Raw genomic sequence first — 55,592 nt, 5'->3', positions numbered from 1 at the left:
GATGATTATCGGCAGGCGGCGGCATTGAAACCCGATTGGGCGCAGCCGGCGCATGAACTGACCCGGTTCAAGGTGATCGAGCAATAACGCAAGCGGCCCGCCCGGCATGAATCCGGATGGGCCGCCCGCAGGGTCAAACCCGTTTAGAACGTGAACTTGATCGTGCCGCCCCAGGTTTTCGGGTCGCCGAGTTGCGCGGAGATCAGGCCCGTGTTGCCGGGCGTGACTGCCAGCGATTCAAAATAATTCTGATCGAAGGCGTTGCGCACCCAGCCGAAGATATCGAAGCGCTCGGTGCGGAAACCGGCACGGAAATTGTGGAGCGAGTAGCCGCTGATATCCGTGTAGATCGACCGCGAGGCGTTCGACGAAAACTTGGAGCGGTAGCTGGCATCGTATCCGAGGTAGGCTTCTCCCTCTCGCCCGAGGATGGTCGCCGGAACATTATATTCCGCCCCCCACGAGAACGCCCATTTCGATACCCCGGGCAGCCATTGGCCGGAGACGTCGCAATTCGCGGGGCTGATGCCGCCCGGTGTGCCGGACGCGCTCGGTGTCTGACCAGGCGCGGCGGTGGTGCCGCCGGCCAACTCGGGCGGGCAGGGTGCATCGACGAACTTCCTGAATTCGTGGTCGGTGAAGGCGCCGCTAATGTAAGCGTTGAGGCGTTCCGACGGCCGGACCGAGAAATCCGCCTCGATGCCGCGCACGCGCACCTGGTCTGCATTTGCAAGGTAGCCGCGCAGAACGTTGCTGCCGCTGACGTTGCTGATGACGCTGGCCTGGAAGTCCTTGATCTCTGTCCAGAAGCCGGTGACGTTCAGCGTCGCTGCGCGGTCCCAGAACTGCGTTTTCAGCCCGATTTCGAAATGATCGACCGTTTCAGGCTTGATCTGTGCGACCTCGAGAGCCGGTGTGCCGTCGGGCCGGTTGGGAACACCGTTCAGGTTGATGCCGCCGGTTTTGAACGAGCGCGCATAGGTGGCGTAAGCGAGGATGTCGTCCGTGACCTTGTAGGCGATGTTGAGATCGTAGGAGCGATTCCAGTCGCTGAAGTTCGGCTCGAAGAACTGTGATGCCTGCGTGCCGCGCTGCGCCGCCGTCCATGGATCGGTGTAGTAGGGATGTGCTGGATCGTTGGTGATGAGTTGTCGCGTGTCGTCTGACGCTGTGCCGATCACGACGGAATTATAAAGGCCTTCCTTCTTGTCGTAGTTGATGCGGATGCCCGGCGAGATCGTGAGCGCGTCTGTGACATGCCAATTCACCTTGCCGAACGCGGCGAGGCTGAGATTATCGAGGCGAATGTCGTTTTCCGCGACGATGCCATTCAGCACCGCCGGATTGCGCGACAATGCATTTGTGGGATTGAGCAGCCAGGCGCTCGCCGCTGGACCCGTCTCCTGAATTCCGCTGGTGCGGATCTCCTGATAGAAGGCGAAGGCGCCCAGGACGAAATCCAGTTTTTCCGCCTCATGGGCGTAGCGCAACTCCTGCGTATACTGGTTCTGCACCGTCGGGTTGTTCACCTTCGTGTAGACGGGCAGACCCGTAAAATCGCGATCGTTCTTCGGTCCCCAGTGCCAGTAGCGCCAGGCAGTGACCGAGGTGAGCGTCCCCGCCCCGAGATCCCACTCGGCACGCAGCGACAGTCCGCCCAGTTCGTTGCGGGCAGCGAGATCGGCATCGAGATCGGTCAGTCGGTCAAAGGGATTCGTGCTTGGCACCTGATAACCGGGGAACAGCGCGGTAAGCGCCGCATACTGGCGATTGAGCGCGCGCTGCGTGGTGCCGACACGTGCGTAGGGCTGGCCGCAGCAGATCGGATTCTGGAGATTGAAATCACCGGCGAAGGTGATGCTGAGATCGTCGCTCGGTTCCCAAAGCAGCGCGCCGCGGATGCCGATATTGTCCTGTGCGTTGATCCACGTGTCGGTGGCGACATTGTAGATTGTGCCGCGGCGATCCGTACTCGACAGGCTGAGACGCGCGGCGAGATTTTCGGTGAGCGGTCCGGAGATTGATGCCTTGGCCTGCTTGAAATTGTAATTGCCGAGCGAGACTTCCGCCTTGCCTTCGAATTCGAAGCTGGGCGCGCGCGTAGTGATGTTGATCGCACCGGCTGTGGTGTTCTTGCCGTAGAGCGTGCCCTGCGGTCCGCGCAGCACTTCGATCTGCTCCACGTCGACAAAGTCCAGCGTCGCCGAGGCGATACGGTTGTAATAGACCTGATCGATGTAGACGCCGACGCCCTGTTCGAAGCCGTCGTTGGTGAGGCCGAACGGCGCGCCGATGCCGCGGATGTTGATGAAGGTGTTGCGCGGATTGGTGGAGAAGAATTGCAGCGTCGGCTGAAGCTGTGTCAGCTTGCTGATGTTGTACGTACCCTGCGCATCGAGCGCTTCGCCGCCGACGACGGCGACCGCGACTGGAATGTCCTGCAGGTTTTCCGCGCGGCGGCGCGCCGTGACGACGATGGCGTCGCCGGGATCGGCTGCCTCGTAGGCATCGGCGGCCTCTTCGGCAAAGGCGGGTGCGGAATGGATGAGCCATGGCGTAACCGCCGCAGCAGTGAATAGAAGACGCGCGATCATTTAAACGAACTCCCTGTGTGATGGATCGCGGCGCCTCCGGTGGTCCGGTCGGGCCTATGGTTTTGAAAAAGATTCAGGCCGGGAAGCGGCGCTTCTCGGTGATATCGAGCTGGACGATCCGCGCATCGTGAACGGTAAGCGTGATCGTGCCGTAGCGAAGGCGTCCGAGCGCTTCGCGGATGGTTTGCAAGGCCTCCGTCGATGTGACAGGCGGCGGCGTGGCTTCAGTCATATGGTTCCCCCGGGATGATGGATCAGAGTGCGGCGTAGCGCCGATGCGGCTCGGCATGCGGGCGTTCGCGGCCCTTTGCTGCGAAGATGAGGCGATCGAACAGGCGCGCGCCGAACGGCCAGTCGCCGATGCCGGAATCGGCGTTGATGTGGCCGCAGTCACCCGCATCGACGAGAAAGCTTCCCCAACTGCGGGCGAGGAAACTTGCCCACGAGAATTCGGCATAGGGATCGTTGCGGCTGGCGACGACGATTGACGGGAAAGGCAGGAACACGTTCGGCAGGCCGCGGAAGGTATCGAAGCTGCCACCTTCCTCGCGCTCGCAATCGGGTGGCGCGACGAGGAGCGCGCCCGCGATGGGCCAGCCGTAATCCTGGCCATGTTCTGCAACCCACCATGCAGCCGCAATGCAGCCGAGGCTGTGGGCGACGAGGATGACGGGGACGGGAGATGCGCTGATGGCCGCGTCGAGGCGAACGACCCATCCGGCGCGTCTCGGCCGGTCCCAGTTACCGAGCTCGACACGGACGGCATCGGGGCGTGCCTGCTCCCAGAGCGTTTGCCAGTGCCGGGCGCCTGAATTGCCATAGCCCGGCACGATCAGCACGCGGGGCGTCGCAATGTGGCTCATCGTATATCTCCACTTAATAAGTAGAGAATATATACAATCTAATGAGTAGACAATTCAAAAAAGAAAACATTTCGGCACGCATAGAAAACGGCTCAGCGTCTGCCTCTCCGGTGCGTTCCTGAAAGCGGCGGGCTTGCGTTGAACGCTGCGCAGAGTAAGAGGTTTGGAATGAAAATCGTGGATAGCCTTAAAGCGTGAAACTCGATTCCAAAGACCGGACGATCCTTGAAATCCTGCAACGGGACGCTTCCCTCTCGATCCAGGAGATCGGAGACCGGGTCGCGCTGTCGGCGAACCCGTGCTGGCGCCGGATCCGGCAGATGGAAGAGGCCGGGATCATCGAGCGCCGCGTCGCCGTGGTGAACGCGCCCGCGCTCGGCCTTTCGATGACGGTGTTCGTGTCGATCCGTATCTCCGCACACGACAAGGCGTGGCTCGAACGGTTTGGCGCGGCGATCCGCGCGATTCCCGAGATCGTGGAATGCCACCGGATGAGCGGCGATGTCGATTATCTGCTCAAGATGCTGGTGCGCGACATCCAGCACTACGACGGCGTCTATCAGCGGCTGATCAGCGAGGTGCCGGGGCTGTCGGACGTCAGCTCCACCTTCTCGATGGAGCAGATGAAGTCGACGCCCGTTCCGGTGAGCGCAGTACCTGTTTAGGTCGCCGCGTCGGTTTCCCCGGCGCGTGCGAGCCGGGTCGGCAGGTAAGAGCGCAGGTACGAGGTCATCGCGAGCTTCGCCTCGGCAACCGCTTCGTCGGTGACGTAATCGCGATCGGCGACCGAGAGCGAGAAGAACACGTCGGAAATCAGCAGCGCCTTGAAGAACAGCTCGCGTGAATCGGCGAGGCCGGGGAGGACAAACTGCCGGCGCACCGCCGTCCAGAGCGCGGTGCCGAACCGAAAATCCTCCTTGCAGCCGGCATTCTTGATTTCCGGCGGGGTGTGAGGCCCGAGCATCAGCTGGCGCGCAGCGCGGTTACTGTTGAAGGCTTTCTGGTGATGCACGAGCGAAAGTTCGATGAGCGTTTCCCACTCATCGACCTCGGGAAGCATCAGGTCTTCCGCTGCCTGCACTATGGCAAGCGTGCGTACGAGTTCTTTCCAGAGATCGCCGATCTCGGGAAAGAAATGATAGGCCGATGAGGCGGGTATGCCCGCAACCTCGGCAACCGCGATCATGCCGATCTGATCAATGTTCTGCGTATCGAGCATGACGCGTGCGGCTTCGAGAAGCTCGGCGCGCCGGGCCCGGCCGCGCGCCTGTGTCGCCTTTCGCGCCGTCGGCCTGCTTTTCACATTGGTGATCATCTGCCCCGTTTCCATCGTTTTCGGGCTGTTGACAACCCCCCTGTTTTCATCAATAGTCGAAGAAATTCGATTTAAGTGCAAACGAGAGACGGGGATGGGTGCACAGCGGGCAGGGCGCGCGTAACATCGTATTTTTCCTGATTAATTGAGCAGCGCGCAAGCAGAGAGAAGCAGTTTCCGTCTGCGGCGTATGAGACAAATGAAAAATTAACTCGAAGATATACGGGTTAATGTTCGAGTTCGTGAACCGGCCCATTGCACGGCGCCGATCGTGGACGCGCGCATCCCGTATCCAAGTGTCCGGGAACATCTAAAATGCCTCAAAACTATAATTTCGTGATTGATGGTCGCTCGGTTGAGGCTGGTCGCCATTTTGATGTGATCAACCCGGCGGACGGGACGGCGTTTGCGCGGTGCCCCGCCGCGACCACAGGCGATCTGGATGCGGCCGTCGCCGCCGCGCGGCGCGCGTTTCCGGCATGGGCGGCGACACCGGACGCGGAGCGCAAGGCCGCGGTGAACGCGATGGCGGACATTATCGAAGCGAACGCGGCGGAGCTTGCCGAGCTTGTCACGCTGGAGCAGGGCAAGCCGCTCGGCGGCATGGGCTCGCAGTGGGAAGTTGGCGGCGCGGCGGCATGGACGCGCTACACCGCGAGCCTCGACCTTCCCGTGGAGACGATTCAGGACGACAGTGCCGGCAAGGTGACGCTGCACCGCAAGCCGATCGGCGTCGTCGGGTCGATCACGCCGTGGAACTTCCCGGTGATGATCGCGATCTGGCACATCATGCCGGCGATCCGCGCGGGCAATACCGTGGTGCTGAAGCCTTCACCCTATACGCCGATCGCAACGCTGCGGCTCGCCGAGCTATTGCAGGCGGCGCTGCCGCCCGGCGTGCTGAACGCGGTCGCGGGCGAAGATGAGATCGGGCAGGCGATGTCCGTGCACTCCGGGATCGACAAGATCGTGTTCACCGGATCGACGCGCACGGGCAAGCGCGTGATGGCGAGCGCGGCGGATACGCTGAAACGCCTGACACTGGAGCTTGGCGGTAACGACGCGGCCATCGTGCTGCCGGACACCGATCTTGATGCAGCGACCGAGAAACTGTTCTGGGGTGCGTTCATCAACAACGGCCAGACCTGCGCGGCGATCAAGCGGCTGTACGTGCACGATTCGATCTATGACGAGGTGTGCAAGCGGCTCGTCGCTTATGCGGCGAACGTGAAGGTCGGCGACGGGCGCAATGCGGACAGCGTGCTTGGCACGGTGCAGAACCGGATGCAGTTCGACCGTGTGCGGATGCTCGTCGATGCGGCGGTTGCGGACGGCGCGCAGGCGCTGTGCGGCGGCGCACCGATGGAAGGCGAGGGCCTGTTCTATCCCGTGACGATCCTGGCCGAGGCGAAGGACGGCATGGCCATCGTCGACGAGGAACAGTTCGGCCCGGCGCTACCGGTGATCCGCTACAGCGATGTCGAGGATGCATTGGTGCGTGCGAACGACAACCCGAGCGGTCTTGGCGGTTCGGTGTGGTCGGGCGACATGGAGACGGCAGCGGCGCTCGCGAGCCGGCTCGAATGCGGCAGCGCCTGGATCAACAGCCACAGCATGGTCCGTCCGGACGCGCCCTTCGGCGGGGTGAAGCAATCGGGCATCGGCGTCGAATTCGGTGCGCTCGGCCTTGCCGAGTTCACGACTGTGCAGGTTATCCATCAGTGAGTGGAATCGGCCTTAATCCGATTGAGACGGCGAGCCGTGACGAGATATCGGCGTTGCAGCTGGAGCGCCTGTGCGCGAGCCTTGCCCATGCGTATGCGGGGAACCCTGCGTACCGGGCGAAGTTCGATGCGGCGGGTGTGCACCCGGATGATCTGACGTCGCTCGGCGACCTTGCGAAGTTCCCGTTCACGACGAAGGCGGATTTGCGCGATGCGTACCCGTTCGGCTTCTTCGCGGTGCCGCAGGAGAAACTGGCGCGTATCCACGCCTCGTCGGGAACGACGGGGAAGGCGACGGTCGTGGGCTACACCAAGGCGGACATCGCGACATGGTCCGGCCTCGTCGCGCGCTCGATTTACGCTGCCGGTGGACGCCCGGGAATGAAGGTGCACGTTGCCTATGGCTACGGGCTCTTCACCGGCGGGCTTGGCGCGCACTACGGGGCGGAGGCGCTGGGCTGCACGGTGATCCCGATGTCGGGCGGGCAGACCGAGAAGCAGGTGCAGCTGATCACGGACTTTGCGCCTGAGATCATCATGGTGACGCCGAGCTACATGCTGGCGATCCTCGACGAGTTCCGGCGGCAGGGCCTCGACCCGGCGACGAGCTCGCTGAAGACGGGCATCTTCGGCGCCGAGCCGTGGACCGAAGCGATGCGCAGCGAGATCGAGAGCGCCTTCGCGATCGATGCGGTGGATATCTACGGCCTTTCCGAGGTGATGGGGCCGGGCGTGGCGCAGGAGTGCGTGGAGACCAAGGACGGCCTCACCATCTGGGAGGATCATTTCTACCCCGAGGTGATCGACCCGGAGACGGGCGACGTGCTTCCCGACGGCGAAGAGGGCGAGCTCGTGTTCACCTCGCTCACCAAGGAGGCGATGCCGATCGTGCGCTACCGCACGCGCGACCTGACGCGGCTGCTGCCGGGCACGGCGCGCGCCATGCGGCGCATGGCGAAGATCACGGGCCGGTCGGACGACATGATGATCATCCGGGGCGTGAACGTGTTCCCGAGCCAGATCGAGGAGCACATCCTGTCGGTCCCCGCGCTCGCGCCGCACTTCATGATCGAGCTGACCCGCCCGGACCGGATGGACATGGTGCGCCTCTCGGTCGAGGCCCGTGAGGACACCGACGCCTCCAGCCACACCGAGCACGCCTACACGCTCGCCCACCGCATCAAGACCATGGTCGGCATCAGCGTGAAGATCGACATCCAACCCGCAGGATCACTCCCAAGATCCCAGGGCAAGGCAAGCAGAGTCATCGACAAGAGAACATTAAGTTCCTGAGCAAGCGCAATTCGTCATCCAGCAAAACAGACAGAAGGGGGTAATGATGAAACGAGAAACGATCCGCACTCTGGCGAAATCATCTGTCGCAATCGCGGCATTGATTCTGCCCGCCGCTGCATTCGCGCAGACCGGTGAACAGGCCGCAACCGATAACACCGAAGTCGTCGGCGGTTTTGAAGACATCGTCGTCACCGCGACGCGCCAGTCGCAGGCGATCAGCAAGGTGCCGCTCAGCGTCAGCGCCTTTTCTCAGGAAACGCTCGATAGCCGCGGCGTGCGCGAATTCGCGGACGTGATCCGGCAGACGCCGGGTGTCGTTTTCGAAGCGACGAACACGACGACGAATATCTCGATCCGCGGCATCAATTCGACCGCAGGTGCAGCGACGACGGGCGTCTATATCGATGACACGCCCATCCAGATCCGCTCGCTCGGGTACAGCGGCGGCAACGCCTACCCAGTGATCTTCGATCTGGAACGTGTCGAGGTGCTGCGCGGTCCGCAGGGAACGCTGTTCGGCGCGGGTTCGCAAGGCGGCACGATCCGCTTCATCTCGCCGCAGCCGAGCCTGACGCGCGCATCCGGATATGTGCGCGCGGAAGCCGCGCTCACGGAAAACGGAGCGCCCAGCTATGAGGTCGGCGTCGCCTACGGCGTGCCGCTTGTGGAAGACAAGCTCGGGATGCGCGTGAGCGGCTATTACCGCCGCGACGGCGGCTTCATCGACCGTGTCCGCTTCGAAGATAAGGGCGTGGTCGACGACGACGCGAACTACCAGAATTCCTATGTCGGCCGCGTCGCCTTCACTTGGTCTCCGGTACCGGAACTCCGCATCACGCCGTCGATCACGTATCAGAAGATCTATACCAACGACAGCCCGGAGTCGTGGGACAATGTCCGCGCCGATTTCACCGTGCCGGACGCGCAGTTTTCCGACTATGACAACGGCGTGTTCCTGAACGGCAACCGCGTGCAGGAATCGGGCCGCGACCGCTTCTATCTGCCGACGCTGAACGTGCAGTACTCATTCGGCGCTGTCGATCTCACCGCGATCGGATCGTATTTCGATCGCAAGCAGACGTTCCGTTCGGATTACACGTTGTTCGACCAGAGCCTGTTCACGGGCATCACTCTGCCGATCTTCCCGGATCAGGAGGGCTTCAGCGATTTCGTGAACACGCAGAAGATCACCACGGGCGAAGTTCGCCTGCAGTCCGCGAACACGGATTCGGCGCTTACCTGGGTGATCGGCGGCTTCTACCAGAAAGCAAAGCAGCTATCGATCCAGCAGGTGGAAGATCGCTTCCTGTTCGAATACGCGCCGTTCCTGATTCCGTTCTTCCCGCCGCTCGTCGACGGTCGTCTCATCTACGATCAGTCTACGACTTCGAAGGACACGCAGATCGCGGCGTTCGGTCAGGTGAACTTCAAGCCGATGGATCAACTGACGCTGACTGTGGGCCTGCGCTACGGCCAGACCAAGTTCAACATCAATTCGTTCGCGCAGGGGCCTGTTGTGGGGCCGCCGGTGACCGACATCGGTACGCAGAAGGAGAAGCCGTTCACGCCGAAATTCGGTGTCGAATTCCAGATCGATCCCGCCAACATGATCTACGCCTCTGCATCAAAGGGTTTCCGCCCCGGCGGTTACAATCCGCAGGTCGGCGTGCCGTGCCAGGCGAGCGATCTCGATCCGCTCGGCTATCCGGACGGACGCCCCGAGACGTACAAGTCGGACTCCGTGTGGAGCTACGAGGCGGGCGTGAAGAGCCGCACGCTCGGCGGGCGTCTCAGCGTGCAGGGCAGCGTCTACCAGATCGACTGGAAGAACATCCAGCAGGTCGTCGGTCTCGGCGGTTGCGGCTTCCAGTTCACGGCGAACCTCGGTTCGGCGCGAAGCCGCGGTTTCGACATGCAGCTCGATTACCGTGTGACCGACGATTTCACGCTGCAGGCGGAAGTCGGCTACACAAACGCCAAGTTCCTGGACACGTTCTTCGGCGGTCCGCTCGCCACGGTGCCGCTGGTAACGGAAGGCAACCATGTCACCACGCCGCCATGGACGGTTTCGGTGCATGCGCAGCACGAGTTCTCGCTGCGTGAGGAAGACGATGCATATCTGCGCGCAGACTTCGACTATCGCGCGCACCAGTCGAGCCTGACCCCGGGCCTCGATCCGCGCAACGGCGGTGTCGATCCGACGCTCAGCAACGCTCCGGCGATCCGGGCGCTGTCGCTGCGCGCAGGCTACCGCCTGAACGGCATCGACCTTTCGATGTTCGCGAACAACGTGCTCGATCAGGCCGTGTGGTCCAGCCGCCGGGCGCGCGACAACAACAACGCGACGGTCTATCGTTCGAACATCGTGCGGCCGCGTACGTTCGGCGTGACCGCCGCGTATCGGTTCTAGGGAAGCGAAGGGCCGCAGTTGCAGGTGCAGCTGCGGCCTCCATCCTATTTGAAAATCGGAGGTGGGAGAGCGATGGTGTCGGTTCACAGGCGGAATGCGAGAATTCTGGTTGCAGCTTGCCTTGCCGGCTTTGCATCGACGGCATTCGCCGCATCGCCCGCAACGGTTTACTACAACGCGCAGGTCTATACTCCGAGCGGTTGGCAAACGGCCTTCGCGGTGCGTGACGGTCGTATTATCGCCGTGGGCAGCGATGCGGAGATCCGCAAGACGGGAGGCGCGGCGCGCTCGATCGATCTCGGTAACCGCACGGTTCTACCGGGCCTCTACGACATGCACGTGCATCCGGTGCTGCAGGCAAAGGGCGGCGAGGGCCGGTGCAGCATCTCACCGGATGTTCCCGCTGCTGAACTCCTCGCCGGGGTGGGCGCCTGCGTGAAGGCCGCCGCAGCGAACGAATGGGTTGCGGGCGGCCAGTGGCAGGCCTCCGTGCTTGCGGGCACGCCGATCACTGCGGCAACGCTCGATACGGTCTCGCCCGACAATCCCGTGATGCTGTTCGACGTGAGCGGCCACAGCCTGTGGGTGAATTCGAAGGCGCTGGCGATCGCCGGCATCACGAAGGACACGCCCAATCCCGAGGGCGGTATCATCGAGCGCGATGCAGCAGGTCTGCCGACAGGCGTGCTGCGTGAGACGGCGCGTGATCTCGTTCTGCGCCACCTGCCGCCACAGCCTGCCGAAATGACGCAGGCCGAGCTGAAGAAGAATCTCGATTACCTGCTTTCTTTCGGGATCACCGGATACGTCGAGGCGATGGCGTTCCGCGACGACCTTGAATCCTATGCGGCGCTTGCCGACAAGGGCGAGCTGAAACAGCATGTGCAGGCGTGCATCGCGTACAGCCACGCCGGTCATCCCAACCCCGATCTTGACGCGACGATTGCCGCGATCCCCACCTATACGCGCGAACGCTTCAAGCCGACGTGCATCAAGGTGTTCGCGGACGGTGTGCCGACCGAGAGCCATACCGGCGCGATGCTGGAGGATTATGAGGCGGGACAGCCCAATGCGCCCGCGCGCGGGCTGTTGCTCTTCGATCCCGCGAAGCTGCATCCGCTGATGGCGAAGTGGGACAAGCTCGGTCTCAACGTGCTGTTCCACGCGGCGGGTGATGCCGCCGTGCGTGCGTCGCTGGATGCCATTGCCTATGCGCGGCAGCAGAACGGCAACGGGGGACCGATCCACCAGGTCGGGCACTCGACCTTCGTCGATCCCGCCGATCTGCCGCGCCCGAAGGCGCTGAACAGCGCGATCGAATATTCGCCCTATCTGTGGGATCCGCAGCCGATCAACGACGACATCACCGCGGCGGTCGGCGCGCGGCGTATCGAACGCGTCTGGCCGATCAAGGATGGATTCGAAGCGGGCGCGCTGGTGATCGCGGGGTCGGACTGGGCCGTTGTACCCGCACCCGATCCCTGGCTCGGCATCGAGACGGCGATCACGCGGCAAAATCCCGGTGGTAGCGCGCGGACGTTCGGCGCCGGACAAGCGATCACGCTGGAACAGGCGATCCGCATGTTCACGATCAATGCGGCGACGCGCCTCGGCCTCGAAAAGGAGCTCGGCACGATCGAGGCGGGCAAGCGCGCCGATTTCATTGTGATCGACAAGAATCCGTTCCGGATTCCGGCAACCGAAATCCACACGATCAAGGTGCAGAAAACCTACATCGATGGAGAGGTCGTGTTCGATCGCGCAACGGCCGCCAGCCGATGAAGGCGACGTTCGCTTTCGCACTGCTCGTCGCTTTCGCGGTATCACCCGCCCATGCCGAGCGTGTGGAGGCGGTCTCAGTCTACAAGGGTGATTTCGCGACGGTGAATTCGTTCGTGTTCTCGAACGGAAGATCGCTTGTTGTGATGGACGTGCAGCGCAAGGCGAATGAGGCGCGCAAGCTCGCCGCCATGATCAAGGCGATGAAGCTGCCGCTGACGCATATCCTGATCAGTCACGGCCATACCGACCACTTCACCGGCATGGCGGTGTTCCGCGACGAATTCCCGGACGCGAAGATCGTCGTGGCGAACGAGGACATCAAGGCCGACATCAAGCGCTACGCGATTTACATGGATACGGGCGGCGAAACCGGTGCGGAGCCGCCGCTCGACCCGGCACTGAAGCCGAAAACGCCGGAGCATCCGGGCGGCTTCGATTATGAACGCAACATCGAGGTGCTGAATACGCCGACGCTGGAGATGGTCGGTGGCGGCACACTTGAACTCACCACCGATTATATGCGCGCGGAAACGCCGTATATCACCACTGTCTACAGCCCCGATCTCAATGCGCTGTTCCTTTCCGATTTCGGATACAACGGCGTCCATTTCTGGGTGGGCGACGATATCAGCCACGAAGATCTGAAGAACTGGCGGGCCGAACTCGTTGCACTGAAGGCGCGCTACGCGAAGCAGCAGCCAAAAATCTATCCCGGTCACGGCGATCCCACCGACATGCGCATCTTCGATCCGTCGGTGCGCTATATCGACGATTTCCTCGCCGTGACCGCAGACTCAAAATCGCCAGAAGAAGCGATGCGGAAGATGATCGCGCTTTACCCGGGTTACAAACAGGCCGACTTCTTCCTGAAATACAGCGCCATGGAGCATGTGCCCGGCCGCCCTTCGAGCGTGGGGCACCGGGCAGACGCGGCATGGCGGACGAAGGTACGTGAACTTTCCGCAAAGGAATTCCGCAATCCGGCGTGGGGCTATTCGCACAGCGTGCGCGATTACGTGTTGGCGCAGCAGCTTGCGCGTGCGGACGGCGTTCGGCTGGATGACGACGTAATGTTCGCAGCGGCGTATCTCCACGACATGGCGGCGTTTCCGAAATGGGAGGCGCAGGGCACGGACCATGCCGACCGCGCCGCCGCGATCGTCGATACGATCCTAAAGGACAGCGGCTTTCCGATGCGCAAGCTGGAGGCTGTGCGGGAGGCGATCCGCACACACATGTACGACCGCGAACCGAAAACGCCGGAGGCGCTCTATCTGCACGATGCGGATGCGCTCGACTGGCTCGGCGCCGTGGGCGTCGCGCGCGTCATGGCGCTCGTCGATGCGCAGGGCGGAAAGCCCGACGGACCTGATATGGCGAAGTTTCTGGAAGCCAATCTCGCGAACGTGCCAGCGCGCGTGCTTACACCGGCGGGCAAGGCGATGATGCCGGAACGCAAGGCGGAGCTTGAAGCTTTCCTTCGCGATCTGCGCACGCAGACGGAAGAGTTCTCAACACTTTGATGAGCAAGCAGGGGAGACAGGGAATGCTGAAAACAATTGCGGGGGGTGTACTGGCCCTATCGGTGATCGGCAGCGCGGCCGCAGCGGAAGCACCGGCGGATACAATCCTGCTGAACGGCGACGTGCGCACACCGGCGGGCTGGGCGCAGGCGCTCGCGATCCGGGACGGCGTAATCATCGCGGTGGGTGATGCGAAGGCCACGGACGCTTTTCGTGGGCCAAATTCGGTCGTCGTCGATCTGAAAGGCGCGGCGGTTCTCCCCGGCCTCCATGACATGCACGTGCATAGCCATTTCGCGGGGCTTGAGCAGTTTTCATGCAGCTTCGGTTATGGCGCGAAGCCTGCCGCCATCGCGGCGCGCGTGAAAGAATGCGCAAAAGCCGCGAAGCCCGGTGACTGGATCGTCGGCGGCAACTGGGTGGGTGCGGCGTTCAAGAAGGGCGAGCAGACGCGCGCCTTCCTCGACAAGGTCGCTCCCAACAATCCCGTGGTGCTTTCGGATGAATCGCATCACAGCATCTGGGCAAATTCGAAGGCGCTCGAACTCGCAGGCGTGACGCGCGACACGAAGGATCCGACGGGCGGCATCATTGATCGCGACGCGAAAGGCAATCCGACGGGCGTGTTCCGCGAATTGGCGACGGATCTCATCGAGAAGATCATGCCTCCGCCCACTGAGGAGATGAACCGCAAGGCGCTGATACTCTCGACGACGCAGATGCTCTCTTACGGTATCACATCCTACACCGAGGCGACGGTCCGCGACAGCAACATGAAGACTCTCTCCGATCTTTCGGGGGAGGGTCTTGTCAAACAGCGCATTCGCGGATGTATCGTGTGGGCGCCGGGCGACGCCATGGGCGAGCGCCTGATCGAAACGCGCGCGACCTATGCGAAGCCACGCTTCAAGACGGATTGCGTGAAGCTGTTCATGGACGGCGTGCCGCTGGAAAGCCACACCGCCGCAATGCTCGAACCCTATAAGGGCGTTTCGAACACCGACCCGACCAACAAGGGCATATTGCTGATCCCGCAACCGGCACTCAACGAGGCGGTGGCGAAGTTCGATCGCATGGGGCTGCACGTGAAGTTCCATGCCGTGGGCGACGGTGCGGTCCGCTCGGCGATCTCCGCCGCCGAATATGCGCGCAAGGTGAACGGCTGGGGCGGTTCCGCGCACGATGTCGGCCACACGACTTTTGCCGATCCGGCCGATATCCCGCGCGTACGCGACCTGCATCTGACGTGGGAATTCTCGCCCTACATCTGGTATCCGACACCTATCACCGACGTCGATATGCGCCGCGCCGTTGGCGATGAGATGATGAAGCGCGTGATCCCGATCAAGGAAGCTCTCGACACCGGCGCAAATGTCGTCGCGGGGTCCGACTGGTCGGTGGTGCCGTCGGTCAATCCGTGGCTCGCGATCGAGACGATGGTGACGCGGCAGGCGCCGGGCGGCGGCGGCACGATGGTCGCGCCGGACGAGCGCGTGTCGCTCGACGATGCAATCCGTATCTTCACGGAGAATGGGGCCGCGCTGATGGGCACGCGCGATATCGTCGGGTCGATCGAACCGGGGATGCGCGCCGACATCATCGTCACGGAAAAGAACCCGTGGAAGGTGCCGGTCACCGAAGTTCATGCGACCAAGGTGCGGATGACGTTCATCGACGGCGAGAAGGTGTATGATGCGGCGAATCCGCCCAAGCTGACCGCGAACTGAGAGGAAAAGCCATGCCGCGCACCGGGTTCTACACCGACGAACGCACCTTCTGGCACGCAACCGGAATGCAGGCGCTTTTCCTGCCGGTCGGCGACTGGGTGCAGCCGCCGGGCGGGACGGCGGGCGCGGACACGCCCGATTCCAAGCGGCGCCTGCTCAACCTCGCAAACGCTTCGGGGCTTACCCGGAAGCTGGTGATGGCGGAGTCGACGCCGGCCACGGTGGAGGATGCGTGCCGCGTGCATCCACGCGATTACATCGATCGTTTCAGGGCGACGAGTGACGCGGGCGGCGGCGATATCGGGCACCTTGCGCCGTTCAGCAAGGGCGGCTTCGAGATCGCGATGATCTCGTCCGGGCTTGCCATCTCGGCGGTCGACGACGTGCTCTCCGGCAAGGTCGATAACGCCTATGCGCTCTGCCGCCCGGCGGGTCACCACTGCCTCGCCGACATGTCCATGGGTTTCTGCCTGCTCGCCAATATCCCGATCGCCATCGAGGCGGCGAAGGCGCGCCACGGCATCTCGCGTGTCGCGGTGGTGGACTGGGACGTCCACCACGGAAATGGCACGCAGTCGATCTTTTACGACCGTGACGATGTGCTGACGATCTCGGTGCATCAGGACCGCTGCTTCCCGCCCGGATACAGTGGCGCGGAGGACCGCGGTGAGGGCAAGGGGCTCGGCTACAACCTCAACATTCCTCTGCCGGCGGGCGGCGGCCACGACATCTATGTGCACGCGTTCGAGGCGCTGGTGCTTCCGGCGCTCGAAAAATTCCAGCCAGAACTGATCATCGTTGCGTGCGGGCTCGATGCGAACAGCGTCGATCCGCTGGCGCGTATGCTGCTGCATAGCGAAAGTTACCGCACGCTCACGCAGATGATGGTGGATGCCGCGAGCCGCTTGTGCGGTGGTCGCCTCGTTGTCGTACATGAGGGCGGCTATGCCGAAGCCTACGTGCCGTTCTGCGGCCACGCGGTGCTGGAAACGCTGAGCGGCGAGCGGACGGAAGTGGTCGACCCGGTCCTCGAAATGGCGCTCGGCTGGCAGCCGGGCCCCGAGGCAACGGAATTCCACCGGCAATGGGTCGAACGGCTGGTCGCGGACCTCAAATGACCGTGCTGCGCGCAGCCGTTGCGGCGGCGCTGCTCTCGCTGCCGTCCGCAGCGATCGGCAGTGAGTGGCTGATGATGGTGAAGTCGCAGAATACCGACCCGGCGCGCGCGGCCGAGTTCGAGCACTGGTACAACGAGATCGATATTCCTGACGTGCTCGCCGTACCGGGATACGATCGCGCGCGGCGCGGGCACGCCGTGGGCGGCGAGCCGAGGCCGTATGTCGCGCTCTACACGATTGCATCGTCCGACATGGACAAGACGATCATCGCGATGCTGATGGCGAGCTGGCGCATGGATCAGCTTGGGCGCGGCACAGAGCTTATCAAGGTGACCGAACGTATCTACTACAAGCGTGAAGGCAATGCTGCGCGGAGTGAGCGCGCGGGAAAGCCGACGCACCTCTACCTGCACCGTTCGAAGGGCATGACCGAAAAGGCGTTGCGGGCGATCGTGAACGATGGGCTGGCGATGGGTGCGACGCCGTACCGGGTCTACAACGTGCTCATGCATGAGCCGGTCGCGGTGCCGGACGAACTCGTGGTGTTCGAGCTTTCAGCGGCGTCGGATGCAGAGGCGAAAGCGGCGGTGCAGCGGATCGAGGCGCGGACCGGCGCCAGCGGATGCGGCGCCGATTGTGCGGCGCTTTATCAGTTGACGCTCGACGTTTCCGGCTGATCGAACTTCGCGACGAGCGCCGCGCGCGTTCCCGTGACATCGACGAGGCGCTGCGACCGATACGTCGCGATCTCCTCAGGCGTGTACGGCTGGAAGCCGTCCGCCGCCGTACCGCCCATCTTCGGGATCAGCCAGTTGAGCAGGGCGGCGAGATCGGCGTCGCTGAGCTTTGAATTCGCCGAGCCCGGAACCTGCACGAGAAATTCGCGGCCGCCCTCCACCGTCAGAAACCGGTGAAGCTCGGCCTTCATCGAGGGCACGCTGCCCTTCTGGCCGCTGCCATCCGGCAAGTGGCACCCCTGGCACTCGGTCATGTAATTGACGTGCGCAGAGCGGCCGTTGCGGGAGAGATTGGGCGCAACGCCGCCGGCGTGCGCCGCCACGGCGGCGACGCACAGCAGCACGGGGAGGGCAACCAGACGCATCGCTAGTCGGCGGCGCCGAGTACGACGGCGGTCGAACAATTGTAGACGACGCCCACCTCGGTGCCGAGACACCAGTTGATGTCGTTCGAACCCGCAGGCTGGTGGACGGGCGTGTCGCCTTCGTTGCGGTTGCACATGCAGCGGCCGCACGCGGATTTGCCGCAGCAGTCGTTGTAGGAGATCACATAATCCTTGCCGTCCACGGGATTGCGGCAGGTGCCGACCCAGGTGATCGGCGAGGGTTCGGTGCCCGGCGGACACGATGAGGTGCTGCCGCCGCAGCAGGAGCAAAGGAAGCCATCGATCGCGCAGTAGCGCCAGTAATCGCATGACTGTGGATCGCCGCTCTCACCCGGCTGCTGCGCGGCGTTCGCGCGCGAGACGGGGAGGAGGGGCATCGCCGCGGCGGTGATGCCGAAGGCGCTGGCGCGGCCAAAGAAGCTGCGCCGCGACATGCCGCGCGCGGCCGTGCGGCTCAGCCGCTCCATGATCCTGTCGAGCCTGTTGGTCATTGGGCAGCTCCTGTGGTTGCAGCGCTCGCCTCGCGGCGCGCCATATAGTCTTGAATCGAGGCGATGCCCGTCCGCTCGGCCTCGAACAGACTTTCGACATGCTCGCGGTTGTTGACGAGCCCCTTCGAGGCAACGCGCCCGTCTGGGCCGAGCAGCACCGCATAGGGCAGCTTGCCGACGCCGTGCGCGCGCCCGAGATCGGTGGAAAGGACGAACGGATAATCACCCAGCTTCTGCTGGAGGATCATCTTCATTTGCGCGGCTTCGTCGCCGTCGCTGGCGAAGACGAGACGCGTGGTGTCGGCGTTCTCGCGCGAGACCGACAGCAGCACCGGCAGCATCGATTTGCACACGGGGCACGTGGGCGAGAGGAAGAAGACGAGCGTCGAACGCCCGTCAGCAGCAATGCCGCCAACGCGCACATCGCCGCCGGTGATGCTTGGTAGCTCGAACGCAGGCGCTATCTCACCGACCTTGGCGCCGCCCGAAAGCGTCAGCGCACCGACCGGTCCCAGCCGTTCGTGGAGCATGCCGACCTGGCGCAAAAGGCCAACCATCATTAACGCGAGGGCCGCGACGGCCACCCATTGCAGCGCGAACGCCGCCAGAAAAACCTCGTTCATCTCACCACCGCCTTTCCGCGCAGCCGCACCGCGCTGAACTGTCCGAACCCGATATAGAGCAGCGCGAACGCCGCGATTGCGCCGATGCCCGAAATCCAGTCGATCGCGCCGAGCGGGCGGATGCTGACGGGAAGCGCGAACACTGCGAAGGCGATCGTGCCAAGCGCGATATTGCGGGAAACGAGTTCCCAGCCGAGCGTTGCCTGCGCCGCGCCGAAGCCAAGGCAGCCGCAATCGATATGATCACGCCCGCGCGCGATGTTGATGCCCATTGCGGCGGCATAGGCGAAGAGCAGCGCGGCGATGCCGAGCATCGCAATCTGGCTGCCGAGAGGAATGGCGATGATCGCCGCTGCACCAAGGGCGAGTTCGGCGAGGGCGATCATCGCACCTGCCGGGCGGACAAGTGCCGCCGGCAGAAGCTGATAGTTGCCGAGCGTTCCGATAAAGTTCGGCAAATCCCGGAGCTTGGCGCCTCCCGAAAGCAGGAACATGCCGCCCAGAAGCACGTCCGCCACCAGAACAGGGAGGATATCTATTCCTGTCACTGGCCGCTCACCGGCGAGGGCTGGATGATCGTCATGAAATCGCCGAGCCCTTCGATCTTGCGGATGAATTCGCCGGTCATGGCGTCGCGCACCTTGAAATCGGTTTCGCCGGGCATGGTGGTGTAAAGCAGCGGCTTTGCATCCTGGCTGACGGCGACGGAGAGCGCCATGCCATCCAGCGGAATGCGCTGAACGCGCTTTTGCTTCGCGGCGTCATACACCCAGATCTCGGTGCCGGGGTCCTTATGCGTGTTGGCTCCGCCCTCGTGCATCAGCACGTAAAGGCGCCCCGTGGCGCTGTGGTACGCCGCCGTCTGCAGCGCGCCCGGACGCCAGCCCGCTTCGGCGGGGGTCGTCAGCGACCAGGTCTTCGCGAGCGTGGGCACATCCTTCGTGTGGTCGATGACATGCACCTTGCCGGTGGGCGTGAAGAACAGCCACTGCTTGCCAGTCCATACGCCCTTCTCGGTGACGGGATCGTCATCCGCGAAGAGCTTCTTCGAGGTCTTGCCGAGCGTAACCTTGCCTTCGGCATCAAGCGTTGCGGCCTGCAGCGCGCCGTCGCCGCAGATCAGGAAGAACTTCGACGGCCCCGTCGGGAAGATAAGGCCGCACCCAGACGTCATGAATTCGCCGACGGTCTTCTGCGCCTGCATATCGACGACCGTGACGGACTGTTCGGGCGTGAAATTGTAAAGCACCGCGAACCGACCGCCCGGCATCACCGGCGCTGACGATATGAAGGGAATGCCGCTGAAACGCTTCGGCGGAATGATGGCTTCGGGTCCAGCCTTGAGGTCCGAGGTTTTGTAGAACGTCACGACATCGGTGCGCTCGCCGCGCACACCGCGCGACAGATGGATCGAAGGCACGCCGAACGTCTTGCCGTCCTCGGCGAGGAGAAGCGAGCCGTGACCGTAGCCGCCGCTGATCATGCCGAGCATCTGGCCGCTGTCTGCATCCAGCAGATAGGCGCGGCCGTCGAGCATACGGTCGAACGAGACGTCGTTCACCCACACCCAGTGCGGCTGCATCACCTCGGCAAGTGTTTCCTGCGTCAACTCTTCGGGCTGGAGCTGCGCGGCTGCGGGCGCAGTAACGGTGGCGAGGCAGAGCGCGGTGAAGGCGGTGAGTGTTTTCATGTCGGTCCTCCGGCGGGGCAGGCTATTTCCGCGTGGCGAGATAGGCGATGACGTTGGCGCGATCATTCGGCTGCGGCAGGCCCGCGAAGGCCATGCGCGTGCCCTTGACGGTCGCGGCGGGTTTCAGAAGGAAGGCATCGAGTTTTTCGGACGTCCAGACGATGCCGGAGTCTTTCATGGCGGGCGAATAATTGAATTCGCCCGTACCGGCTTTGCGACCGACGACACCTGACAGGTTCGGGCCCATGGCCGTCTTCTTGCCGGGGTCTACCGAATGGCAGATCGCACAACGCTTGAACACGGCGGCACCGGCGGCGGCATCGCCTCCGGCATATGCCGGAAGCGATACGAACACGGAAAGCGCGACCAGTGCTGTCCCGGCCGACCTCATACTTGAACGCATCAATGTCGTGTCCCTCCCACGGGATATCAGAAGTTGTAAGTGACGCTGCCGCCGATCCAGCGCGGACGCGCATAGGTCTGGTTCGAAAGGCCGAGCACTGCGCCGAGATCCAGATTGTAGATGCGGTACTCCTTGTCCGTCACGTTGTTGGCGAACGCTGCGATAACCCAGCGATCATCCTCCGTCGTGAAGGACACGCGGACGTTTCCGACAAGGTGCGAATCTTCAAGATCGATGGGCGCGTTGAACGTCGAGAAATACTGTTTGCTATCGTATTTCCAGTCCGTCTGGAATGCCAGCGAACCCGGGCCGACGGGGACGGCGTAGCGCAGCATGCCGCCGACGCTCCATTCCGGGGCCTGCGGCATCTCTCGGTCTGTGACGCGGCCGGCGGGGAGCCTGATGTTCTTCACCTTGGTATCGAGGTGCGCAAAGAACGCCGACAGCATCAGGCCGGTTGCGGGCCGCAAGATCAGCTCGCCTTCGAAGCCTGTGACCTTCGCCGGGCGATTGGTGACGAACTGCGAGAGCCCATCAAGCGAGAAGGCCTGATAGTCCTTGTAATCGTAATGGAAGACGGAGCCGTTCAGCGTGACCATGCGGTCTGCGAACTCCGCCTTGAAGCCGCCCTCGTAATTGGTGAGCACTTCCTGGTCGTAGGGCAGCGTCGTGGGGTCGATCGGCGCGAACGCCTGGATGCCGAAGCCGCCGCTCTTGGTGCCGCGATTGGCGCTCACATAGAGCAGGACATCGTCGACCGGGTGATAGTCGAGCTCGATCTTGCCTGACCAGTTCTTGAACGTCTGTTTCGCAAGATCGGGGTTCGTGGACGAATTGAACACAAAATCGGTGACGCCGCTTTCAGCGTGCGCATAATCGTATTTCTTCCAATCCCAGCTGTAGCGGCCGCCGATGATGAGGCTGATCTGATCGCTCGCTTTGTATTCGGCCTGACCGAACACCGCCACGGAGTCGGTTTTCTGCGTACCGCCGTAATTCTCGATAAAGCCGAGGATTGCGCTGCCATCGATCTGATAGGCATTTTCAGTCTTGATCTTCAGGCCGTAGATACCGGCGAGCCAGGTCAGGCGGTCACTGTCACCCGCAAGCCGCAATTCCTGCGACAACTGATAGAGATCCTGAGCGGTATCATAATGGAAGATTGGCAGCGGAGACATGTCGCTGTCTTCCGCATACCGCTTTTTCAGATCCTGATAATCCGTGATTGAGGTGAGTTGCATGCCGCCGAAATCATGCTCGTAGCGGGCAGTCACGCTCCAGAACTTGCGGTCGAAATAGCCGGTGCGATCGAAATCGGCGGTAAAGGGGTCATCGTCGGAATCGCGATAACCGAAGGCATCACACCCGCCGCAGGTTCCCCAGAAATCCTCGTTCGGGCCGAGCGCATAGCCGAGTCTATCTTCATTGAAGCCCGCACCGACATGTGTGTAGGGACCGCCGCTCGTCTCATCTTTGTTGCGCAGGCCCTGCAGCTTCACGAGCAGCGTCCCGTTGGTGCCGACATCGGCCTCCACCTGCAAGCGTCCGCCGAAGAAGCGGGAGTTGCCGATATCCCTGCCGATGCGGTTCTCGATATAGCCGCCGTGATGGTTCGTGGTGAGCGCGAGGCGCGCGCGGACGGTGTCGGAGAGCGGGCCGCTCACCGCGCCTTCGGTTGCGATCTGTCCATAGCTGCCGACGGTGAGCGTGCCGAAACCTTCGAATGTGCTCGTCGGTTTCTTGGTGATTGCCTGCACAAGGCCGCCGGTGGCGTTGCGGCCGAAGAGCGTCCCCTGCGGACCGCGCAGAATCTCGACGCGCTCCAGATCGAACATCTGTCCGCTGATCGCGCCGAGCGCGCTCACATACACCTCGTCGTTGTAGAAGGCGATCGGCGCTTCCTGCGAATCGGCGAAGTCGTTCTGCGAAACGCCGCGGATGTTGAACACCGTGATCGTCGGGCTGTACTGCGAGACCTGAAGGCTCGGCACCTGTCCGGCGAGCGCGGTCACGTCCTGTCGGCCCATCGCATCAAGCGCCGCGCCGCCGACGGCGGAAACCGAGAGGCCAATGTCCTGCAGCTTCTGCTCGCGCTTCTGCGCGGTGACGACGATCGCATCGTCAACGACGGTGGCTTCCTGCGCCGCGGCCAGGGCAGGCGCAAATGCGGCACCTGCAAGCAAAACGAGCCTCACCGATGGCCGAATAAACGGTTTCCTGCGCATGTGGTTTCCCCTCCCTGAAACGCAATTCACGTCGTTTCGGGCACTATATTTCGAATCAATTCGATTTGTAAAGTTGCGAAACGTGCATGTTGGTGGGCAAAAAGGGGGCAATGTTGGAATGTTAACCGGATTAAATTCGAATTGACTTGACGCTGTGGATCAATGAGTGAACGCAGGCTCAGGGCAATGGGCCGAGGTGGCAATACAGACAGGCAGCGCGTGAACGGATCGGCGAGACGGACACAGGAGCGGGGACGCGCACGCCGGGCGATTCTGGTCGAGGCGAGCCGGAAGCTGCTGCGCGAACGTGAGATCGACGAGATCTCGCTGACAGACGTGGCAGACGCGGCCGGAATCCCCAAAAGCTCCGCCTACCATTTCTTCTCCCACGTGCTCGACGTTTTCGAGGCGGCGGCGAGCGAGATGGAAACCGAAATCCTGAAGGATCTCGATAGCGTTTCGGCAGCGGACTGCGCGGACTGGCGACAGGCGGTCAACCGCTTCGTGGGCCGTGGCGCGGCATTCTTCAACGCGAACCGGGATGCCATGCAACTGCTGATCGGCCCCAAGACCCCCTCCGCGATCAAGCTTAAGGACCGGCAGAACGACTTCGCCATCGCCGGGCTGCTGAAAGACCAGATCTCCCGGAGTTTCGAGCTTCCCGAGCTTGCAGACACGCCGGAAATATTCTTTCGCGCCATCGAGATCGCCGATCTGTTCTTCGGGCTTTCGGTGATCCGGCACGGCTTCATCACCGAGGCGTTCACCGACGAGGCCGGGCGCGCCACCTGCGCCTATTTGTCGCTCTACCTTCCCGTCGTGCTGCCGCGCGCACAGCCTGCCTGAGCGAACGCATTAAGCGGATCGCAACGTGTCTCACGGATGCTGCGCCGCGAAAAAGGCAGGCGCATGGATACACGGACGCTTCGAAAGCAGCACGATGAGATCGGGGAAACCTCCGAGACGTTGATCAACGCCGTGATCGCGCGTGATCGCCTTGAGGTCGCGCGCTGTCGCTGGCGGCTCGCGCGCGTGCTGATCGCGCACCTCGCGATCGAGGATAAATGGCTTTACCCGGCCCTGATTCGGGATGGCGCGGCGCAGGTCTCCGCGCTTGCGCAAACCTTCCAGCGCGACATGGGCGGGCTCGCCGCTGCCTTCAACGCCTACATGCTCGAATGGACAGAAGACCGCATAACGAACGAATGGGAAGCCTTCCAGACCGCCACGTGGGCGCTCATAGAAGCCCTCGATCTACGTATCCGCCGCGAGAACGAGGAACTCTATCCGCTGGCGGAAGGGGAGATGGCGCTGTCGTGAGGCTGGAGCGGGTGAAGGGAATCGAACCCTCGTCGTAAGCTTGGAAGGCTTCTGCTCTACCATTGAGCTACACCCGCGCCCCGAGGCTGCGCTCGCTTGCCACAAGGCAGCGGTGGAGGTCAACGCCGCGCGATAGCCGGAAACGCGAAAGGGCCCTGCCGGGGTGCCGGCAAGACCCTTTCATCGAAACACGGCTCGTTAATCGAAATCGCGCTGGGCGAGCAGCTGCGGTGCGTCCTTGCCGCCGACCCAGCGGTCGATCGCGGCGCCTTCCCACATGCCGGTGATGTGACCCTTGCGCGAAACGCGGAGGTCGAACGTCTTGCCCGTGTCGGGGTTTTCGCCCTTCAGCAAAAGCACGCCGCCGGCGGTGCTGCGACCGGTCACCTCGTAGCCCGTCGGGGCATGGGTGAAATCGATGCGCGACTTATAAAAGCCATACGGTGCGGCGGCGGCCGGCGCGGACACGCCGGCAATCATGCTCGCGGCGGCCAGACCGAGAATGATCTTCATGATGGGTCTCCCTGCTCTGCAAACGATCAAAACCGTTCGTTTGTGCGGCGCAGCATATGAAACAGGCCCCCTTCGACCATCGCGACCTTGGCAACGTGGGTTTCCGTTTTTGCAACGATACGCCTAAGCCTATGGAATGTCTCAGGCGCGGCAGCGGAAAAATACTGAACGCAGTTTCAACTCTTGCCAAATTTATGCTGCGTTGCAACAATGCAACCACGATCACCGCTCGCAAAGGTGTGGAGCGGGTGGAAGCCAGAGAGGCCATGATGCGTATCCGGTGCCTCGCCGGACCGGTCGCGGCGGTGTAACATGCGCCGCCTGCCGCCGATGGGTTCACTTGAAGCGTTCGTCGCGGCCTACCGCGGCGGAACCCTGCGCGCGGCTTCAAACGAGCTCAACCTTTCGGTTTCGGCGCTCAGCCGGCGGCTCCAGTCGCTGGAGGCGCACGTCGGGCGGCCGCTGTTCGAGCGGCGGCATCACGAATTGAAGCCGACACCGGAGGGCGCCCGCCTGTTCACGCAGATCGCACCGCATTTCGACGCCATCGGCCGCATCCTGGGCGAGGTGCGCTCGGGCGGCGAACGCAGCCTGGCGATCGGTGTGCCGCCCTCTTACGCGAGTGCGTGGCTGCTGCCGCGCCTCGCGCGTTTCCGTGCGCGCTATCCCGATATCACGCTGCGTTTCGATTCGTCGGGAGCGCCGTTCGAGAAGCTTGGCGCCAGCCTTGATGCCATCATCGTGTTTGCGGAAACCGTGCCCGAGGGCGCCGATTCCTGTGAACTGAAGCCGCAGGCGGGCTTCGCGGTCTGCGCGCCGGGTCTCGTGGCGCGGGGAACGCCGGTCCGCGAGGCGCTGCGCGATCATGCGCTGCTGCTGCACGGCGGGCTTTCGAAGGTGCTGCCGCTCTGGCTGCAGGCGATGGGCCTCGACGAGCGCGCAATCACGCGCACCGAACAGTATGACAGCGGCCCGATGCTGATCGCGGCGGCGGAGGCGGGGCTCGGTATCGCGCTGACGCTTGAGGATTCGGTGCGCTTCTACGAAGGCGACGCCCGGCTCGAGCGGCCGTTCGGCGAAAGCGTCGCGACGCCGTACAGCTATTGGTGGGTATCACGGAAGCCGGGTGCTTCCGACATTGCCTTGCGGCGCTTCCGAGACTGGCTTCAGGCCGAATCCGCTGCACGGCCCGACGTCGGCGCGCTTTCCGCAACAGCCTGAAATTTCTGTAACGCCTTGGCAAAGAAAAGGGCCGACCCGAAGGTCGGCCCTAATAGTAAATCCTTGGGGAGGATCGCCATTTCTGGCAGGCCCTTTGTTGCACCTGCGAAGGGAGCTGACCACCGCAAAGTCTGCATCGCTCGTTGCAGGAATTGCAACATTGGCCTGGAATCAACTTCTGCGGGCATCCGTTAAGATTTTCTTTACACTTTGAGCGCACACCAGCGCTGCGGGGGATCACGGGCTTCGACAAGGGGCGGCTCAGATGATCCAGTTTTTTGCAAGGTTGCAGGGCGTACTTCCCACATGGCGCGGCGACGGCGGCAAGGCGCTCGCGGGCGGACCGGAGCGGCGCGGTGCCACGCGGTCTCTGTCACTGTTCTGGTCGGCCCGGATGCGGACACGGGGATGGGCAGGTCCGGCGACCGTTGTGGAGATTTCCGCGCGCGGGATGCGGCTGCGCAGCCCTTACTACCCCGAAGTCGGCGCGCGCGTGGTGGTGGACCTGCCGGGCAATGCCCCGCTTGCCGGTGTCGTGCGCTGGGCTGAGCACGGCCGGTTCGGGATGCAGTTCGACCGCGAGGCGGATGTCGTGACGATCCTGCGGGCACACAAGCGGGCGACCGGCCGCCATTTGGGCGTTGACGATCCCGCCTGAAGGTTCAGCGCAGCCAGGCTTTCAGCAGCATCGCGACGACGCCGAGCACCGCGACGCTCGCCGCCCAGATCGCCGCCATCCAGAGGAAGCGCTTCCAGAGCGGCGCGCCCGTCTCAGTGGTAGCCATGGCTGCCGACCTTCCCGCGGAACACCCAGTAAGCCCACGCGGTGTAGGCGAGGATGAGCGGCATGACGAGGACCACGCCGACGAGCATGAACACCTGGCTGCTTTCCGGCGCAGCGGCGTCCCAGATCGTGACGCTGTCCGGCACGACGTAGGGAAACATGCTGATGCCGAGACCGATGGTGCCGAGCAGGAACAGGCCCAGCGACAGCAGAAACGGTGACCATGTCGCGCGCTTTTTCAGCGTGCGGAACAGGAAATAGGTGGCGATGACGACGAGCAGCGGCACCTGGCTGGTGAAGAGCATGTTCGGCATTTCGAACCAGCGCTCCCAATAGTGGTGCTCGAGGAAGGGTGTCGCGAGGCTGACGGCGACCATCAGCGCCAGGGTTGCGAGCGCTGCGCGGCCCGCGAGGCGGTAGGCGTGGTCGAGTGCACCGCCTTCCACCTTCACGATCAGCCACGTCGCGCCGAGCAGCGCATAGCCAGCGACGACGCCCGCGCCGGTGAGCAGGCTGTATGGGCTGAGCCAGTCGAGCCAGCCGCCTGCGTAGGCGCGGCCGTCGACCGCGATTCCCTGCAGGATCGCGCCGAGGATCATGCCCTGCGAAAAGGCCGCGATAATCGAGCCGCCGGTGAACGCCATGTCCCAGAAGGCACGGTGAGCGGGATCGCGCCACCGGAACTCGAAGGCGACGCCGCGGAACACGAGCCCGAGCAGCATCGCGATAATGAGCGGATAGGTCGCGGGCAGGATGATCGCGTAAGCGAGCGGAAAGGCAGCGAACAGCCCGCCGCCGCCAAGCACGAGCCACGTCTCGTTGCCGTCCCACACCGGCGCGATCGCGTTCATCGCCTGATCGCGCTCTTCGCCCTTGAAGACCGGGAACAGGATGCCGATCCCGAGATCGAACCCATCCATCACCACATAGGCGAAGATGCCGAAGGCGATGATGAACGCCCAGACGGTGGTGAGATCGATGTTGACGCTCATTGTTCGGCCTCCATGGCGGGGGCGGGGGTGATGCCGGCTGTTCGGGTCGGGCCGGGTTCGGCCTCGACGCCTTTTTCACCGGCTTTCGGCCGGTGCGACATCAGCTTCAGAATGTACCAGGTGCCCGCGCCGAACACCGCGAAGTAGATGACGACGAAGGCCAGCAGTGAGGCGCCGACGGCGGGGGCAGCAAGCGGGGAGGCGCTGTCTGCGGTCCGCAGCAGGCCGTAGACTGTATAGGGCTGACGCCCGACCTCCGTCGTCACCCAGCCCGCGATGACGGCGACGAAGCCCGACGGCCCCATCACCATCGCCGCGCGGTGCAGCAGCGGCCAATCGTAGAGGCGGCCTTTGACGCGGGCGACGAGGCTCCACATGCCGATTCCCAGCATCAGCATTCCGATGCCGACCATGATGCGGAACGCCCAGAACACGATGCCCACAGGCGGCTGCTCATCGCGCGGCACGGTATCGAGTCCCGCGAGCGGTGCGTTCGGATCGTGTTTGAGGATCAGCGACGACGCCTTGGGGATCGCAATGGCGTAGTCGATGCGCTGCTCTTTGCTGTTCGGGATACCGAAGAGGTAGAAGGGCGCGCCGTCCGGGTGGCTCTGATAGTGCCCCTCCATCGCCATCACCTTCACCGGCTGGTGCTCGAGCGTGTTCAGCCCATGCATGTCGCCCGCGAAGATCTGCACGGGCGCGACGAGCGCGGCCATCCACATCGCCATCGAGAACATGATGCGTGCGTGCGGGTTTGCGCGATCTTTCAGCAGGTGCCACGCGCCGACCGCGCCCACCACGAACGCCGTGGTGAGATAGGCGGCGATCACGGTGTGGACGAGGCGGTAGGGGAAGCTGGGGTTGAAGATGATCGCCCACCAGCTTTCGCCGGGGAGAAACTGGCCGTTCTCGCCCATGATGTGACCGACCGGGGTCTGCATCCAGGAATTGACGCTGAGAATCCAGAAGGCCGAGATGAACGTGCCGATCGCGACCATCAGCGTGGCGGTGAAGTGAAGTTTCTTCCCAACCTTGTTCATGCCGAACAGCATCACGCCGAGGAAACCCGCTTCAAGGAAGAAGGCGGTGAGCACTTCATAGGCCATGAGCGGGCCGATCACCGGACCGGCCTTGTCCGAAAACACCGACCAGTTGGTGCCGAACTGATACGACATGACGATGCCCGAGACGACGCCCATCGCGAAGGCGACCGCAAAGATCTTCAGCCAGTAGCGGAAGAGATCGAGATAGTGATCCCGCCCGGTCTTCAGCCAAAGGCCTTCCAGCACGGCGAGGTAGCTCGCCAGCCCGATCGAGAAGGCGGGAAAGATGAAGTGGAAGCTGACCGTGAACGCGAACTGGATACGCGCCAGCAGCACGGCATCCACGGAACCGAACATTGATTCGAACACAGCGGCGACTCCTTGTCGTCAGCCTATCTGTTTGACCTGGCTAGCACATTTCGGCCGGCGGTACGACCGGTGCAATGCGACGCAATGTTCCGCGACGTTCTGTCTCGCTGGCATGGGCAAGGGATGAAGATTTGCAAATCATTCTCAATAGCGTAAAAGAACTCGCGATTCGCCAGCTTGAGATGAAAGACGATCCATGAGCGACCGCGCAGCGGCAGCCCGCATCCTCGCGCCGTCCGATGCGCTGACCGTGGAAACCGTGCGTGCCGTGCGGCACTGGAACGACCACCTGTTCAGCTTCACCATCACGCGCCCTTCCAGCTTCCGCTTCCGTTCGGGCGAATTCGTGATGATCGGCCTGCCCGGTGAGCGGCGGCCACTGCTGCGCGCATACTCGATCGCAAGTCCCGCATGGGCCGAGGAACTGGAATTGCTGTCGATCAAGGTGCCGGACGGGCCGCTCACCGCGCAGCTTCAGCGGATCGAGCCCGGCGATCAGCTTTTCCTGGGCCGCAAGCCTACAGGAACGCTGGTTGCCGATGCGCTGCTACCCGGGCGGCGGCTGTTCCTGCTCTCGACCGGCACGGGCCTCGCGCCGTTCATGAGCCTCGTGCGGGATCCCGACATTTACGAGCGGTTCAACCAGATCGTGCTCGTCCATTCGGTGCGGCAGGTCAGCGACCTTGCCTATCGTACCGAGCTTGAAAGCCATCTTGCCGGCGATCCCTTGGTACAGGATCAGGCGTTACTGCAGCTTTCCTATCTGCCGACGGTAACGCGCGAACGATTCCGCACGACCGGACGCATCGACGCGCTGATCGAGGACGGAACGCTTTTCGGCCCGCCGCTGCGAGGACCGAAGGCATTCGATCCCGAAATCGACCGTGTGATGATGTGCGGGAGCATGACGATGATCCGGTCGCTCGCCGCGCGGTTCGAATCCAGCGGTTTTGCCGAAGGATCGAACGCGGCGCCGGGCCAGTATGTGATCGAACGCGCGTTCGTTGGTTGAAGGGAAGCGGTTTTGCGATTCCGCCGGACGGCAAGCCGCACTAACCTTAGCGCCATGATTCGACTCACAGCCCTTTGCACCGCGCTGCTTGCCGTTGCCGTCGCCATGCCTTCGCTCGCGCAGACCGAGCAGCAGATCCCCGCAACGCCTGCCGAAGCGCCGCCCGCGCCGCCGCCTGTGCCGGAGAAGGTTTACGAGACCGTGCGTGTCGCGATCACAACCAGCGAGGGGCCGATCGTGCTGGCGCTGGAAAAGGAACGCGCGCCGATCACGACGGCGAATTTCCTGCGCTACGTCGATCAGAAGCGGCTGGACGGCACGGCCTTCTATCGTGCGATGAAACTTTCGGACGACGGCAGCTACGGGCTCATCCAGGGCGGCACGCAGGGCAACCCGAAGAAGGTGCTGCCCAAGATAGCGCACGAACCGACGACGAAGACCGGCCTTTCGCACACCGACGGCGCGATCTCTATGGCGCGCGGTGCGCCGGGCAGCGCGGACGGCGATTTCTTCATCACCATCGGCGCGCTCGATTCGCTGAACGCGGACCCTTCGAAGCCCGGCGACAATCTCGGCTTCGCTGTGTTCGGCCGGGTCGTGGAGGGCATGGACACGGTGCGCAAGATCATGAACGCGCCGACCTCGCCGACGCTGGGCGTAGGCGTGATGAAGGGGCAGATGATTGCCGCCCCCGTGCGCATCCTCACCGCGCGCCGGGCGCAGTAAACTCAGCGCGCCAGCAGCAGCGTCGGGGACTCGAGAAGTGCCTTCACCTCGCCGATGAAGCGCGCTGCGTCGTATCCGTCCACCACGCGGTGGTCGAACGATGAGGACACATTCATCATCTTGCGGATTTCGATGCTGCCGTTCCGTACGACCGGGCGTTCGACGAGGCGGTTGGGGCCGATGATCGCGACCTCCGGATGATTGATGACCGGCGTTGTCGCGATGCCGCCGAGCGTACCAAGGCTGGTGATCGTGATCGTGGAGCCTGAGAGTTCGTCGCGCTTCGCTGTGCCATCGCGCGCGGCGGCGGCGAGGCGGGCAATCTCTGCGGCGAGATCCCAGAGGCCAAGGCTTTGTGCGTTCCGAACCACCGGCACGATCAGACCGTTGTCGGTCTGCGTCGCGATCCCGGCATGGACAGGCGTGTAGCGGCGGACGACGCCGGCATCGTCGTCGTAGGTCGCGTTGATCTGCGGGTACTGCGGCAGCACGCGGACGAGCGCCTGGATGAAGAACGGCAATAACGTGAGCTTCGGCCGTTCGTTTCCATAGCGCGCATTGAGCTGCGCGCGCGCGGCTTCGAGCGCGGTGAGATCGACCTCCTCAACGTAAGCGAAATGCGGGATGCGCCGCGCGGAGATTTCCATCTTCTCGGCGATCTTGCGGCGCAGGCCGACGAGTTTCGTCTCGGTGAATTCCCCAGCGGCGGGCGCAGCCGGTTTCTGCGCCGCTGCGAGGTGGGCTTCGAAATCGGGGCGGCGAATGCGGCCATAAGGACCGGAGCCTTTTACGTCCTCCAGCTGCACACCAGCCTGCTTCGCAAGGCGGCGCACCAGCGGCGAGGCCTTGGGGCGCTGCGCGGCCGGTGCCTGTGTGGGGGGCGGCGTTTCGACCGGGGCTGGAGCGGGCGCGGCTTCTTCCGCGGGTTCGGCGGGCGCTTCGCCTTCGAGTGCGAATTCAACAAGCGCCGAGCCGATCTGCCGAAGCTGCCCCTCTTCACCGTGGATCGCGACGACGGTGCCGGAGACCGGCGACGTGAGTTCCACGGTCGCCTTGTCGGTCATCACGTCGGCGAGCGGTTGATCCTCGGCGACCGCATCGCCGGGTTTCACGTACCACTGGACGAGTTCGGCCTCGGCGATACCTTCGCCGATGTCGGGCAGTTTGAAGACGTAGTTCGCCATCGCGCCTCAGGCCTCCATCGTGCGCCGGAGCGCATCGCCGACGCGCTTCGGACCGGGGAAATATTCCCATTCGAAAGCGTGGGGGTAGGGCGTGTCCCAGCCGGTCACGCGTTCGATCGGGGCTTCAAGATCGAAGAAGCAATGCTCCTGCACCAGCGCGGCGAGTTCGGCGCCGAAGCCGCACGTGCGCGTCGCCTCGTGGACGACGACGCAGCGGCCGGTCTTGTTCACTGACTGCGTGATGGTTTCGAGATCGAGCGGGACGAGCGTGCGCAGGTCGATGACCTCTGCATCAATGCCGGTTTCATTCGCTGCCGCGAGCGCGACATGTACCATCGTCCCGTAGGCGAGCACGGTGACGGCACTTCCGGCGCGCACGATGTTCGCCTTGCCGAGCGGCACGACATAATGGCCGTCCGGCACCTCGCTTGCGGGGTGCTTCGACCAAGGCTCGACGGGCTTGTCGTGATGCCCGTCGAAGGGGCCGTTGTAGAGGCGCTTGGGCTCGAAGAAGAGCACGGGGTCGTCGTCCTCGATCGCGGCGATCAGCAGGCCCTTGGCGTCGTAAGGGTTGGATGGGATCACCGTCTTCAGGCCTGCGACGTGCGTGAAGATACCTTCCGGGCTCTGGCTGTGCGTCTGGCCGCCGTAGATGCCGCCGCCGTAGGGGCTGCGCACGGTGATCGGCGACCACCATTCGCCGCCTGTGCGATACCGCATCCGCGCGGCTTCGGAGATGAGCTGGTCGGTGGCGGGGTAGATGTAGTCCGCGAACTGGATTTCGACGACTGGTCGCTTGCCATAGGCACCCATGCCGACCGCGACGGCGACGATGCCGCCTTCGGAAATCGGCGCATCGAAAACGCGGGTTAAACCGTGCTTGCGTTGCAGGCCATCTGTCGCGCGGAATACGCCGCCGAAATAGCCCACGTCCTGTCCGAAGATCGTGACCGCGGGATCGCGCGTCAGTGCCACGTCCATCGCGCTGTTGAGCGCCTCGATCATGTTCATCGTCGCCACGGCGTTATACCCCCGCCTGCTTGCGCTGTTCGACAAGATGCGGCGGCATCTCCTTGTAGACGTCGTCGAACATCGAAGAGGCCGGAATGCGCGCGCCTTCCTTCAGCGTGCCGTAGCTCTCGGATTCCTTGCCCGCCGCGCGAACCACGTCCTCAAGTTCCTTTTCAAGTGCCGCGTGCTGATCTTCGCTCCAAAGGCCCGCGCCGTTCATGTGCGTCTTCAGCCTTTCGATGGGATCGCCGAGCGGCCAGACGGCGGCTTCCGCTCCAGGGCGATACTTGCTCGGATCGTCGGAGGTGGAGTGGCCTTCGGCGCGGTACGTGAACAGCTCGATCACCGTGGGGCCGAGACCGCCGCGTGCGCGGTTCGCCGCCCAGCGCGTGACGGCGTAGACGGCGAGGAAATCGTTGCCGTCGACGCGCAGCGAGGGAATGCCGTAGCCGAGTCCGCGCGACGCAAACGTTGTGCGCTCGCCGCCGGCGATGCCCGAGAAGGACGAGATCGCCCACTGGTTGTTGACGATGTTGAGGACGACCGGCGCCTGATAGACGCTGGCGAAGGTCAGCGCGTGGTGGAAGTCGCCTTCCGCCGTTGCGCCTTCGCCAATCCACGCGGCGGCGATGCGGCTGTCGTTGTCGGCGGCGGATGCCATCGCCCAGCCGACCGCCTGGCTGTATTGCGTTCCGAGATTTCCCGAAATCGAGAAGAACCCCGCTTCGCGGCTTGAATAGAACACCGGCATCTGCCGCCCTTTCAGGCGGTCGCGGCTGTTCGAATAGACCTGGTTCATCATGTCGACGAGCGGCCAGTCGCGCGCCACGAGCAGGCCCTGCTGGCGGTAGGTGGGGAAGCACATGTCGCCGTATTCGAGCGCGAGCGCCGCCGCGACGGCGACAGCCTCCTCGCCCGTCGATTTCATGTAGAAACTCGTCTTGCCCTGCCGCTGCACGCGGACCATGCGCGCGTCGTAGGCGCGCGTCAGCATCATTGCGCGCAGGCCCTTTTCCAGCACGTCGGCGGAGAGTTCCGGGTTCCAGTCGCCGACCGGATTGCCGTCGTCATCCAGCACGCGGATCAGCGCCCAGGCGAGATCGCGGATCTCGGCGGGATCGACATCTTCGGCCGGCCGGCGAACCTCGCCCGCTGGCGGCACCTTGATGTGCGACATGTCCGGCGTTTCGCCGGGGCGGCAGCCGGGCTCTGGAATGTGCAGGCGCGAACTGTTCTTCAGCATGGCGGTTCTCTTGTGCTTCAGGCGGCCGCACGGCGCCCGCGCGCGATGATGCGGCGGGCAAGCGTGTCGGCGACGATGTGCGGCGGCGTGTTGTCGCTTGTGGCAGCTTCGAGGATGCGGGTGAGCCGCGGCGCGATCTCGCCGACGCGCTGCTCAACCTCTTCGGGCGCCTCGCCGAGATATTCGGCGGAGACGTTGATGATGCCGCCCGCGTTCACGACGTAATCGGGCGCATAGACGATGCCTCGTGCGGCCAGCGCTTCGCCGTCCGCTTCGGTTGCAAGCTGGTTGTTCGCCGCGCCGCAGATGAGGCGCGCTTTCAGTGCGGGAATCGTCCGGGCGTTCAGCACGCCGCCGAGCGCGCAGGGAGCGAAGATGTCCGCTTCGGCGGCAACGATTTCATCAATGCCCACAGCCCGCGCGCCGAGTTCCGCGACGAGCGCATCGACGCGGCGCCGATCGATATCCGCGATCACGAGCCGTGCGCCCGCACCGCGCAGCATCCGGCACAGCGCTGCGCCGACGTTGCCCGTGCCCTGCACCGCGACGGTCAGGCCTTCAAGGTCGCTGCCCAGTGCAAAGCGCGCCGCCGCGCGCATCGATTCAAACACGCCGCGCGCGGTCCAGGGCGAAGGGTCGCCGCCGCTCTTGCCCGGCTCTGCATGGAGGCCCGCGACATAGCGTGTGCGCTCGCGAACCCGCTCCATGTCGGCAACGCCGGTGCCGACGTCTTCGGCTGTGACATAGGCACCGCCCAGGCTTTCCACGGCATCGCCGAAGGCGCGGAACAGCGCGGCACGGTCGAAGCTGCCGGCCGGGCGCTGCAGCACCGCCTTGCCGCCGCCGAGCGGCAGTCCTGCGACTGCATTCTTGTAGCTCATGCCGCGCGCGAGCCGGATCGCGTCGGCTGTGAGGTGGGCGTGGCTGTCGTAGTGCCAGAAACGGCACCCGCCCGCCGCCGGTCCGAGCGCGGTCGAATGAATGGCGATCACGCCGATGGCCTCGCCGTCCGCATCGCTGACGACGTGAATATCTTCCTGGAAATCGCTTACTTCGTGCGGCCGGTGGACCATCGAAACTCCCTTTCGCGCAAAGCCTACCACGCATCCGACTGATAAAAATTGCTCGTATGTTTGTATGCGGCGATCTATGGAATGAGTTATTCGCGGAAGATATAATTGCGGAATAAATCATGCTGGAAGAGTTGGACGCGTTCGAGCGCAAGATTCTCGCGATCCTTCAGAGGGATTCGTCGCGCCCCACCACGGAGATCGCGGAAGAGGTCGGGCTGTCGCAGGCGCCGTGCTGGCGGCGCATCCAGCGGCTGAAGGAGGCGGGCTATATCAAGGGGCAGGTGAGCCTGCTCGATCGGCGCAAAATGGGCCTCAACACGCAGGTCTTCGCACAGGTGAAACTCACCCGCCACGGCCGCTCCAACCTCCACGAGTTCTCGGATGCGATCCGCGAGTTTCCCGAGGTGCTCGATTGCTTCGTGCTGCTTGGGCCTGTTGATTTCATGCTGCGCATCGTGACGCGCGACATCGAGACCTACGAACGCTTCTTCTTCGAAAAGCTGTCGCAACTTCCCGGCGTGCAGGAGGTGCATTCGATGGTGGCACTCTCAGAGATCAAATCGACGACGGAGTTGCCGATTCTGGAGAGCGAGGCGGCGGCGTGATCGCGGGTCGGGCCGGGATCGTCGGTACGGGCCGGGTCGCCCGCGCGCTGGCGCTGGGGCTCGGCGACCGGTCTTCGTCGGTACCCATGATGTGGGGACGGACGCCGGGGCATGTCCCTGAAGGGGGCGGCGTTCTCGCCGCGCGCTCTCTGGAGGAGCTTGCGGAGCAATGCGACCTGATCGCCATCGCGGTATCGGACGATGCGCTGCCGCAGGTGGTGGATGCGCTCGCACAAGCCGAGCATCTACGGCCGGATACGCTGGTTTTTCATGTTAGCGGCGGCTGCGGCGCAGCCATTCTCGAACCGCTCCGCAACCGGGGTACGCGGACGTCGGCGATTCATCCGGTGATGACCTTCACGGGCAATCCCGAACTTGAAGTCGAGCGCATGGCGGGCGCGCGTTTCGCTGTCACAGGGTCTGACGGCGAAGCGGCGCGGCAATCGCGAGCGATCGTGGAAGCGCTGGGCGGTGTCGCAGTGCAGATCGCCGAGGAGCGGCGCACGCTTTATCATGCCGCGCTCTCTCATGCCGCCAACCACCTCGTGACGCTCTTTGCGGGGGCGACGCGCGCGCTCCATGCGGCGGGTGTTGAACACCCCGAAGCCCTGGTCGCGCCGCTTGTGCGGGCTTCGCTCGAAAACAGCATCGCGAAGGGGTTCGATGCGCTTTCCGGGCCGTTGATGCGCGGGGACCTGAACATGGTCCGCGGGCACCTATTGACACTGGAAAGCGATTGCCCCGAGGTGCTTCCCGCCTATCGCGCCATGGCGCTCGCCACGGTCGATGAACTGGAGCGCCGCGGCAAAGCCCCGGCGCCGTCGCCGCTGCGCGTGGCTCTTAGCGCGTCCTAGGCACGAACTGTCCTGCTGTAACACCCGTCGGTTTGCCGTTTTCGAAGGCAACCTTGCCGTTCACGATCACGGTGACGATGCCGGTGGAAAAGGCGCCCGGGTCCGCATAAGTGGCGCGCGCGGCCACGGTGGCGGGATCGAACATCACGACGTCCGCCGCGAGTCCCGGCATCAGACGGCCACGATCGGCCAGGCCGAGATGCGCGGCGGGAAAGCCGGTCATCTTGCGGATCGCCTCTTCGAGCGGGAAGAGCTTGAGGTCGCGGCTGTAGTGGCCGAGCACGCGCGTGAAGCTGCCGCTGGCGCGCGGGTGGGCATAGCCGCGCGCCAAGGATTGCGCGTCGATGTAGGCGCCGTCGCTCGCAACCATCACCCACGGCTTCACGATGAGTTCGCGGATGTCCGCCTCGTCGATCGTGCCGAGCGTGACGCGGACGGATTTGAGGGCGGCGAGATCGGCGAGAAGATCGAACGGCGCGATGCCGCGTTTCTTCGCGAGCAGTTCGATATTCTCGTCCACAAGATCGGGATTTTCCGGCGCGTCGACGATCCGGACGTTGCCGTAGCCGACCGCCTTGATCCAGGAGAAGCCCTTGTCGACACCGTTCTCGGTCGCCTCGCGCACGGCGCCGCGGCGGGCGGGGTCGACGAGCGCCGCGCGCACTTCTGCCTCCGTCACCTGCCGGTCGCCGCGCCCGTCGGGCAGGACGAAAAGATCGTAGACCGCGCGCACCGTGGCGCCGTCGAACGGGTATTGGTCGGCAACGATGTCAAAGCCCTGCGCGCGCGCCGCCTCGACCATCGCGATGACCTTGCCGATATGGCCCTTGTTGATCAGGCCCGTCGCCTTCAGGTGTGCGAGCTTCGCGGGGATGCCCACGGCCTTGCCGAGTTCGATCGCTTCGCGCTCTGATTCCACCATGTGAAAGCCGGGGTCGCGCGTATGGGAATCGTAGGTGCCGCCGTAGGGCTTCACGGCGGCGGCGAGCGCCTGTACCTCGGCCTCGGTCGCGAACATGCCGGGATCGTACATCAGCCCTGTGGAAAGGCCGACGCAGCCCATCTCCATGCCCTCGCGCACCATCGCCGCCATGCGTTCGATCTCCTCGGGCGTGGCAGCGCGGCGCTGGCCGGGCATCGCCTCTTCGCGGATGCCGTTATGGCCGACGTAGCAGCTGTAATTGACCCCCATGCCCTTAGCGGCGAGCGCTGCCTTCAGCTGCTGCATTATGCGCGGTGAAAGCCCGCCGTCCGGGCTCGCCAGGATCGTGGTGACGCCCTGCGACAGGTCCTGGGCGTCGATGAATGGACCCTCAATGCGCTCGACGGCTTCGGGGACGTGGCTGTGCGCGTCGATGAAGCCCGGCGCGACGGCGAGGCCGCTCGCGTCGATCGTGCGCGCGGCGATGACGCGCGGTGCCTTCTTCACGAACTGGATCTGGCCATTTGTGATCCCGACATCGGCCGGGCGCGGCGGTGATCCCGTACCGTCGTAAACGAGCCCGCCGCGAAGGAGCAGGTCAACGCGCTCGGGCTGGCCGGCACAGGCGGCGAGGGTGATTGCGGCGAGCGACACGGTGAACCCACGGGCGGACACGCGACAGGCCTTGAGGATGGTGAAGTCGGCGATCTTCAAGCGAGCAACCTCTTGTAGAAGTTAAATTCAAATTTAGCGTAAAGGAAACGCTTTCCGCGAGCAAGGTCGGGCATATGCCCGCAGTCCTAGTGCTTTATTCCGGCCTTTGCGGTGGTTGCTGATCAACCGCGTTCACGGCGTCGATCAGTTCGCTTTGATTACCCGAACACACCGCGATCACGCGGCACGGCGCGTCGCCGTGCGCGACATAGGCGTGGCCCATCTGGCTATCCATCCACATCGATTCGCCGGCCTGCAGGATCACCGGCGTGTAGTACTCGGAATGCACCTCGATCGCGCCTTCGAGGACGTAGACAAACTCCTCGCCGCCGTGGCGCACGTAGTCGGGAAAGTCCGAAAAGGAACGCGACTGCGGCGAGACAACGAGTGGCACGAATGCTTTGCCCGACACATCGGTGCTGAGATAGCAGTGATCATAATGTTCGGTGCGCACGAAGACGCCTTCGCCGATGCGGTTGATGCTGCGTCGCCCCTTTGCCGAGGAGTCGCCCTGCGCCGGAGATGAACCGCCGAGCAGATCGGCGAAATCCACGCCGAGACCTTGGCAGAGCTGGGTGAGCTTGTCGTATGTGAGTGACATCTTGCCGGATTCGACCTTCGACAGCGTCGAAATGGCGATGCCCGTGCGGCGGCTGACTTCCGACATGGTGAGCCCCATGCGGCGGCGCAGTGCGCGCAGCGCTTCAGCGAGTTTTGTGGGCGGCCGGCCCATCCATGCGCTCCCGGCAAGTTTCAACGAACAGGCACCCGCAATAGGTCAAAAGGATAGAAAGCGGAACACTCGCCAATCATCGCGGGGTGAGTGTCAGCGTACCCACGGATACCTTGCGGAGTTCCGCCGTGCTGCCCGTGAGCGGGAAGTAGCGGCCTGTCGCCCAGTCTTCTGCCAGATGCCCGAACCAGGGCGACAGCACGTTGCCCGACATGCCCGGCGCGATCATGTAGAGGCTCTGCGCGGGATCGGCGAGATCGACGATCTGGCGATAGCGGGCGCCATAGACATCCGCGTAGGGATCGTCGCCCCAGAGATTGCTGAGCCCGGCGTTCACCGTCGTCGCATCCCCCGACGCGGCGGGGGAGGCGACAAGGTGCGTCCCGATGAGCGGCAGGTGCGAGAAGATGTCGTGCTTGAAGCGCACGCGGTGCACGTCGCCCCAGCGCCATCCTGCCATGTCGCCATATTGCCCGCGCAGGTCCTTCACCGCCGTGTCGAGTGCGCGGGCGGCGAGCGCCGGGCAGACCTCGCGTGCGCACCAGCCGCCTTCCCCGGAAAGGAGGCGTTCAAGGCGCGGCCGTGTTGAGCCGAGATAATCCTTGGCGAGCGCGCCGAGCTTTGGTTCCAGAAGCGCCGAGACAGCTGCCCTGTACCACGCCGACCAGATTAGCGGCTCTGCCCTGCCAGTCGCCATGTCGCCGTTCCATCGCAGCAGCTTGTCGCGCGCGGCGCGGCCGTCCGTTGTGGCGGGCGCCATCGCCGCGAGAATGGGTTTCATCGCAGCGACCTGTGCGGAGACGGTATCGAGCTGCAGCCGTCGCATCGCTTCCCGATCGGCGCGCTTCGCCGTGCCGAGCTGCTGAACGATGCGCGCGGCGCGCCAGCCCGGCTCGAACGCGGTGCTGTCGTACAGGCGGTTTCCGATCAAGGTGCGGTTGTTGGCGTTGGCGACGAAGCCCGACGCAGGGTTCACTGTTCGCGGCGTCTCTTGCGGGTAGGCGTAGCCCGTCCAGGCGAAGCGCGCGTCCCAGCCGGGCGCTGGCAGGAAGCCGTCGCCGCCGCGGCGCGGGATGCGCGCGGCGGTCGCCATCGCGATTGTGCCCGAACGATCGGCGAACGCGAAATTGTGCTGGAAGTGGAAGCTCGCGATTCCGCGTTCGAATTCCGGCCAATCGCGTGCCGTCGCGATGCTCGCGAAGGCTTCCATGATCGGTTGGCCTCTCGGGAAATCCACACCGGCGAGCGCGACCACATGGCCCGGCGGCAATTGCTCGCGCATCAACCGGGCGGCTTCGTCGTCGATGTCCGAAAGCACCGGGCCATGCGCGGTGTAGCGTAGCACGATACGCTCCGCAGCTTTGTCCTTAACTGGGATCGTCACCGTGCGCGTCACGAACTTTTGCGGGCCGGTAGGCGTCATGTATTGCGTCGGATCGGCTGGATCGACGCGCTCGATGAAGAGGTCGGTCTGGTCCGCCATCACGTCGGTGATGCCCCACGCGATGTCGCGGTTACGCCCTGTGGCGAAACCCGGCACGCCGGGGCGGGAGGCACCGACCAGCTCGAAATCCGTGCCGACGATGCGGACGGGATAATAGTCGGCGGGCGCGGTGAGCGGCCCGTGCGGATCGTTGGCGAGCAGGGGCTTTCCGCTCGCTGTGCGAGTGCCCGCGACTGCCCAGCTGTTCGACGCGGGGAGCGCGCGGCCGAAGGGAAGCAGTTCGGTCGACGCCGTCTTCACGGGCTTCAGCGCCACCGCGCCGCACGTATCCGCCGCAGACGCACCGGGCGCTTGCGACGCCTCCGGATGCGTCACCGGGCTGCTGTCCGCCGGGGATGCGAACAGCGAGCGCAGTGCGTCGCAATTGATTGCGGGAAGCAGGCGCGCGCGCAGCAATTCGTCGCGCCAGTCTCCGAAGCCGAGTGTCAGCAGTCCCGCAACGCGGCTGACGTCGCGATCCTCCCAGCGTTCGGGCGTGACGCCGGTGAGCAGGAATTCAGGCGGCAGCGCCCCGCTCCGTGCATCGAGCGCCGCGTTGATGCCCGCGACATAGGCGTGGATGGCGCTGCGCGTTGCGGGCGAATAGGCGCGCTCGGTGCGATCGGCTATGGCCTCGATATCGAGCGCGGCAACGAGCTTGTCCGTGCCGAGCCCGTCGCTGCCGATCGCTTCCGCAAGGCGGCCGTGTGCGGCGCGGCGTGTCATTTCGAGATTCCACAGCCGGTCCTGGCCGTGCACGAATCCAAGACCGAAATAGCCGTCGTCACGTGTCGCGGCAAAGATATGCGGCACGGCCCGCGCATCACGCACGATCTCCAGCGTGTCGCTGATCCCGGCGACCTGCCGCGTGCCGGAATAATCCGGCAACGATGTACGCAGCCAGCCGTATGTGCCCGCCGCGAGCGCCAGCACCACGAACGCGGTGCCTGCAAGCGGCCACTTTACCTTACCGAATCTCTTCATTCTCTCGGTCGCCCTGTCGGAAATGTCGATGCGTCGGAGCGTTGTTCGGGATCTGACCAAGTTTTCATATACACTAAAATGTTAGGCGTTCCAGGCATCGTTTGGGCGACGTGCTGTGTGACCCGAATTCAAATTTTCTAAAAAATATAGATATATAATAATGTATTACGAAGAATTCTGACTGCCTGCATGTTGTATCGGCCACCGTCGCGGAAGTGTTACTATAGGAAAATTCGTTCGCGCCTCGGGCACGGCGCGGACGATGTTTCCATTCCGTCGGCGGGCTCCCCCTGTCTATAGACGTCCCTCGGGAGTGCGGGGAGGACTGGGTTTGATCAGACGATTTCGGGTATTCGCGGCGCTTGCCGTATCGCTGTCGGCGACCATCGCATATGCCGAACCTGCCACTGAGACCGCGACGGTGCGCGGGCTCAAGGCGCCGGCGGAAATCATCGTCGATCGCTGGGGATTGGCGCATATCTACGCAGCGAACACGCACGACGCCTATTTCCTGCAAGGCTACAACGTCGCGCGCGACCGGCTTTGGCAGATCGATCTGTGGCGCAAACGGGGCCTTGGTCTTCTGTCCGAAAGCTTCGGTGACGCCTATGTGAAGCAGGATCGCGCCGCGCGCCTGTTTCTGTATCGCGGGGACATGGCGAGCGAATGGCGCCGCTACGGCCCCGGCGCCGAGGGCAATTACGAAGCATTCGTTGCGGGCATCAACGCCTATGTCGACGAAGTACGCGCAGGCTCGAAGCCGCTGCCACGCGAATTCGCGATGACCGACAGCAGCCCTGCGCACTGGCGCGCCGAGGATGTCGTACGTATCCGCACCCACGCGCTGGTGATGAACGCGGCCTCCGAGGTTCAGCGCGCGCGGCTCGTGTGCAAGGGCGGGCTTGATGCGGCGCGTGCGACGCGGCGCCTCTATCCCGATCACACGCCGCAGGTGCCGGAAGGACTTGATCCCTGCACGATCGATGCAGACGTCATGGACGATTACGCACTCGCCACCGGCCCCGTGAATTTCGACGCGCTGACGAAAACGGCGGATGCGCTTCCCGACGATGTGAAGGACGGCTCCAACAACTGGGTCATCGCAGGATCGCGCACCACGACCGGTCGTCCCATTCTGGCGAACGATCCGCACCGCGCGCTCACGGTGCCGAGCCTGCGTTACGTCGTGCATATCGAAGCGCCGGGATTGTCGCTGATCGGTGCGGGCGAGCCTGGCGTGCCCGGCATTTCCTTCGGCCACAACGGCAAGGGCGCGTTCGGGCTCACCATTTTCAGCACGGACCAGGAAGACGTTTACGTTTACGAGACGCAGCCGGGCCGGGCGGACAAATATCGCTATCGCGGGCGCTGGGAGAATATGCGCGTCGTTCGGGAGATGATCCCCGTGAAAGGCGGGAAACCGGTCGCGGTGGAGCTGGCGTTCACGCGGCACGGCCCCGTCATCCATCGGAGCGCGGAGCGCAATCAGGCCTATGCGGTTCGCTCGGTCTGGTCCGAGCCCGGCACGTCGGCCTATGCGGCGGCATCGTGGCTTGCGAACGCGGCGAGCTGGGAGGATTTCAGAAAGGCTGCGGATCACTGGGGCACGCCGCCGCTCAACCTCATCTGGGCTGGCCCGGACGGCACCATCGGCTGGACCGCGGCAGGCCTCGCGCCCGTGCGCCCGAACTGGGACGGGTTGATGCCGGTTCCGGGCGATGGGCGCTACGAATGGAAGGGGTTCCACGCGCCGCGCAGCCTTCCCAGCGTGAAGGATCCCGCCGAAGGCTGGATCGCCACCGCGAACGAGCGGAACGTGCCGAAAGACTATCCGGCCGACGTTCCCCTCGGGTACGAATTCACCGATCGCAGCCGCTACGATCGGCTCGCGCAGTTGCTTTCCGGCAAGGAACGCTTTTCCGTCGCTGATGCGGCGGCGATGCAGATGGACATAAGAGACATCTCGGCGCTGCGCCTTCTGGCGCTGCTGAAAGAGATGAAGGGCGTGGATGCGGAGAGCAAGGCGCTTGCCCTGTTGCAAGACTGGAACGGCGACATGCGGGCCGACAGCGCAGCGGCGGCGATCGCTGGCACGTGGCTCGCGTCGCACCTCGGCGCCGCGCTTGTCGCCCATGTCGTCGCACCCGATGCGCAGCCGCTCGCACCGCGCGTGTCGGCGGATGCCGCACTCCACATCCTCGAAACGCGCGATGCCGTATTGGGGCCGGATGCTGCGGCCACGACGCAAACCGTGCTGCGGGAAAGCCTGTCCGCCGCGCTTGGCGAACTGCGTCGGCGGCTTGGGCCGGAGATGGAAAGCTGGACGTGGGGCGCCGTGCACAAACTCAAACTGAAGCCCTCGTTCGGCACGCGCCTCAGTGCCGATGCGCTCGAGGCAATGACGATCGGGCCGCGCCCCGTGGGCGGCTCTGCAGCGACGGTCGCGCTGGCAGCGCCGAACGCCGATCTTGCAGCCGTGCACGGGCCGTCCGTTCGCATCGTCATGGATGTCGGCGATTGGGACAAATCGGTCTTCATGAACATGCCCGGCCAGTCGGCGGATGCATCAAGCCCGCACTATGGAGACTTCCTGCCCGGATGGCTCGCGGGTGAATTCGCGCCGATGACGTACACGCGCCCGGCGGTCGAAAACGTTGCCGAGCGCGTGATCAGCCTCACCCCCGGTCGCTGACCGGGGGCGCTTCCTCATCCGCTATTTTTTGGACCGCGCCGATCCGCGCGCAACGAAACGGCCGGGCGTTGCGCCTGTTGCCTTGCCCCCTTCCAGCGCGGTTTCGCCGTTGACGATAACGGTGACCATACCTTCGGCCCGGAGCGCCGGCCGCGCGTAGGTCGAACGATCGGTGATCTTCGCCGGATCGAAGATGGCAATGTCCGCGACGAGGCCGGGCTTCAGCAAACCGCGATCCGTCAGGTTCAAATGCTTGGCGGGCAGGCCCGACATCTTGCGCACGGCCTCGGCCAGGGGGAGCAGTTTCAGATCCCGGCTGTAGTGGCCGAGCACCCGGGCGAAGCTGCCCGTCGAACGCGGGTGATAGCCCATGGGGTCGATTTCAGCGCCCTCGGGCGCACTGTAGCCGCCGTCGCTCGCGATCATCACCCATGGCTGGACCATGAGCTTCCGCACGTCGCCTTCGTCGATCGTGCCGAGCGTGATGAGCAGCGAGTCGGGGTGGTCCTGAACGAGCCGGGCGACAAGATCGAACGGCTCCATTCCCCACGCCTTTGCCAGCAGTTCGATGTTCTGATCGACAAGTTCGGGCGCACCCGGCGCATCGACGATGCGCATGTTCCCATAGCCGACGGCCTTTACCCACGAGAAACCACCTGCCTCGCCGTGCTCGGTCAGTTCGCGGACGACAGCGCGCGATTTCGGATCCTTGAGCGCCGCGCGCACATCGGCGGCAGCCGGCATGTCCTTGAGGCCCGGCAGCACGAAGATGCCGCTTAGCGGTCCGGTCGCGGCCCCGTCGTAGGGATACTGGTCGGCGACCACTTGCTGCCCCGCGGCGCGCGCCTCCTCGACCGCGGCGATCACGTCGCCGATGCGGCCCCTGTTGATCAGACCCGTCGCCTTGAGATGCCCGAGCTTCGCGGGGATTCCGGCGCGCTTTCCGATCTCGATGGCTTCCTTTTCGGATTTCAGCATCTCCAGAGACGGATTGCGCGTGTGCGAATCGTAGGTGCCGCCGAACGGCTTCACGACTTCCGCCAGCGCGACGACCTCGTTCGTGTCGCTGAACATACCGCCTTCATACATCAGGCCGGTCGACAGGCCGACGCAGCCCATTTCCATGCCCTCGCGGACCAGCGCGGCCATGGCGGCGGTTTCTTCGGCATTCGCCGGGCGCTGGATGCCAGGCATGATCTGCTCGCGGATGCCGTTGTGCCCCACATAGCAGCTGTAATTGACGCCCGATCCGCGCGTTTTCAGCTGCGCCATGCGTTGCCGGATGTTTTCCGGCGAGTAATAGCCGTCAGGCCCCATCAGGATCGTCGTCACGCCCTGGAGGAGGTCCTGCTCGTCGAGCATCGGCCCGGTGCGCTCTTCCAGGCCGAAATCGACGTGGCTGTGCGCATCGATGAATCCGGGAGTGACGGCCAGACCCTGCGCTTCGATCACCTTTGCCGCGCTGCCGCGTACGCGCTTGCCTACGGCGGCGATTTTTCCGCCGCTGACGGCGACATCGCCAACATAGCCGGGGCTTCCCGAACCGTCATAGATCGTGCCGCCGCGGATAATAATGTCGTAATTGCTCGCGGTTGCGGGTGTGGACGCGGCCATCATTCCCAGAAGCAGAAGTGCGGCTTTCGACATGCTTTTTCCTCCCCGGATTGAATTTCCCATGCTTTCCGATATGGAAACATTGCCTCCTTGGCAAGCAGTTGCGATAAGTCCCTCTCAGTAGTCGAAACGGTGAGTAAGATGATCGAGCAGGGTGGCCTGGGCAAGAAGATCAAGGCGTTGCGGACGGCCCGCGGCATTCCCCTCAGTGTCATGAGTGAGCGGACGGGCTATTCCGTGTCGGCGCTGTCGAAGATGGAAAACGATCGCCTCGGCCTTACTTACGACAAGCTCACGAAGCTGACGGGGGCTCTTGGCGTCGATATCGGCAGCCTGTTCACCGAGACCGCGCAAACCGCAGTGCACGCAGGCGGTCGCCGCAGCGTTGCGCGGAAGGGCGAGGGGCGCAACATCCAGACAGGCAGCTATGATTATCTGTATGTCTCGCCCGAACTTAGCCGCAAACGGATCGTGCCGATCAAGGGGCGCGTCCATGCCGCGACACTTGAGGAATTCGGCCCGCTGATCCGTCATGACGGAGAGGAGTGGATTTACGTCCTCGACGGCGTGCTCGAAGTGCACAGCGAGTTCTACGAACCGGAAACCCTGGAACCTGGCGACAGCATCTACATCGACAGCCGCATGGGTCACGCCTACCTCTCCAAGACGCCCGGCGGCACGGAGATCATCGCCGTGTGTACCGAGCAGACCGACAATTTCGTTTTCGGCGACCAGGCTGCCGCCGAACCGTCTTCTAGGGACGCTGCGCGCAAGCCGCGCGCCAGAAAGCCCAAGGCGGGCTGACCCCTTTTCCAAAGTGACTGTAAGTTCCGAACGGTCGCAGACCGTGCGGAGCGGCGCGTTTCTGAACAATTATGCGGCTCAGCGCGCGATCTCTTCACGTGTTCGCGATGTTTCCATATTTCCAAAATAGAAATATAATTGACATGGAGTGGAAGCCTGATAATTTCAGGATGGGACTGACCCGAATGGGCTTAAAGCGCGGGGGCGCTGCACGGCGATCCATTCGCAAATGTGGGGGGATGACAAATGTTTCTACGTCAGACTGGATATCTTTCGGCAACGGTTTCCGCGCTCGCCTTGCTGATCAGCGCACCCGCAATCGCGCAAAGCGGCGGCGGCGAGGCCGAGGAACTGACAGGCAACGAAATCATCGTCACTGCGACGAAGCGCGAATTACGGCTCGTCGATGTGCCGCTCAGCATCAGCGCGATCAGCGGTTCAGACATGGAGCGGCGTAACCTTACGCAGATCGCCGATTTCGCATCGCAGGTTCCCGGCTTTTCGATCCAGGCGACCGGAAACGGCGGCACGCGTCTCGTGCTGCGCGGCCAGAACGCGGGCGGCTCGGGCGCGTCGGTTGCCACGATGGTGGACGACATCGTTGTTTCGTCGGCCTCGTCCCTGTTCAACGGCTCATTGCTCACGGCCGATTTGCTCGCGTTCGATCTCGACCGCGTCGAAGTGCTGCGCGGACCGCAGGGCACGCTTTATGGCGCCACGGCGCAGGGCGGCCTCCTGCATTACATCACCAACAAGCCCAAGCTCGGCGTCTTCGAAGCGCGCGGTCAGGCGGGCTTTGATTCCGTGCGACACGGCGAAACCGGCTGGATCGCGCAAGGTGCCGTGAATGTGCCGCTCGGCGAAATCGCAGCGCTGCGCGTCACCGGCACTTATCAGGATGTGGCCGGCTATATCGATAACCCCACTCGCGGGGAAACGGACGTCAACGGTGGCGAGCAATACAGCCTCCGTGGGCAGCTCCAGATCGAACCGACGGAAGCCCTCAGCGTGCGTCTGACGGCGGCTTTGCAGCGCGGGGAGTTCGATGGCAGCGGCGCGCTTGAACTTGTGGGAGGATTGAATGCCCAGCCCTCCGTTGCAGCGAAGGTGGCCAACGGCGGCGAACCCATTTTGAACACCTATGCGCCGGAAAGTTCACTCCGCCGATTCGAATATTACAATGGCGTCATCAATTATGATCTGGGTTCGGTGAGCCTGTTTTCGTCCACCAGCTACAGCAAATACAAATCCTTTTACCGCAGCGACATTTCGCATCTCCAGCTTGCGCCCGGCCTGACGGCGGCGGATTTGTTCGGCGGTGTTTACGGCGAGCCGATCGCAATCTGGGGACGCCAGGAAGACAGCTTCACGAAATTCAACGAGGAGATCCGGCTCGCGTCGAACACGGACGTCGATGCCGGCTTCATGCAGTTCGATTGGCAGATCGGCGGATTCTACACCAACGAAGATATTACGTTCGATCAATACTACGACGCCGTGCAGCAAGGTGACGAATCGGTCATACTGGATTCGCCGCTCCCGTTCGGCGGCAGCTCGCTTCCGGCACGGTACAAGGAATATGCCGGTTTCGGCGAAGCCACACTCAAGTTCGGCGAAAGCTTCGAAGTTTCGATCGGCGGCCGCTATTCGCACAACAAGCAGTGGTCGCAGGTTACGAGCGCCCCTGGCCTGATCGGCAGCGGCGGTCCCGATCCGCTCGTGAATCCGGAGATCCGGACGAGCGAGAACAAGTTCACGTACTCGATCGCGCCCCGTTTCCTGCTGAACAAGGATATTTCGGTCTATGCGCGTCTGGCGACGGGCTACCGTCCCGGCGGTCCCGTTCTCGTCGTTCCGGGTGCGCCCGCCGATTTCCCGACGTTCTACAAGTCCGACAACACGACCAACTACGAACTCGGCGTAAAGGGTTCCACCGTCGACCGCGTGTTCAATTTCGATGTCGCGATTTACCGCATCGACTGGACGGACGTGCAGCTCATCACGGACTTCGTTTCCGAAACAAACGGGCAGACATTCTCGGTTCAGGGCAACGGCGGCAAGGCGCGCAGCGAAGGTCTTGAATACACACTGAGCGTGAACCCGGTGAAGCCGCTCACGTTTGCGGTGACGGGCGGTTACACGCATGCGCGTCTTACTGACGATGCGCCTGCCTTCGGTGGTCTGGCAGGCCAGCGCCTGCCCTACGTGCCGGAATTCCAGAACGCGGTTTCGGTCGATTACGTCCACGAGCTTGCCGGCGGATCGATCCTATCTGGCGGCGTCACGTGGACCTATGTCGGCTCGCGATACGCCGATTTCTCGACATCGCCTGCTACGACCAACCATGCGCGGATTCCGGATTACAACACGCTCGATCTGCGGCTTGGCGCGCGGTTCGGGCAAATCTCAGTCGAGGCGTTCGCCCGTAATCTCACCGACTCGCAGGGGATCACCAACTATTCGAGCGGAGGCGGAGCGGGTCTCCTCGGCAGGGGCACGATCATCCAGCCGCGGACGCTCGGGATGCGGCTCGGCTTCAAATACTGACGCCGTTCGTGGCCGATATTGCGAAGCCTTACCTGGTGTTTCTGGCGGACGCCGAAAGTTCGACGCTCGCCAAGACAGCGCTCGGGGTGCGGGATTGGGCGCGCGAGGATTGCGTCGGCCAGTTGCGGCTGACACCGGCGACAATCGATATCGGTCTCCCCGATCTCTCCCCATCGGAGGCGGCCGCGCGCGGTGCGCGGTCGTTTCTGATCGGGGTTGCGCCGGTCGGCGGCCAATTGCCCGCCGCATGGCAGGGCGTTCTGCTCGACGCGCTTGAAGCAGGGCTCGATATCGTCAGCGGGCTTCACGTTCGGCTGGAGATGTTTCCGGCCATCGCCGAAGTCGCGACCCGGCTCGGGCGCACGCTGCACAACGTACGTCACAGCAAAACCGCGTTTCCAATCGCGACCGGCCGCAAGCGCACCGGCAAGCGCGCGCTCATGGTCGGAACGGACTGTGCCCTGGGCAAGAAATACACGGCGCTGGCGTTGACGCAGGCGATGCGCGTGCGGGGCATCGACGCGACGTTCCGCGCAACGGGCCAGACCGGTATCATGATCTCCGGCGAGGGTATCGCGATCGATGCCGTCGTCGCGGATTTCATCGCCGGCGCTGCGGAAACCCTCTCCCCCGACGCCGCGCCCGATCACTGGGATGTGATCGAGGGGCAAGGCGCGCTTTTCCATCCGGCCTATGCGGGCGTAACGCTTGGGCTGTTGCACGGCAGCCAGCCGGATGCGCTGGTCCTGTGTCACGATCCGGTGCGCACCGTGACGAGCTTCTTTCCGGCCTATCCACTGCCCACGGTCGAGGCTGCGATCAACGCCTATCTGCCGCACGCCCAGCGCACGAATCCCGCCGCGCGCTTCGTCGGCATCAGCCTCAATACGTCGGCGCTGGATGTGGACGCGGCGCAGCGCGCGCTCGAAAACGCGGCCGCGCGGACCGGCCTTCCCGCGTTCGATCCGCTGCGTTTCGGGATCGAGGTGGTTGTTGATGAAATGCTTTCTGGGACACCTGAGGCCGCATTCGCGGCAGTATGAAAGAGGTATGATATGACTCTATCCAGGCGAACGCTTGTAGCCGGTACAGCGATCAGCGTGCTGTTTTCCGCGAGTGCATTTGCAGCCGATACCAGCGCCGTCGCGGCGGCCATCGACAAGGCGGTGCAGGACGCGATCGCGGCGGGCGAAAGCCCCGGCCTTCAAGTCGCGGTTTACAAGGACGGCGCGCCGGTTCTGGTGAAGGGCTACGGCTCGGCCAATCTGGAGCTGAACGTGCCGGTGAACAACGACAGCATTTTCCGTATCGGATCGGTCACCAAGCAATTCACGGCAGCAGCGCTCCTGAAGCTCGAGGAAGAGGGCAAGCTCTCGCTCGACGACAAGCTTTCGAAATATTATCCGGATTTCCCGCGCGCTGCGGACGTGACGCTGAAGCAGATGCTGCATCACACCTCCGGCATCCACAGCTACACCGATGATCCGAGCTTTCTTCAGGAAGCCGGGCTGAAGCGCACGACGGACGAATGGGTCGCGCATTTCGCGAAGATGCCGAAGACGCAGGATTTCGAGCCGGGCACCGGCTGGACCTACAGCAACACCGCCTATTTCATCCTCGGCGGCGTTATCGAGAAGGCGGAAAAGAAGCCGCTTGCAACTGTCCTGCAGGATCGTTTCTTCGGCCCGCTCGGCCTCACGCATACCGCGCTTGATGATGAAAGCGTCATCCTGCCGGGCCGTGTCGCGGGTTATGACGGAACCGGCCCGCATCAGTTCAAGAATGCGGCCTTCATTTCCATGACGGTGCCGGGCGCCGCGGGTGCCATGCGGTCGTCGGCGAATGATCTTGCGCGCTGGAACGCCGCGCTGTTCGGCGGCAAGGTTCTGAAGCCCGCGTCGTTCAAGGCGATGATCACGCCGGGTAAGCTGAACAATGGGCAGAACAGCACGACCGCGGTCAAGGATCGTCCGGCCGACATGCCGCCGTTCGAATACGGCTATGCGCTGTTCATGGGGGATGTCGACGGGCACCAGCGTATCGGTCACGGTGGCGGTATCTTCGGATTCAATACATCGCTGAACGAATTCCCGAAGGACCGCCTCACCGTTTCCGTCATCGCGAACGGCATCGGCAAGGATGTCGGCGCGGGCAAGATCGCTGATCGGATCGAACGCATCGCGCTCGGGCTGCCGCCCAAGGAATAACCGCGCCGCGCGGCAACGTGCGACGAACCGACGGGCCGAAACGGATTCCAGCCCGTCGGTCTCTTTTTCAGTGCGGGTTACGAATAGTCGCGGTCAGGGTCGTGTGTGCCTCGGGCGCGTAGGGAACATCGAGACCAAGTGCGCGCTCGAATTCCGTAATCGCGGCAAGATCCGCGCGGGTATCGCCGTCGATGCTGATTGCCGCGTGCGCAAGTACACCGAGCCAACCGCCACGCTTTCGAACGAGGCAGGCCGTCCCCGCGATCTTTTGCCCGGCGGAGACGATGTTGAAGCGTCCGTCGCAATAGCTGCCCGCCACCCAGCCTGTTTCGGCGGCAACGCCGATGGCGGCGAACCCGGCGGTCAGGCGGCGTGTGAAACGCTCGAAGTGCGTGTTGATGTCTACCGTGCCGTTGGGCGCGATATCGTACAGGCTGAAATTCAATATGCCGGGCCTGTGAACCACTGTTGTGCCGCCGCTTGCGCGAACGAACACGGGCCAGCCGCGCGCGCTGCTGGCCGCAGCGGCCTCCGCGAAGCGATCCATGCGCGCGAACCGCCGCGTCGTCACAAGACAGCGGTTGTTCGTCCACAGCCGTGCGTGTTCCGCAGTGCGCTGGTCGCCGAGCAGCGCATCGAGCCGCCGCTCATCCTCCACGATCGCCGCCTCGCCGTTCCCGTGCGCGATGGGCGCATCGGGCGCGAGGGCACGGGCAAGGGCGCCGAGCAAGGCGGTCAGCCGATACGGCCCACCACCTCCCCCGCTGTAACGGCGGTTTCGGCGGGAATGTCGATATGAAGCGTGCCAGACGCTGGTGCCGTCAGTTCGAAACTCGTTTTCTCCACCATGATCTCGGCGATCACGGCACCCTCGGCAACCGCGTCTCCATCGGCGTAGAGCCACGCCGAAATGGCGGCTTCGTCGCCATCGTTCCAAAGGCCGGCGGGAACGGTGATATCGGTCATCGGATCATGACTCCAGAAGGGTAAGCGCCGCCGCCGTTACCTTGTCGGCGTCGGGCAATACGAAATGTTCCATCACCGGCGTGAACGGCACGGGGATGTCGGGGTGGGCGATGCGATGCGGTGCGGCGCGAAGCGGGATTCCAGCCTCGCAGACGCTGGCGATGATCTCCGCGCCGACGCCGTAGCTCATGTAATCGTCATCGACCACGAGCAGACGCCCGGTCTTCCGCACGGAGGCCCGCACCGTTTCGCGGTCGAGCGGCGCGATGCTGCGCAGGTCGATCACCTCTGCGGAATGCCCCTGCTTTTCGAGCCGCGCGGCAGCATCGAGCGCGTGATGCACGCTGAGCCCGAGCCCGACGAGCGTAATGTCGCTGCCCTCGCGCACGATTGCCGCCTTGCCGAGCGGCACGATGTAATCACCCTCGGGCGCGTCGGTGATCGAACGCTGCACGGTGCCGAGCCAGCCCATGCCCTGCAGCGATTTGTGATACATGAAGATCACCGGGTTCGGATCGCGGATCGCCGCGAGCATCAGCCCCTTCGCGTCGTGCGCGTTCGATGGGATGACGACCTTGAGGCCGGGCAGGTGGCCGAAGGTGGCGTAAAGCGTCTGGCTGTGCTGCCCGGCGTCGCCGTATCCGCCACCAACGCTTGTCATAAGCACCATCGGGCAGGTGACTTGCCCGCCCGAGAAATAGCTCTGCTTCGCCGCGAGATTGTAGATCGCATCCATGCAGACGCCGAAGAAATCGACGAACATCAATTCGACGATCGGCCGCATACCTGAAGCCGCGAGACCGACCGCCGCACCGATGAACGCGGTTTCCGAGATCGGCGTGTCGCGCACGCGCTCCGCGCCGAATTTATCGAAAAGGCCCGTCGTCGTGCCGAACACGCCACCGAGCTTGCGGATATCCTCGCCCATCACGAGGACGGAGGGGTCGCGCTCCATCTCCTGGCCGATGGCTTCGGAAATCGCGCGTGCGATGGTGAGGCGCCGCGCGGGGCGGGGCGCCGTGATGGTTTCAGGCGAAGACATGGGCGAACGCTTCCTCCGGCTGGGGATAGGCTGCGGTGCGCGCGGCGGCGAACGCAGCGTCGACAGCGGCGCGCGCATCGGCTTCCGCTCTGTCGAGATCGGAGGCATCGAAGCCGTCGGCGATCAAGCGTTCGCGGTACGCGGGGATCGGGTCGGCGGCTTTCAGGCGCTCGACCTCGCCCGCCGGGCGGTAGCCTTCGGCATCGCCCATGAAATGCCCTTCCAGGCGGCAGGTCTCGATCTCGATCAGCGACGGGCCTTCGCCGCGCCGGGCGCGAGCGATCGCTTCCCCGGCGACGGCATGCACCGCATCGGGATCGTTGCCGGGGATGAAGTGCCCCGGCATCGCATAGGCGGCGGCGCGGTCGGCATTGCGCGCGACCGCCGTGCAGTCGCGCTTCGCGACCGAGATGCCATAGGCATTGTCCTCGATCACGAAGATGGCGGGCACCTTCCAGACCGATGCGAGATTGAGCGCTTCGTGGAACGCGCCTTGGTTGGCCGCGCCTTCGCCGAGGTAGGCGACCGCGACATGATCCTCGCCGCGCAGCTTGCTTGCGAGCGCGGCACCCACGGCGGGGCCGAGGCCCTGCGCGATGATGCCCGAGCAGGCGAAGTTCACGCGCGCGTCGAACAGGTGCATGTGGCCGCCGCGCCCGCCGGAAAGGCCGGTCGCCTTGCCGAAGATCTCCGCCGCCATCGCATCAAGGTTTACGCCCTTGGCGATGGCGACATGGTGCGGGCGGTGCGTCGCGGTCACCGTATCGCCGGGTCGCAGGTGGGCGCAGACGCCCACAGCGCACGGTTCCTGCCCGTCGGACAGGTGCATCTCGCCGGGAAGCGGCCCCTTCGCCATGTTGAACACGGGCGTTTTGCCTTCGAAATAGGCGGGCTTGATGAGCGCTTCGAAATGGCGGCTCTTCACCATCGCTCCGTACATCCAGAGCCGGTCGCTGCGGTTGCTCATCGCGCGACCCAGCCACCGTCGATGACGAGCTCGATGCCGGTGACGAAGCGCGCCTCGTCGCTGGCGAGATATACCGCGCCCATCGCAATGTCCTCGGGCAGTCCCACGGCGTTCAGCGGGCAGAGCGCAGCGACCGCAGCCCATGGATCGTCCGCCGGGATCGAACCTTCGCGCACCCAGCCTTCCACCGCCATTTCCAGCATCGGCGTGCGGATGCAGCCGGGGTGGACCGAATTGCAGCGAATCGGCAGCCTGTGCGCGGCCCATTCGATGGCGAGGCTTTTCGTCATGTGCCGCACCGCACCTTTGGAGGTGTTGTAGGCGAGCTGATCGGGGTAGCCGACGAGACCGGCGATCGAGGACACGTTGATGACGCTCGCAGGATGGCCCGCGCTGCCGCCCATCGCGAGCAGGGCCTGAAAGGTACGGCAGCCGAGGAAGATGCCATCGACGTTCACCGCCATCAACCCGCGCCAGTCGGCGAGACTGTGCTCGGTCATCGGTTTCACGAGCTCGACGCCCGCGTTGTTGACCAGGATGGAGAGCTTGCCGTGAGCGGCCTCGATATGCGCGGCGGCCTTCGTCCACTCGGCTTCGCTTGTCACGTCGAGCGCAAGCGGCGCCGCGCCGATTTCCGCGGCGAGCGCCTCGATGCCCGCGACATTGCGATCGGCGGCGATCACGGCGGCACCTTCGCGCGCCATCGCACGTGCTACACCTGCGCCGATTCCCTGCGCCGCGCCCGTCACCAGCGCGATCTTGCCTTGCAACCTGCCCATAAGCCTCCCCTCAGCACGTCTTTTGAGAGAAAGACCTACGGGAGCGGGACTGTCATGGCTTGCGCCAGAACGGCGGCTTACTTGGACAGGAGGGAACTCCGTTCGTCGTCCGCCGCGCGCGACGCGGTTTGCCGGTAGTCGCGCGGCGAAAGGCCGAAGGCATCGCGGAAGGCATGGCTGAAGTGCGAGGCATCGGCGAAGCCGTGCCGCATTGCGATCTGCGTGATGCTGTAGCCCGCCATCGTGCGGCTCGCGAGGTCGCTGCGCGCCGCCATCAG

Annotated in this window: 53 protein-coding genes and 1 tRNA gene (2 of these 54 only partly in view); 24 read left to right on the top strand and 30 right to left on the bottom strand. The window is 63.9% G+C overall.

Annotation, left to right across the window (positions count from 1 at the left end; all coding sequences use genetic code 11):
* Positions 1-87: the 3' end of a tetratricopeptide repeat protein gene (locus tag DFR51_RS10020; protein ID WP_121050573.1), read on the top strand. 471 nt of this gene lie to the left of the window's left edge; only the last 87 of its 558 coding nucleotides appear in the window; its start codon lies beyond the left edge, outside the window; it ends in the stop codon at positions 85-87.
* 56 nt (positions 88-143) lie between these two features.
* Here the strand turns inward: DFR51_RS10020 and DFR51_RS10015 are convergent, their stop codons facing one another.
* From DFR51_RS10015 to DFR51_RS10005, 3 genes are all read right to left on the bottom strand, one after another.
* On the bottom strand, positions 144-2,594 hold the full coding sequence (locus DFR51_RS10015) for a TonB-dependent receptor (protein WP_121050569.1): 2,451 nt from the start codon (positions 2,592-2,594) through the stop codon (positions 144-146).
* Positions 2,595-2,667: 73 nt separating this feature from the next.
* On the bottom strand, positions 2,668-2,826 hold the full coding sequence (locus DFR51_RS10010) for a YezD family protein (protein WP_121050566.1): 159 nt from the start codon (positions 2,824-2,826) through the stop codon (positions 2,668-2,670).
* A 22-nt stretch (positions 2,827-2,848) separates the two neighbouring features.
* Positions 2,849-3,457, bottom strand: coding sequence for an RBBP9/YdeN family alpha/beta hydrolase (locus DFR51_RS10005; protein WP_121050563.1), 609 nt, complete (start codon positions 3,455-3,457; stop codon positions 2,849-2,851).
* A gap of 194 nt (positions 3,458-3,651) precedes the next feature.
* Between DFR51_RS10005 and DFR51_RS10000 the strand changes: the two genes are divergently transcribed.
* Positions 3,652-4,122, top strand: a complete 471-nt coding sequence (locus DFR51_RS10000; RefSeq protein WP_121050560.1) for an Lrp/AsnC family transcriptional regulator — start codon at positions 3,652-3,654, stop codon at positions 4,120-4,122.
* Here the strand turns inward: DFR51_RS10000 and DFR51_RS09995 are convergent.
* Positions 4,119-4,787 (bottom strand): TetR/AcrR family transcriptional regulator, encoded by a 669-nt coding sequence (locus DFR51_RS09995; RefSeq protein WP_243446561.1) that lies wholly within the window; start codon positions 4,785-4,787, stop codon positions 4,119-4,121. The genes DFR51_RS10000 and DFR51_RS09995 overlap by 4 nt on opposite strands.
* Before the next feature lie 300 nt (positions 4,788-5,087).
* Here DFR51_RS09995 and DFR51_RS09990 point away from each other — a divergent pair, with 300 nt between their 5' ends.
* From DFR51_RS09990 to DFR51_RS09955, 8 genes are all read left to right on the top strand, one after another.
* Positions 5,088-6,497: an aldehyde dehydrogenase family protein gene (locus tag DFR51_RS09990; protein ID WP_121050557.1), complete on the top strand. Its 1,410-nt coding sequence runs from the start codon at positions 5,088-5,090 to the stop codon at positions 6,495-6,497.
* Positions 6,494-7,789, top strand: a complete 1,296-nt coding sequence (paaK, locus tag DFR51_RS09985) for a phenylacetate--CoA ligase PaaK (RefSeq protein WP_121050553.1) — start codon at positions 6,494-6,496, stop codon at positions 7,787-7,789. Before DFR51_RS09990 ends, paaK begins: the two co-directional genes overlap by 4 nt.
* A gap of 46 nt (positions 7,790-7,835) precedes the next feature.
* Complete coding sequence (locus tag DFR51_RS09980; RefSeq protein ID WP_121051531.1) at positions 7,836-10,202, top strand: TonB-dependent receptor; 2,367 nt, start codon at positions 7,836-7,838, stop codon at positions 10,200-10,202.
* 75 nt (positions 10,203-10,277) lie between these two features.
* Positions 10,278-11,984 (top strand): amidohydrolase, encoded by a 1,707-nt coding sequence (locus DFR51_RS09975; RefSeq protein ID WP_243445493.1) that lies wholly within the window; start codon positions 10,278-10,280, stop codon positions 11,982-11,984.
* Entirely contained in the window at positions 11,981-13,507 is a 1,527-nt protein-coding gene (locus DFR51_RS09970; RefSeq protein WP_121050550.1) for an HD domain-containing protein, read from the top strand. Before DFR51_RS09975 ends, DFR51_RS09970 begins: the two co-directional genes overlap by 4 nt.
* Positions 13,508-13,530: 23 nt before the next feature.
* The gene (locus DFR51_RS09965) at positions 13,531-15,234 is read left to right on the top strand and encodes an amidohydrolase (RefSeq protein ID WP_121050547.1); all 1,704 of its coding nucleotides are present in this window, start codon (positions 13,531-13,533) and stop codon (positions 15,232-15,234) included.
* An 11-nt stretch (positions 15,235-15,245) separates the two neighbouring features.
* Positions 15,246-16,352, top strand: coding sequence for a class II histone deacetylase (locus tag DFR51_RS09960; RefSeq protein WP_121050545.1), 1,107 nt, complete (start codon positions 15,246-15,248; stop codon positions 16,350-16,352).
* Entirely contained in the window at positions 16,349-17,029 is a 681-nt protein-coding gene (locus DFR51_RS09955) for a hypothetical protein (RefSeq protein ID WP_121050542.1), read from the top strand. The genes DFR51_RS09960 and DFR51_RS09955 overlap by 4 nt, the downstream gene beginning before the upstream one ends.
* Here DFR51_RS09955 and DFR51_RS09950 read toward each other — a convergent pair.
* The 7 genes from DFR51_RS09950 to DFR51_RS09920 are packed head-to-tail and all read right to left on the bottom strand — an operon-like array spanning position 17,002 to position 22,907.
* Entirely contained in the window at positions 17,002-17,454 is a 453-nt protein-coding gene (locus tag DFR51_RS09950; protein ID WP_121050539.1) for a c-type cytochrome, read from the bottom strand. The two genes, DFR51_RS09955 and DFR51_RS09950, sit on opposite strands and share 28 nt — an antisense overlap.
* A 2-nt stretch (positions 17,455-17,456) precedes the next feature.
* Positions 17,457-17,966 (bottom strand): methylamine dehydrogenase light chain, encoded by a 510-nt coding sequence (locus DFR51_RS09945; protein WP_121050536.1) that lies wholly within the window; start codon positions 17,964-17,966, stop codon positions 17,457-17,459.
* Positions 17,963-18,589 carry a methylamine dehydrogenase accessory protein MauD gene (gene mauD, locus DFR51_RS09940; RefSeq protein WP_121050533.1) on the bottom strand — a complete coding sequence of 209 codons (627 nt, stop codon included), beginning with the start codon at positions 18,587-18,589 and terminating at the stop codon, positions 17,963-17,965. Before mauD ends, DFR51_RS09945 begins: the two co-directional genes overlap by 4 nt.
* A complete protein-coding gene (locus DFR51_RS09935) occupies positions 18,586-19,137 on the bottom strand; it encodes a MauE/DoxX family redox-associated membrane protein (RefSeq protein WP_121050531.1) in 552 nt (183 codons plus the stop codon). The genes mauD and DFR51_RS09935 overlap by 4 nt, the downstream gene beginning before the upstream one ends.
* Positions 19,134-20,279 carry an amine dehydrogenase large subunit gene (locus DFR51_RS09930; RefSeq protein ID WP_121050528.1) on the bottom strand — a complete coding sequence of 382 codons (1,146 nt, stop codon included), beginning with the start codon at positions 20,277-20,279 and terminating at the stop codon, positions 19,134-19,136. The genes DFR51_RS09935 and DFR51_RS09930 overlap by 4 nt, the downstream gene beginning before the upstream one ends.
* Before the next feature lie 22 nt (positions 20,280-20,301).
* Positions 20,302-20,682: a c-type cytochrome gene (locus DFR51_RS09925; protein ID WP_243446560.1), complete on the bottom strand. Its 381-nt coding sequence runs from the start codon at positions 20,680-20,682 to the stop codon at positions 20,302-20,304.
* Between the two features lie 26 nt (positions 20,683-20,708).
* On the bottom strand, positions 20,709-22,907 hold the full coding sequence (locus DFR51_RS09920; protein ID WP_121050521.1) for a TonB-dependent receptor: 2,199 nt from the start codon (positions 22,905-22,907) through the stop codon (positions 20,709-20,711).
* A gap of 162 nt (positions 22,908-23,069) precedes the next feature.
* Between DFR51_RS09920 and DFR51_RS09915 the strand changes: the two genes are divergently transcribed.
* Both DFR51_RS09915 and DFR51_RS09910 read left to right on the top strand, forming a co-directional pair.
* Positions 23,070-23,753, top strand: a complete 684-nt coding sequence (locus DFR51_RS09915; protein ID WP_243446559.1) for a TetR/AcrR family transcriptional regulator — start codon at positions 23,070-23,072, stop codon at positions 23,751-23,753.
* 63 nt (positions 23,754-23,816) lie between these two features.
* Positions 23,817-24,227, top strand: a complete 411-nt coding sequence (locus tag DFR51_RS09910) for a hemerythrin domain-containing protein (RefSeq protein ID WP_160119038.1) — start codon at positions 23,817-23,819, stop codon at positions 24,225-24,227.
* A gap of 3 nt (positions 24,228-24,230) precedes the next feature.
* Here DFR51_RS09910 and DFR51_RS09905 read toward each other — a convergent pair.
* Both DFR51_RS09905 and DFR51_RS09900 read right to left on the bottom strand, forming a co-directional pair.
* Positions 24,231-24,304, bottom strand: a tRNA-Gly gene (locus DFR51_RS09905).
* A 121-nt stretch (positions 24,305-24,425) separates the two neighbouring features.
* Positions 24,426-24,740 carry a hypothetical protein gene (locus DFR51_RS09900; protein ID WP_121050512.1) on the bottom strand — a complete coding sequence of 105 codons (315 nt, stop codon included), beginning with the start codon at positions 24,738-24,740 and terminating at the stop codon, positions 24,426-24,428.
* Positions 24,741-24,796: 56 nt separating this feature from the next.
* Here DFR51_RS09900 and DFR51_RS09895 point away from each other — a divergent pair, with 56 nt between their 5' ends.
* From DFR51_RS09895 to DFR51_RS09885, 3 genes are all read left to right on the top strand, one after another.
* Entirely contained in the window at positions 24,797-25,051 is a 255-nt protein-coding gene (locus DFR51_RS09895; RefSeq protein WP_121050509.1) for a hypothetical protein, read from the top strand.
* A 1-nt stretch (position 25,052) separates the two neighbouring features.
* Positions 25,053-25,961: a LysR substrate-binding domain-containing protein gene (locus DFR51_RS09890; protein WP_121050506.1), complete on the top strand. Its 909-nt coding sequence runs from the start codon at positions 25,053-25,055 to the stop codon at positions 25,959-25,961.
* Positions 25,962-26,226: 265 nt separating this feature from the next.
* The gene (locus DFR51_RS09885) at positions 26,227-26,619 is read left to right on the top strand and encodes a PilZ domain-containing protein (RefSeq protein WP_121050503.1); all 393 of its coding nucleotides are present in this window, start codon (positions 26,227-26,229) and stop codon (positions 26,617-26,619) included.
* Positions 26,620-26,623: 4 nt separating this feature from the next.
* Here the strand turns inward: DFR51_RS09885 and DFR51_RS09880 are convergent, their stop codons facing one another.
* From DFR51_RS09880 to DFR51_RS09870, 3 genes are read right to left on the bottom strand one after another with little or no spacing between them, the layout of a single operon-like run.
* Positions 26,624-26,746, bottom strand: a complete 123-nt coding sequence (locus DFR51_RS09880) for a DUF2474 family protein (protein ID WP_121050500.1) — start codon at positions 26,744-26,746, stop codon at positions 26,624-26,626.
* Complete coding sequence (gene cydB / locus DFR51_RS09875) at positions 26,733-27,737, bottom strand: cytochrome d ubiquinol oxidase subunit II (protein WP_121050497.1); 1,005 nt, start codon at positions 27,735-27,737, stop codon at positions 26,733-26,735. Before cydB ends, DFR51_RS09880 begins: the two co-directional genes overlap by 14 nt.
* Complete coding sequence (locus DFR51_RS09870) at positions 27,734-29,140, bottom strand: cytochrome ubiquinol oxidase subunit I (RefSeq protein WP_121050494.1); 1,407 nt, start codon at positions 29,138-29,140, stop codon at positions 27,734-27,736. Before DFR51_RS09870 ends, cydB begins: the two co-directional genes overlap by 4 nt.
* Before the next feature lie 208 nt (positions 29,141-29,348).
* Here DFR51_RS09870 and DFR51_RS09865 point away from each other — a divergent pair, with 208 nt between their 5' ends.
* Positions 29,349-30,164 (top strand): ferredoxin--NADP reductase, encoded by an 816-nt coding sequence (locus tag DFR51_RS09865; RefSeq protein WP_121050491.1) that lies wholly within the window; start codon positions 29,349-29,351, stop codon positions 30,162-30,164.
* Positions 30,165-30,218: 54 nt separating this feature from the next.
* On the top strand, positions 30,219-30,890 hold the full coding sequence (locus tag DFR51_RS09860) for a peptidylprolyl isomerase (RefSeq protein ID WP_121050488.1): 672 nt from the start codon (positions 30,219-30,221) through the stop codon (positions 30,888-30,890).
* 2 nt (positions 30,891-30,892) lie between these two features.
* Here the strand turns inward: DFR51_RS09860 and DFR51_RS09855 are convergent, their stop codons facing one another.
* The 4 genes from DFR51_RS09855 to DFR51_RS09840 are packed head-to-tail and all read right to left on the bottom strand — an operon-like array spanning position 30,893 to position 35,401.
* The gene (locus tag DFR51_RS09855; protein WP_121050485.1) at positions 30,893-32,074 is read right to left on the bottom strand and encodes a dihydrolipoamide acetyltransferase family protein; all 1,182 of its coding nucleotides are present in this window, start codon (positions 32,072-32,074) and stop codon (positions 30,893-30,895) included.
* Between the two features lie 6 nt (positions 32,075-32,080).
* A complete protein-coding gene (locus DFR51_RS09850; RefSeq protein WP_121051527.1) occupies positions 32,081-33,085 on the bottom strand; it encodes an alpha-ketoacid dehydrogenase subunit beta in 1,005 nt (334 codons plus the stop codon).
* Between the two features lie 13 nt (positions 33,086-33,098).
* Positions 33,099-34,328 (bottom strand): 3-methyl-2-oxobutanoate dehydrogenase (2-methylpropanoyl-transferring) subunit alpha, encoded by a 1,230-nt coding sequence (locus DFR51_RS09845; RefSeq protein ID WP_121050482.1) that lies wholly within the window; start codon positions 34,326-34,328, stop codon positions 33,099-33,101.
* A 17-nt stretch (positions 34,329-34,345) separates the two neighbouring features.
* Positions 34,346-35,401: a Leu/Phe/Val dehydrogenase gene (locus DFR51_RS09840; RefSeq protein WP_121050479.1), complete on the bottom strand. Its 1,056-nt coding sequence runs from the start codon at positions 35,399-35,401 to the stop codon at positions 34,346-34,348.
* A gap of 119 nt (positions 35,402-35,520) precedes the next feature.
* Here DFR51_RS09840 and DFR51_RS09835 point away from each other — a divergent pair, with 119 nt between their 5' ends.
* Both DFR51_RS09835 and DFR51_RS09830 read left to right on the top strand, forming a co-directional pair.
* The gene (locus DFR51_RS09835; protein ID WP_121050475.1) at positions 35,521-36,006 is read left to right on the top strand and encodes an Lrp/AsnC family transcriptional regulator; all 486 of its coding nucleotides are present in this window, start codon (positions 35,521-35,523) and stop codon (positions 36,004-36,006) included.
* Complete coding sequence (locus DFR51_RS09830; RefSeq protein WP_243445492.1) at positions 36,003-36,860, top strand: Rossmann-like and DUF2520 domain-containing protein; 858 nt, start codon at positions 36,003-36,005, stop codon at positions 36,858-36,860. The genes DFR51_RS09835 and DFR51_RS09830 overlap by 4 nt, the downstream gene beginning before the upstream one ends.
* On the opposite strand, the gene DFR51_RS09825 is transcribed toward DFR51_RS09830, so the two are convergent.
* The 3 genes from DFR51_RS09825 to DFR51_RS09815 all read right to left on the bottom strand — a co-directional run bounded on the left by DFR51_RS09825 (position 36,847) and on the right by DFR51_RS09815 (position 41,696).
* Positions 36,847-38,496, bottom strand: a complete 1,650-nt coding sequence (locus DFR51_RS09825; RefSeq protein ID WP_121050468.1) for an N-acyl-D-amino-acid deacylase family protein — start codon at positions 38,494-38,496, stop codon at positions 36,847-36,849. The genes DFR51_RS09830 and DFR51_RS09825 overlap by 14 nt on opposite strands.
* A 94-nt stretch (positions 38,497-38,590) precedes the next feature.
* The gene (locus DFR51_RS09820; protein WP_121050465.1) at positions 38,591-39,229 is read right to left on the bottom strand and encodes a helix-turn-helix domain-containing protein; all 639 of its coding nucleotides are present in this window, start codon (positions 39,227-39,229) and stop codon (positions 38,591-38,593) included.
* A 76-nt stretch (positions 39,230-39,305) separates the two neighbouring features.
* Positions 39,306-41,696 carry a penicillin acylase family protein gene (locus tag DFR51_RS09815; protein WP_121050462.1) on the bottom strand — a complete coding sequence of 797 codons (2,391 nt, stop codon included), beginning with the start codon at positions 41,694-41,696 and terminating at the stop codon, positions 39,306-39,308.
* 331 nt (positions 41,697-42,027) lie between these two features.
* On the opposite strand from DFR51_RS09815, the gene DFR51_RS09810 reads away from it, so the two are divergent.
* Complete coding sequence (locus tag DFR51_RS09810; protein ID WP_243445491.1) at positions 42,028-44,388, top strand: penicillin acylase family protein; 2,361 nt, start codon at positions 42,028-42,030, stop codon at positions 44,386-44,388.
* Positions 44,389-44,409: 21 nt separating this feature from the next.
* Here the strand turns inward: DFR51_RS09810 and DFR51_RS09805 are convergent, their stop codons facing one another.
* Entirely contained in the window at positions 44,410-46,035 is a 1,626-nt protein-coding gene (locus DFR51_RS09805; protein WP_160119037.1) for an N-acyl-D-amino-acid deacylase family protein, read from the bottom strand.
* A gap of 108 nt (positions 46,036-46,143) precedes the next feature.
* On the opposite strand from DFR51_RS09805, the gene DFR51_RS09800 reads away from it, so the two are divergent.
* The 4 genes from DFR51_RS09800 (at position 46,144) to DFR51_RS09785 (ending at position 51,560) form a co-directional block, all read left to right on the top strand.
* Positions 46,144-46,806: a helix-turn-helix domain-containing protein gene (locus tag DFR51_RS09800; RefSeq protein WP_121050453.1), complete on the top strand. Its 663-nt coding sequence runs from the start codon at positions 46,144-46,146 to the stop codon at positions 46,804-46,806.
* Between the two features lie 246 nt (positions 46,807-47,052).
* A complete protein-coding gene (locus tag DFR51_RS09795) occupies positions 47,053-49,353 on the top strand; it encodes a TonB-dependent receptor (RefSeq protein ID WP_121050450.1) in 2,301 nt (766 codons plus the stop codon).
* Between the two features lie 8 nt (positions 49,354-49,361).
* Positions 49,362-50,396 carry an N-acetyltransferase DgcN family protein gene (locus DFR51_RS09790; protein ID WP_243445490.1) on the top strand — a complete coding sequence of 345 codons (1,035 nt, stop codon included), beginning with the start codon at positions 49,362-49,364 and terminating at the stop codon, positions 50,394-50,396.
* Between the two features lie 12 nt (positions 50,397-50,408).
* Positions 50,409-51,560, top strand: a complete 1,152-nt coding sequence (locus DFR51_RS09785) for a serine hydrolase domain-containing protein (protein WP_121050447.1) — start codon at positions 50,409-50,411, stop codon at positions 51,558-51,560.
* Between the two features lie 67 nt (positions 51,561-51,627).
* On the opposite strand, the gene DFR51_RS09780 is transcribed toward DFR51_RS09785, so the two are convergent.
* The 6 genes from DFR51_RS09780 to DFR51_RS09755 form a co-directional block, all read right to left on the bottom strand.
* Complete coding sequence (locus DFR51_RS09780; protein ID WP_121050444.1) at positions 51,628-52,290, bottom strand: lipoate--protein ligase family protein; 663 nt, start codon at positions 52,288-52,290, stop codon at positions 51,628-51,630.
* A 5-nt stretch (positions 52,291-52,295) separates the two neighbouring features.
* Positions 52,296-52,526, bottom strand: a complete 231-nt coding sequence (locus DFR51_RS09775) for a lipoyl domain-containing protein (RefSeq protein ID WP_121050441.1) — start codon at positions 52,524-52,526, stop codon at positions 52,296-52,298.
* A 4-nt stretch (positions 52,527-52,530) separates the two neighbouring features.
* Positions 52,531-53,568, bottom strand: a complete 1,038-nt coding sequence (locus DFR51_RS09770) for an alpha-ketoacid dehydrogenase subunit beta (protein WP_121050438.1) — start codon at positions 53,566-53,568, stop codon at positions 52,531-52,533.
* The gene (locus DFR51_RS09765) at positions 53,555-54,535 is read right to left on the bottom strand and encodes a thiamine pyrophosphate-dependent dehydrogenase E1 component subunit alpha (protein WP_197723670.1); all 981 of its coding nucleotides are present in this window, start codon (positions 54,533-54,535) and stop codon (positions 53,555-53,557) included. The genes DFR51_RS09770 and DFR51_RS09765 overlap by 14 nt, the downstream gene beginning before the upstream one ends.
* Positions 54,532-55,314 carry an SDR family NAD(P)-dependent oxidoreductase gene (locus DFR51_RS09760; RefSeq protein WP_121050435.1) on the bottom strand — a complete coding sequence of 261 codons (783 nt, stop codon included), beginning with the start codon at positions 55,312-55,314 and terminating at the stop codon, positions 54,532-54,534. Before DFR51_RS09760 ends, DFR51_RS09765 begins: the two co-directional genes overlap by 4 nt.
* 77 nt (positions 55,315-55,391) lie before the next feature.
* A protein-coding gene (locus tag DFR51_RS09755; protein WP_121050432.1) for a helix-turn-helix domain-containing protein crosses the window boundary here: on the bottom strand, positions 55,392-55,592 show its final stretch. The gene runs 792 nt beyond the window's last position; only the last 201 of its 993 coding nucleotides appear in the window; its start codon lies beyond the right edge, outside the window — the gene reads right to left on this strand; the stop codon is at positions 55,392-55,394.

This window comes from Sphingosinicella microcystinivorans, from assembly GCF_003634215.1.
GTDB classification, from domain to species: Bacteria; Pseudomonadota; Alphaproteobacteria; order Sphingomonadales; family Sphingomonadaceae; genus Sphingosinicella; species Sphingosinicella microcystinivorans.
The sequence above is the reverse complement of the archived record's forward strand: the minus strand, read 5'-3'. Positions and strand labels throughout refer to the sequence as shown.

Excerpts from the sequence above, each read along its gene's own strand:
- DFR51_RS09835 (WP_121050475.1), top strand. The coding sequence starts at position 35,521 with ATGCTGGAAGAGTTGGACGCGTTCGAGCGCAAGATTCTCGCGATCCTT.
- DFR51_RS09920 (WP_121050521.1), bottom strand. The coding sequence starts at position 22,907 with ATGCGCAGGAAACCGTTTATTCGGCCATCGGTGAGGCTCGTTTTGCTT.
- DFR51_RS09895 (WP_121050509.1), top strand. The coding sequence starts at position 24,797 with ATGAAACAGGCCCCCTTCGACCATCGCGACCTTGGCAACGTGGGTTTC.
- DFR51_RS09945 (WP_121050536.1), bottom strand. The coding sequence starts at position 17,966 with ATGACCAACAGGCTCGACAGGATCATGGAGCGGCTGAGCCGCACGGCC.
- DFR51_RS09915 (WP_243446559.1), top strand. The coding sequence starts at position 23,070 with ATGAGTGAACGCAGGCTCAGGGCAATGGGCCGAGGTGGCAATACAGAC.
- DFR51_RS09990 (WP_121050557.1), top strand. The coding sequence starts at position 5,088 with ATGCCTCAAAACTATAATTTCGTGATTGATGGTCGCTCGGTTGAGGCT.
- DFR51_RS10015 (WP_121050569.1), bottom strand. The coding sequence starts at position 2,594 with ATGATCGCGCGTCTTCTATTCACTGCTGCGGCGGTTACGCCATGGCTC.
- DFR51_RS09965 (WP_121050547.1), top strand. The coding sequence starts at position 13,531 with ATGCTGAAAACAATTGCGGGGGGTGTACTGGCCCTATCGGTGATCGGC.
- DFR51_RS09860 (WP_121050488.1), top strand. The coding sequence starts at position 30,219 with ATGATTCGACTCACAGCCCTTTGCACCGCGCTGCTTGCCGTTGCCGTC.
- DFR51_RS09995 (WP_243446561.1), bottom strand. The coding sequence starts at position 4,787 with ATGGAAACGGGGCAGATGATCACCAATGTGAAAAGCAGGCCGACGGCG.
- mauD (WP_121050533.1), bottom strand. The coding sequence starts at position 18,589 with ATGAACGAGGTTTTTCTGGCGGCGTTCGCGCTGCAATGGGTGGCCGTC.
- DFR51_RS09820 (WP_121050465.1), bottom strand. The coding sequence starts at position 39,229 with ATGGGCCGGCCGCCCACAAAACTCGCTGAAGCGCTGCGCGCACTGCGC.
- DFR51_RS09765 (WP_197723670.1), bottom strand. The coding sequence starts at position 54,535 with ATGAGCAACCGCAGCGACCGGCTCTGGATGTACGGAGCGATGGTGAAG.
- DFR51_RS09970 (WP_121050550.1), top strand. The coding sequence starts at position 11,981 with ATGAAGGCGACGTTCGCTTTCGCACTGCTCGTCGCTTTCGCGGTATCA.
- DFR51_RS09950 (WP_121050539.1), bottom strand. The coding sequence starts at position 17,454 with ATGCGTCTGGTTGCCCTCCCCGTGCTGCTGTGCGTCGCCGCCGTGGCG.
- DFR51_RS09785 (WP_121050447.1), top strand. The coding sequence starts at position 50,409 with ATGACTCTATCCAGGCGAACGCTTGTAGCCGGTACAGCGATCAGCGTG.
- DFR51_RS09870 (WP_121050494.1), bottom strand. The coding sequence starts at position 29,140 with ATGTTCGGTTCCGTGGATGCCGTGCTGCTGGCGCGTATCCAGTTCGCG.
- DFR51_RS09980 (WP_121051531.1), top strand. The coding sequence starts at position 7,836 with ATGAAACGAGAAACGATCCGCACTCTGGCGAAATCATCTGTCGCAATC.
- DFR51_RS09805 (WP_160119037.1), bottom strand. The coding sequence starts at position 46,035 with ATGTCGAAAGCCGCACTTCTGCTTCTGGGAATGATGGCCGCGTCCACA.
- DFR51_RS09815 (WP_121050462.1), bottom strand. The coding sequence starts at position 41,696 with ATGAAGAGATTCGGTAAGGTAAAGTGGCCGCTTGCAGGCACCGCGTTC.
- DFR51_RS09900 (WP_121050512.1), bottom strand. The coding sequence starts at position 24,740 with ATGAAGATCATTCTCGGTCTGGCCGCCGCGAGCATGATTGCCGGCGTG.
- DFR51_RS09955 (WP_121050542.1), top strand. The coding sequence starts at position 16,349 with ATGACCGTGCTGCGCGCAGCCGTTGCGGCGGCGCTGCTCTCGCTGCCG.
- DFR51_RS09930 (WP_121050528.1), bottom strand. The coding sequence starts at position 20,279 with ATGAAAACACTCACCGCCTTCACCGCGCTCTGCCTCGCCACCGTTACT.
- DFR51_RS09800 (WP_121050453.1), top strand. The coding sequence starts at position 46,144 with ATGATCGAGCAGGGTGGCCTGGGCAAGAAGATCAAGGCGTTGCGGACG.
- DFR51_RS09795 (WP_121050450.1), top strand. The coding sequence starts at position 47,053 with ATGTTTCTACGTCAGACTGGATATCTTTCGGCAACGGTTTCCGCGCTC.
- DFR51_RS09850 (WP_121051527.1), bottom strand. The coding sequence starts at position 33,085 with ATGAACATGATCGAGGCGCTCAACAGCGCGATGGACGTGGCACTGACG.
- DFR51_RS10010 (WP_121050566.1), bottom strand. The coding sequence starts at position 2,826 with ATGACTGAAGCCACGCCGCCGCCTGTCACATCGACGGAGGCCTTGCAA.
- DFR51_RS09890 (WP_121050506.1), top strand. The coding sequence starts at position 25,053 with ATGCGCCGCCTGCCGCCGATGGGTTCACTTGAAGCGTTCGTCGCGGCC.
- DFR51_RS09770 (WP_121050438.1), bottom strand. The coding sequence starts at position 53,568 with ATGTCTTCGCCTGAAACCATCACGGCGCCCCGCCCCGCGCGGCGCCTC.
- DFR51_RS09910 (WP_160119038.1), top strand. The coding sequence starts at position 23,817 with ATGGATACACGGACGCTTCGAAAGCAGCACGATGAGATCGGGGAAACC.
- DFR51_RS09845 (WP_121050482.1), bottom strand. The coding sequence starts at position 34,328 with ATGCTGAAGAACAGTTCGCGCCTGCACATTCCAGAGCCCGGCTGCCGC.
- DFR51_RS09775 (WP_121050441.1), bottom strand. The coding sequence starts at position 52,526 with ATGACCGATATCACCGTTCCCGCCGGCCTTTGGAACGATGGCGACGAA.
- DFR51_RS09960 (WP_121050545.1), top strand. The coding sequence starts at position 15,246 with ATGCCGCGCACCGGGTTCTACACCGACGAACGCACCTTCTGGCACGCA.
- DFR51_RS09925 (WP_243446560.1), bottom strand. The coding sequence starts at position 20,682 with ATGCGTTCAAGTATGAGGTCGGCCGGGACAGCACTGGTCGCGCTTTCC.
- DFR51_RS09760 (WP_121050435.1), bottom strand. The coding sequence starts at position 55,314 with ATGGGCAGGTTGCAAGGCAAGATCGCGCTGGTGACGGGCGCGGCGCAG.
- DFR51_RS09855 (WP_121050485.1), bottom strand. The coding sequence starts at position 32,074 with ATGGCGAACTACGTCTTCAAACTGCCCGACATCGGCGAAGGTATCGCC.
- DFR51_RS09865 (WP_121050491.1), top strand. The coding sequence starts at position 29,349 with ATGAGCGACCGCGCAGCGGCAGCCCGCATCCTCGCGCCGTCCGATGCG.
- DFR51_RS09880 (WP_121050500.1), bottom strand. The coding sequence starts at position 26,746 with ATGGCTACCACTGAGACGGGCGCGCCGCTCTGGAAGCGCTTCCTCTGG.
- DFR51_RS10005 (WP_121050563.1), bottom strand. The coding sequence starts at position 3,457 with ATGAGCCACATTGCGACGCCCCGCGTGCTGATCGTGCCGGGCTATGGC.
- DFR51_RS09885 (WP_121050503.1), top strand. The coding sequence starts at position 26,227 with ATGATCCAGTTTTTTGCAAGGTTGCAGGGCGTACTTCCCACATGGCGC.
- DFR51_RS09840 (WP_121050479.1), bottom strand. The coding sequence starts at position 35,401 with ATGGTCCACCGGCCGCACGAAGTAAGCGATTTCCAGGAAGATATTCAC.
- cydB (WP_121050497.1), bottom strand. The coding sequence starts at position 27,737 with ATGAGCGTCAACATCGATCTCACCACCGTCTGGGCGTTCATCATCGCC.